This is a genomic window from Mycobacteroides immunogenum, assembly GCF_001605725.1.
Taxonomy (GTDB): Bacteria; Actinomycetota; Actinomycetes; order Mycobacteriales; family Mycobacteriaceae; genus Mycobacterium; species Mycobacterium immunogenum.
In genome coordinates this window covers 2,859,445-2,917,115 of the sequence record NZ_CP011530.1, presented here as the reverse complement: position 1 = coordinate 2,917,115, position 57,671 = coordinate 2,859,445, and the positions used below count along the sequence as shown (strand labels likewise).

55 protein-coding genes and 1 tRNA gene (2 of these 56 only partly in view) are annotated in these 57,671 nt (G+C 63.9%); 27 read left to right on the top strand and 29 right to left on the bottom strand.

From position 1 onward, the window contains the following. The 12 genes from ABG82_RS14235 to ABG82_RS14180 form a co-directional block, all read left to right on the top strand. Positions 1 to 111: the 3' portion of a TIGR02234 family membrane protein gene (locus ABG82_RS14235; RefSeq protein ID WP_043075688.1), read on the top strand. It extends 507 nt beyond the left edge of the window; 111 of the gene's 618 nt are visible here — the last part of the coding sequence; its start codon lies off the left edge, out of view; the stop codon is at positions 109 to 111. Positions 112 to 220: 109 nt separating this feature from the next. Beyond that, positions 221 to 1,039: an indole-3-glycerol phosphate synthase TrpC gene (trpC, locus tag ABG82_RS14230; protein ID WP_043075689.1), complete on the top strand. Its 819-nt coding sequence runs from the start codon at positions 221 to 223 to the stop codon at positions 1,037 to 1,039. 39 nt (positions 1,040 to 1,078) lie between these two features. After that, on the top strand, positions 1,079 to 2,338 hold the full coding sequence (gene trpB, locus ABG82_RS14225; RefSeq protein ID WP_043075810.1) for a tryptophan synthase subunit beta: 1,260 nt from the start codon (positions 1,079 to 1,081) through the stop codon (positions 2,336 to 2,338). Further along, positions 2,335 to 3,123 carry a tryptophan synthase subunit alpha gene (gene trpA / locus ABG82_RS14220; RefSeq protein ID WP_043075690.1) on the top strand — a complete coding sequence of 263 codons (789 nt, stop codon included), beginning with the start codon at positions 2,335 to 2,337 and terminating at the stop codon, positions 3,121 to 3,123. The genes trpB and trpA overlap by 4 nt, the downstream gene beginning before the upstream one ends. A gap of 25 nt (positions 3,124 to 3,148) precedes the next feature. Then, a complete protein-coding gene (gene lgt, locus ABG82_RS14215) occupies positions 3,149 to 4,192 on the top strand; it encodes a prolipoprotein diacylglyceryl transferase (RefSeq protein ID WP_043075691.1) in 1,044 nt (347 codons plus the stop codon). Then, positions 4,189 to 4,542, top strand: a complete 354-nt coding sequence (locus tag ABG82_RS14210) for an NINE protein (RefSeq protein WP_043075692.1) — start codon at positions 4,189 to 4,191, stop codon at positions 4,540 to 4,542. Before lgt ends, ABG82_RS14210 begins: the two co-directional genes overlap by 4 nt. Before the next feature lie 83 nt (positions 4,543 to 4,625). After that, entirely contained in the window at positions 4,626 to 4,940 is a 315-nt protein-coding gene (gene sugE, locus ABG82_RS14205; protein ID WP_043075693.1) for a quaternary ammonium compound efflux SMR transporter SugE, read from the top strand. An 87-nt stretch (positions 4,941 to 5,027) separates the two neighbouring features. Then, positions 5,028 to 6,446 (top strand): pyruvate kinase, encoded by a 1,419-nt coding sequence (gene pyk / locus ABG82_RS14200; protein WP_062826690.1) that lies wholly within the window; start codon positions 5,028 to 5,030, stop codon positions 6,444 to 6,446. A 9-nt stretch (positions 6,447 to 6,455) separates the two neighbouring features. Then, on the top strand, positions 6,456 to 7,325 hold the full coding sequence (locus ABG82_RS14195) for an acyl-CoA thioesterase II (protein WP_043075695.1): 870 nt from the start codon (positions 6,456 to 6,458) through the stop codon (positions 7,323 to 7,325). Next, positions 7,322 to 7,507: a PLD nuclease N-terminal domain-containing protein gene (locus ABG82_RS14190; RefSeq protein ID WP_043075696.1), complete on the top strand. Its 186-nt coding sequence runs from the start codon at positions 7,322 to 7,324 to the stop codon at positions 7,505 to 7,507. Before ABG82_RS14195 ends, ABG82_RS14190 begins: the two co-directional genes overlap by 4 nt. 50 nt (positions 7,508 to 7,557) lie before the next feature. Beyond that, positions 7,558 to 8,967: a bifunctional lysylphosphatidylglycerol flippase/synthetase MprF gene (locus tag ABG82_RS14185; RefSeq protein WP_043075697.1), complete on the top strand. Its 1,410-nt coding sequence runs from the start codon at positions 7,558 to 7,560 to the stop codon at positions 8,965 to 8,967. Positions 8,968 to 9,023: 56 nt separating this feature from the next. Next, positions 9,024 to 10,718: a purine-cytosine permease family protein gene (locus ABG82_RS14180; protein ID WP_043075698.1), complete on the top strand. Its 1,695-nt coding sequence runs from the start codon at positions 9,024 to 9,026 to the stop codon at positions 10,716 to 10,718. A 4-nt stretch (positions 10,719 to 10,722) separates the two neighbouring features. Here ABG82_RS14180 and ABG82_RS14175 read toward each other — a convergent pair whose 3' ends face one another. From ABG82_RS14175 to ABG82_RS14140, 8 genes are all read right to left on the bottom strand, one after another. After that, positions 10,723 to 11,199 carry a DUF4190 domain-containing protein gene (locus tag ABG82_RS14175; protein WP_043075699.1) on the bottom strand — a complete coding sequence of 159 codons (477 nt, stop codon included), beginning with the start codon at positions 11,197 to 11,199 and terminating at the stop codon, positions 10,723 to 10,725. Further along, entirely contained in the window at positions 11,196 to 12,845 is a 1,650-nt protein-coding gene (cydC, locus tag ABG82_RS14170; protein ID WP_043075700.1) for a thiol reductant ABC exporter subunit CydC, read from the bottom strand. The genes ABG82_RS14175 and cydC overlap by 4 nt, the downstream gene beginning before the upstream one ends. Next, on the bottom strand, positions 12,829 to 14,499 hold the full coding sequence (gene cydD / locus ABG82_RS14165) for a thiol reductant ABC exporter subunit CydD (RefSeq protein WP_043075701.1): 1,671 nt from the start codon (positions 14,497 to 14,499) through the stop codon (positions 12,829 to 12,831). Before cydD ends, cydC begins: the two co-directional genes overlap by 17 nt. Next, complete coding sequence (cydB, locus tag ABG82_RS14160) at positions 14,496 to 15,524, bottom strand: cytochrome d ubiquinol oxidase subunit II (protein WP_043075702.1); 1,029 nt, start codon at positions 15,522 to 15,524, stop codon at positions 14,496 to 14,498. The genes cydD and cydB overlap by 4 nt, the downstream gene beginning before the upstream one ends. A gap of 30 nt (positions 15,525 to 15,554) precedes the next feature. After that, a complete protein-coding gene (locus tag ABG82_RS14155) occupies positions 15,555 to 17,009 on the bottom strand; it encodes a cytochrome ubiquinol oxidase subunit I (protein WP_043075703.1) in 1,455 nt (484 codons plus the stop codon). 129 nt (positions 17,010 to 17,138) lie between these two features. Then, positions 17,139 to 18,476 carry a glutamate-1-semialdehyde 2,1-aminomutase gene (locus ABG82_RS14150; RefSeq protein ID WP_109475887.1) on the bottom strand — a complete coding sequence of 446 codons (1,338 nt, stop codon included), beginning with the start codon at positions 18,474 to 18,476 and terminating at the stop codon, positions 17,139 to 17,141. Continuing rightward, complete coding sequence (locus tag ABG82_RS14145) at positions 18,473 to 19,816, bottom strand: O-antigen ligase family protein (protein WP_043075704.1); 1,344 nt, start codon at positions 19,814 to 19,816, stop codon at positions 18,473 to 18,475. Before ABG82_RS14145 ends, ABG82_RS14150 begins: the two co-directional genes overlap by 4 nt. Further along, on the bottom strand, positions 19,788 to 20,789 hold the full coding sequence (locus ABG82_RS14140) for a hypothetical protein (protein ID WP_131676208.1): 1,002 nt from the start codon (positions 20,787 to 20,789) through the stop codon (positions 19,788 to 19,790). The genes ABG82_RS14145 and ABG82_RS14140 overlap by 29 nt, the downstream gene beginning before the upstream one ends. A 54-nt stretch (positions 20,790 to 20,843) precedes the next feature. Here ABG82_RS14140 and ABG82_RS14135 point away from each other — a divergent pair, with 54 nt between their 5' ends. Beyond that, a complete protein-coding gene (locus ABG82_RS14135; protein ID WP_131676210.1) occupies positions 20,844 to 21,647 on the top strand; it encodes a WecB/TagA/CpsF family glycosyltransferase in 804 nt (267 codons plus the stop codon). Here the strand turns inward: ABG82_RS14135 and ABG82_RS14130 are convergent. After that, complete coding sequence (locus ABG82_RS14130) at positions 21,644 to 22,726, bottom strand: glycosyltransferase family 4 protein (protein ID WP_052510892.1); 1,083 nt, start codon at positions 22,724 to 22,726, stop codon at positions 21,644 to 21,646. The two genes, ABG82_RS14135 and ABG82_RS14130, sit on opposite strands and share 4 nt — an antisense overlap. A gap of 32 nt (positions 22,727 to 22,758) precedes the next feature. Here ABG82_RS14130 and ABG82_RS14125 point away from each other — a divergent pair, with 32 nt between their 5' ends. Genes ABG82_RS14125 through ABG82_RS14115 form a run of 3 tightly spaced genes read left to right on the top strand, consistent with a single transcriptional unit; the run spans position 22,759 to position 27,264 of the window. Next, positions 22,759 to 24,234 carry a flippase gene (locus tag ABG82_RS14125; RefSeq protein ID WP_043075708.1) on the top strand — a complete coding sequence of 492 codons (1,476 nt, stop codon included), beginning with the start codon at positions 22,759 to 22,761 and terminating at the stop codon, positions 24,232 to 24,234. Positions 24,235 to 24,239: 5 nt separating this feature from the next. Further along, positions 24,240 to 26,222 carry a glycosyltransferase gene (locus ABG82_RS14120; protein WP_043075709.1) on the top strand — a complete coding sequence of 661 codons (1,983 nt, stop codon included), beginning with the start codon at positions 24,240 to 24,242 and terminating at the stop codon, positions 26,220 to 26,222. 13 nt (positions 26,223 to 26,235) lie between these two features. Next, positions 26,236 to 27,264: a glycosyltransferase family 4 protein gene (locus ABG82_RS14115; protein WP_174544365.1), complete on the top strand. Its 1,029-nt coding sequence runs from the start codon at positions 26,236 to 26,238 to the stop codon at positions 27,262 to 27,264. On the opposite strand, the gene ABG82_RS14110 is transcribed toward ABG82_RS14115, so the two are convergent. Further along, the gene (locus tag ABG82_RS14110; protein WP_043075711.1) at positions 27,229 to 28,323 is read right to left on the bottom strand and encodes a glycosyltransferase family 4 protein; all 1,095 of its coding nucleotides are present in this window, start codon (positions 28,321 to 28,323) and stop codon (positions 27,229 to 27,231) included. The two genes, ABG82_RS14115 and ABG82_RS14110, sit on opposite strands and share 36 nt — an antisense overlap. Positions 28,324 to 28,365: 42 nt before the next feature. On the opposite strand from ABG82_RS14110, the gene ABG82_RS14105 reads away from it, so the two are divergent. Continuing rightward, complete coding sequence (locus tag ABG82_RS14105; protein ID WP_043075712.1) at positions 28,366 to 29,400, top strand: glycoside hydrolase family 6 protein; 1,035 nt, start codon at positions 28,366 to 28,368, stop codon at positions 29,398 to 29,400. On the opposite strand, the gene ABG82_RS14100 is transcribed toward ABG82_RS14105, so the two are convergent. Continuing rightward, the gene (locus ABG82_RS14100) at positions 29,397 to 30,527 is read right to left on the bottom strand and encodes a class I SAM-dependent methyltransferase (protein ID WP_308213273.1); all 1,131 of its coding nucleotides are present in this window, start codon (positions 30,525 to 30,527) and stop codon (positions 29,397 to 29,399) included. The two genes, ABG82_RS14105 and ABG82_RS14100, sit on opposite strands and share 4 nt — an antisense overlap. Between ABG82_RS14100 and ABG82_RS14095 the strand changes: the two genes are divergently transcribed. Beyond that, on the top strand, positions 30,516 to 31,073 hold the full coding sequence (locus tag ABG82_RS14095) for a dTDP-4-dehydrorhamnose 3,5-epimerase family protein (protein WP_043075714.1): 558 nt from the start codon (positions 30,516 to 30,518) through the stop codon (positions 31,071 to 31,073). The two genes, ABG82_RS14100 and ABG82_RS14095, sit on opposite strands and share 12 nt — an antisense overlap. 5 nt (positions 31,074 to 31,078) lie before the next feature. On the opposite strand, the gene ABG82_RS14090 is transcribed toward ABG82_RS14095, so the two are convergent. The 5 genes from ABG82_RS14090 to ABG82_RS14070 all read right to left on the bottom strand — a co-directional run bounded on the left by ABG82_RS14090 (position 31,079) and on the right by ABG82_RS14070 (position 35,357). After that, positions 31,079 to 32,104: an NAD-dependent epimerase/dehydratase family protein gene (locus ABG82_RS14090; RefSeq protein WP_043075715.1), complete on the bottom strand. Its 1,026-nt coding sequence runs from the start codon at positions 32,102 to 32,104 to the stop codon at positions 31,079 to 31,081. Next, a complete protein-coding gene (locus tag ABG82_RS14085; RefSeq protein ID WP_043075716.1) occupies positions 32,101 to 32,754 on the bottom strand; it encodes a PIG-L deacetylase family protein in 654 nt (217 codons plus the stop codon). The genes ABG82_RS14090 and ABG82_RS14085 overlap by 4 nt, the downstream gene beginning before the upstream one ends. Then, positions 32,751 to 33,539, bottom strand: a complete 789-nt coding sequence (locus ABG82_RS14080; protein WP_043075717.1) for a glycosyltransferase family protein — start codon at positions 33,537 to 33,539, stop codon at positions 32,751 to 32,753. The genes ABG82_RS14085 and ABG82_RS14080 overlap by 4 nt, the downstream gene beginning before the upstream one ends. After that, on the bottom strand, positions 33,536 to 34,798 hold the full coding sequence (locus ABG82_RS14075) for a class I SAM-dependent methyltransferase (protein WP_043075718.1): 1,263 nt from the start codon (positions 34,796 to 34,798) through the stop codon (positions 33,536 to 33,538). The genes ABG82_RS14080 and ABG82_RS14075 overlap by 4 nt, the downstream gene beginning before the upstream one ends. Positions 34,799 to 34,871: 73 nt before the next feature. Beyond that, on the bottom strand, positions 34,872 to 35,357 hold the full coding sequence (locus tag ABG82_RS14070) for a nuclear transport factor 2 family protein (RefSeq protein WP_043075719.1): 486 nt from the start codon (positions 35,355 to 35,357) through the stop codon (positions 34,872 to 34,874). Between the two features lie 135 nt (positions 35,358 to 35,492). Here ABG82_RS14070 and ABG82_RS14065 point away from each other — a divergent pair, with 135 nt between their 5' ends. Then, a complete protein-coding gene (locus ABG82_RS14065; RefSeq protein WP_043075720.1) occupies positions 35,493 to 35,864 on the top strand; it encodes a hypothetical protein in 372 nt (123 codons plus the stop codon). A 21-nt stretch (positions 35,865 to 35,885) separates the two neighbouring features. Here ABG82_RS14065 and ABG82_RS14060 read toward each other — a convergent pair. Further along, a tRNA-Leu gene (locus ABG82_RS14060) sits at positions 35,886 to 35,962 on the bottom strand. Positions 35,963 to 36,085: 123 nt separating this feature from the next. Between ABG82_RS14060 and ABG82_RS14055 the strand changes: the two genes are divergently transcribed. From ABG82_RS14055 to ABG82_RS14030, 6 genes are all read left to right on the top strand, one after another. Beyond that, positions 36,086 to 36,703, top strand: a complete 618-nt coding sequence (locus ABG82_RS14055) for an ANTAR domain-containing response regulator (RefSeq protein WP_043075721.1) — start codon at positions 36,086 to 36,088, stop codon at positions 36,701 to 36,703. 91 nt (positions 36,704 to 36,794) lie between these two features. After that, positions 36,795 to 37,979 carry a branched-chain amino acid ABC transporter substrate-binding protein gene (locus ABG82_RS14050; RefSeq protein WP_078343203.1) on the top strand — a complete coding sequence of 395 codons (1,185 nt, stop codon included), beginning with the start codon at positions 36,795 to 36,797 and terminating at the stop codon, positions 37,977 to 37,979. A 30-nt stretch (positions 37,980 to 38,009) separates the two neighbouring features. Beyond that, positions 38,010 to 39,080: a branched-chain amino acid ABC transporter permease gene (locus ABG82_RS14045; RefSeq protein WP_043075722.1), complete on the top strand. Its 1,071-nt coding sequence runs from the start codon at positions 38,010 to 38,012 to the stop codon at positions 39,078 to 39,080. Beyond that, positions 39,077 to 40,246 (top strand): branched-chain amino acid ABC transporter permease, encoded by a 1,170-nt coding sequence (locus ABG82_RS14040; RefSeq protein ID WP_043075723.1) that lies wholly within the window; start codon positions 39,077 to 39,079, stop codon positions 40,244 to 40,246. Before ABG82_RS14045 ends, ABG82_RS14040 begins: the two co-directional genes overlap by 4 nt. After that, a complete protein-coding gene (locus ABG82_RS14035) occupies positions 40,243 to 41,181 on the top strand; it encodes an ABC transporter ATP-binding protein (RefSeq protein WP_078343202.1) in 939 nt (312 codons plus the stop codon). Before ABG82_RS14040 ends, ABG82_RS14035 begins: the two co-directional genes overlap by 4 nt. After that, positions 41,182 to 41,907, top strand: a complete 726-nt coding sequence (locus ABG82_RS14030; RefSeq protein WP_043075724.1) for an ABC transporter ATP-binding protein — start codon at positions 41,182 to 41,184, stop codon at positions 41,905 to 41,907. It begins immediately after the preceding gene. On the opposite strand, the gene ABG82_RS14025 is transcribed toward ABG82_RS14030, so the two are convergent. Genes ABG82_RS14025 through ABG82_RS14015 form a run of 3 tightly spaced genes read right to left on the bottom strand, consistent with a single transcriptional unit; the run spans position 41,889 to position 44,290 of the window. Beyond that, positions 41,889 to 42,608, bottom strand: a complete 720-nt coding sequence (locus ABG82_RS14025; RefSeq protein WP_043075725.1) for a YwaF family protein — start codon at positions 42,606 to 42,608, stop codon at positions 41,889 to 41,891. The genes ABG82_RS14030 and ABG82_RS14025 overlap by 19 nt on opposite strands. Before the next feature lie 39 nt (positions 42,609 to 42,647). Further along, positions 42,648 to 43,853 carry a lipid-transfer protein gene (locus ABG82_RS14020; protein WP_043075726.1) on the bottom strand — a complete coding sequence of 402 codons (1,206 nt, stop codon included), beginning with the start codon at positions 43,851 to 43,853 and terminating at the stop codon, positions 42,648 to 42,650. Further along, positions 43,850 to 44,290 carry a Zn-ribbon domain-containing OB-fold protein gene (locus ABG82_RS14015; protein ID WP_043075727.1) on the bottom strand — a complete coding sequence of 147 codons (441 nt, stop codon included), beginning with the start codon at positions 44,288 to 44,290 and terminating at the stop codon, positions 43,850 to 43,852. Before ABG82_RS14015 ends, ABG82_RS14020 begins: the two co-directional genes overlap by 4 nt. A 91-nt stretch (positions 44,291 to 44,381) precedes the next feature. Here ABG82_RS14015 and ABG82_RS14010 point away from each other — a divergent pair, with 91 nt between their 5' ends. Further along, positions 44,382 to 44,780, top strand: coding sequence for a VOC family protein (locus tag ABG82_RS14010; protein ID WP_043075728.1), 399 nt, complete (start codon positions 44,382 to 44,384; stop codon positions 44,778 to 44,780). A 26-nt stretch (positions 44,781 to 44,806) separates the two neighbouring features. Then, positions 44,807 to 47,521: a DNA polymerase I gene (gene polA / locus ABG82_RS14005; protein WP_043075729.1), complete on the top strand. Its 2,715-nt coding sequence runs from the start codon at positions 44,807 to 44,809 to the stop codon at positions 47,519 to 47,521. 9 nt (positions 47,522 to 47,530) lie between these two features. Here the strand turns inward: polA and ABG82_RS14000 are convergent, their stop codons facing one another. The 9 genes from ABG82_RS14000 to ABG82_RS13960 form a co-directional block, all read right to left on the bottom strand. Further along, positions 47,531 to 48,733, bottom strand: coding sequence for an FAD-dependent oxidoreductase (locus tag ABG82_RS14000; protein ID WP_078343201.1), 1,203 nt, complete (start codon positions 48,731 to 48,733; stop codon positions 47,531 to 47,533). A 36-nt stretch (positions 48,734 to 48,769) separates the two neighbouring features. Further along, positions 48,770 to 50,119: an HNH endonuclease signature motif containing protein gene (locus ABG82_RS13995; protein ID WP_043075730.1), complete on the bottom strand. Its 1,350-nt coding sequence runs from the start codon at positions 50,117 to 50,119 to the stop codon at positions 48,770 to 48,772. A gap of 58 nt (positions 50,120 to 50,177) precedes the next feature. Next, complete coding sequence (locus ABG82_RS13990; protein ID WP_043075731.1) at positions 50,178 to 51,284, bottom strand: MFS transporter; 1,107 nt, start codon at positions 51,282 to 51,284, stop codon at positions 50,178 to 50,180. Between the two features lie 47 nt (positions 51,285 to 51,331). Next, complete coding sequence (locus tag ABG82_RS13985) at positions 51,332 to 52,420, bottom strand: Gfo/Idh/MocA family protein (RefSeq protein ID WP_043075732.1); 1,089 nt, start codon at positions 52,418 to 52,420, stop codon at positions 51,332 to 51,334. Between the two features lie 2 nt (positions 52,421 to 52,422). After that, positions 52,423 to 53,253: an HAD family hydrolase gene (locus ABG82_RS13980; protein WP_043075733.1), complete on the bottom strand. Its 831-nt coding sequence runs from the start codon at positions 53,251 to 53,253 to the stop codon at positions 52,423 to 52,425. Then, on the bottom strand, positions 53,237 to 54,562 hold the full coding sequence (locus ABG82_RS13975; protein WP_043075734.1) for a DegT/DnrJ/EryC1/StrS family aminotransferase: 1,326 nt from the start codon (positions 54,560 to 54,562) through the stop codon (positions 53,237 to 53,239). The genes ABG82_RS13980 and ABG82_RS13975 overlap by 17 nt, the downstream gene beginning before the upstream one ends. A 435-nt stretch (positions 54,563 to 54,997) precedes the next feature. Continuing rightward, positions 54,998 to 56,581 (bottom strand): fatty-acid--CoA ligase FadD1, encoded by a 1,584-nt coding sequence (gene fadD1, locus ABG82_RS13970; RefSeq protein WP_043075735.1) that lies wholly within the window; start codon positions 56,579 to 56,581, stop codon positions 54,998 to 55,000. Beyond that, positions 56,574 to 57,488 (bottom strand): alpha/beta hydrolase, encoded by a 915-nt coding sequence (locus tag ABG82_RS13965; RefSeq protein WP_043075736.1) that lies wholly within the window; start codon positions 57,486 to 57,488, stop codon positions 56,574 to 56,576. The genes fadD1 and ABG82_RS13965 overlap by 8 nt, the downstream gene beginning before the upstream one ends. Next, positions 57,485 to 57,671: the final stretch of a flavin-containing monooxygenase gene (locus tag ABG82_RS13960; RefSeq protein WP_043075737.1), read on the bottom strand. It continues 1,136 nt past the right edge of the window; 187 of the gene's 1,323 nt are visible here — the last part of the coding sequence; its start codon lies off the right edge, out of view; the stop codon is at positions 57,485 to 57,487. The genes ABG82_RS13965 and ABG82_RS13960 overlap by 4 nt, the downstream gene beginning before the upstream one ends.

The following is a 57,671-nucleotide window of genomic DNA, read 5'->3' as shown; positions in this document are numbered from 1 at the left end:
GCACGACGATCTGAGGCCGTGAATCCCGCCGACAAGAAGCAGAGCGAGCGGGTGATGTGGGACAGCCTCGATGACGGGCACGACCCGACCGTCGGTCCCGCCCAGCTGTAGCGCGGTTCGATGTGACCCGGTTTTCTTGTCCGGGCCCACAACGGCTACCCTTCTGTGAAGTTCGAGTGCGCAGGCGCGGGGGCGCCGCAAGAAGGGAATCGTCGAGGTCATGAGTTCGGGAACCGTACTCGATTCGATCCTCGATGGCGTGCGCGCCGATGTCGCGGCTCGCGAAGCCGTTGTCGATCTCGCCACCGTGAAAGCCGCAGCCAAGGCCGCGCCCAAGCCGCTCGATGTGATGGCCGCCCTGCGCGAGCCCGGTATCGCCGTCATCGCCGAGGTCAAGCGGGCCAGTCCGTCGCGTGGCGCGCTGGCAGATATCAGCGATCCCGCCGAACTTGCCAAGGCCTACGAGGACGGGGGAGCACGCATCATCAGCGTGCTGACCGAGGGGCGCCGGTTCAACGGAAGCCTCGAGGACCTGGACTCGGTACGTGCGGCGGTGTCTGTTCCCGTGCTGCGCAAGGACTTTGTGATCAGCCCGTATCAGATTCATGAGGCGCGCGCGCATGGCGCCGACCTGATCCTGTTGATCGTGGCGGCGCTCGAACAGACGGCGCTGGTGTCGCTGCTGGATCGCACCGAATCGCTGGGCATGACCGCGTTGGTGGAAGTGCATACCGAGGAAGAGGCGGACAGGGCCCTGTCCGCTGGCGCGTCGGTCATCGGCGTGAACGCACGCGATCTGAAAACTCTTGAGATCGATCGGGATTGCTTCTCGCGTATCGCCCCTGGACTGCCCAGTGGCATCATCCGTATCGCCGAGTCAGGCATTCGCGGTACGGCCGACCTGCTCGCCTATGCCGGAGCCGGCGCCGATGCCGTGCTGGTGGGTGAGGGCCTGGTCACCAGCGGCGATCCGCGTGGAGCCGTCGCCGATCTGGTGACCGCGGGCACGCATCCGTCCTGCCCCAAACCGGCTCGCTAGACGATGCCCGACAGCCTTCACGCCGGCGGCTCATCCAACATGAAGAACGCCGGCCTGCCGCAGATGAGCGCGGCGATCGCCGAGTCCACTCCGCACGACCCCGATATTCGTGGGCATTTCGGTCCATACGGTGGCCGCTATGTGGCCGAGGCCCTGATGGCCGTCATCGAGGAAGTGACCGCCGCATACGAGAAGATCCGATCTGACCAGTCGTTCCTCGCCGAGCTTGATCGTTTGCAGACGCACTATGTGGGACGCCCCTCTCCGCTGTACGAGGCCGACAGGCTGCGCGCCCACGCCGGCGGTGCGCGCATTCTGCTCAAGCGAGAAGACCTGAACCACACCGGTTCCCACAAGATCAACAATGTTCTGGGACAGGTTCTGCTGGCCAAGAAGATGGGCAAGACGCGCGTCATCGCGGAAACCGGCGCCGGACAGCACGGCGTGGCGACGGCCACCGCGTGCGCGTTACTCGGCTTGGAGTGCGTGATTTACATGGGCGCCGTCGACACCGCGCGGCAGGCGCTCAACGTCGCACGGATGCGGCTACTGGGTTCGACGGTGGTGTCGGTGGAATCGGGGTCCAAAACCCTCAAAGACGCCATCAATGACGCGATGCGCGATTGGGTGACCAATGCGCACAACACCTACTACTGCTTCGGTACCGCCGCGGGACCGCATCCCTTCCCGGTGATGGTCCGCGATTTCCAGCGCATCATCGGCATGGAGGCGCGGGCCCAGGTTCTCGATCAGGTGGGCAGATTGCCGGATGCGGTAGTGGCCTGCGTCGGCGGTGGCTCGAACGCGATCGGCATCTTCCACGCCTTCATCGACGATCCCGCGGTGCGACTGGTGGGATACGAGGCCGCGGGCGACGGAGTCGAAACCGGTAGGCACGCAGCTACATTCACCGGCGGCACCCCGGGCGCTTTCCAGGGCTCGTACTCCTACTTGTTGCAGGACGACGACGGTCAGACCATCGAATCCCATTCGATCTCAGCCGGTCTGGACTATCCGGGCGTAGGCCCCGAACACGCGTGGTTGCGGGAAACCGGACGTGCGGATTACCGCCCCGTCACCGACAGTGAGGCGATGGACGCGTTCCTGTTGCTCTCCCGCACCGAAGGCATCATTCCCGCGATCGAGTCGGCACATGCCGTCGCCGGCGCACTGCGACTCGGGAGCGAACTGGGTGAGGGTGCGGTCATCGTGGTGAATCTGTCGGGACGTGGCGACAAGGACGTCGAGACAGCCGCCAAGTGGTTTGACCTTTTCGACAAGGACAGCAGCCAGTCATGACACAACCCGGCCGTCTCACCGAGGTCTTCGACAAGTGCCGCGCCGAGGAACGCGCCGCGTTGATCGGTTACCTGCCCAACGGATACCCGGACCTGGATACCTCGATCGAACTCATGACCACCCTGGTGCGTGGTGGGTGCGACATCATCGAAGTCGGGATCGCCTACTCCGATCCGATGATGGACGGCCCGATGATCGCGGCCGCCGCGGAAACCGCGCTCAGCAACGGAGTGCGGGTAGCCGACGTGTTCACCACGGTCCGCGCGATCACCGAAGCGGGCGGTCACGCCGTGGTCATGTCGTACTGGAATCCGGTGCTGCGCTACGGCGTCGATGCTTTCGCGCGTGACCTGGCCGCCGCGGGCGGCCTTGGCATCATCACGCCCGATCTGATCCCGGACGAGGCCGAGGACTGGATGGCCGCGTCTGACGCTCATGATCTGGACCGCATCTTCCTGGTCGCGCCCTCTTCGACGCCCGAAAGGCTGGAGAAGACGATCGGTGCCTGCCGCGGATTCGTCTACGCGGCGTCCACCATGGGCGTGACCGGTGCGCGCGATGCGGTGTCCAATGCGGCACCGGCCCTGGTCCGCCGGGTCCGCGAGGTGTCCGACATCGCGGTGGGGGTGGGCCTTGGCGTGCGATCCGGCGCCCAAGCCGCAGAGATCGCGGCATACGCCGACGGCGTCATCGTCGGCTCGGCGCTGGTGGCGGCGGCCCCCGGCGGCCCCGCCGCCGTACGTACTCTGGCCGAAGAATTGGCCACTGGAGTCCGAAGGGCATGAGCTCAGGGAGGACAGGTAGTGCACTGTGACTGTCGTTAATCTGGCATACATCCCCAGTCCGCCCCAAGGGGTGTGGCACCTCGGACCGATTCCGATCCGCGCCTACGCACTGTGCATCATCGCGGGCATCATCGCCGCACTGGTTATCGGCGATCGCCGGTGGGAACAGCGAGGCGGCGAACGCGGAGTCATCTACGACATCGCGCTGTGGGCGGTACCTTTCGGCTTGGTCGGGGGCCGGCTCTACCACGTGATGACGGACTGGCAGACCTACTTCGGCCCGCACGGCAAGGGACTCGGCAAGGCCATCGCGGTCTGGGAGGGTGGCCTGGGCATCTGGGGTGCTGTGGCCCTGGGCGGGGTAGGTGCCTGGATCGCATGCCGACGCCGGGGAATTCCCCTTCCTGCCTTCGCCGACGCGATCGCGCCGGGCATCGTGCTGGCCCAGGCGATCGGCAGGCTGGGTAACTACTTCAATCAGGAACTCACCGGTGGTCCGACCACACTGCCGTGGGGGCTGGAGCTGTTCTACCGCCGTTCGGCCGACGGCACGGTCGACGTGCTGAACCTCAATGGTGTGTCCACCGGTGAGGTGGCCCAGGTTGTTCATCCGACTTTCCTTTACGAATTGTTGTGGAACGTCCTGGTTTTCGCACTTCTCATCGTCGTCGACCGCCGCTTCAAGATTGGGCATGGGCGCCTGTTCGCGATGTATGTCGCGGCATATTGCGTAGGACGCTTCTGGGTCGAGTTGATGCGCGTGGATCCGGCCACTCAGTTCGGGGGAATTCGGGTCAACTCGTTCACCTCAACGCTGGTGTTCCTCGGCGCAGTCGCCTACATCCTGCTGGCGCCCAAGGGGCGCGAGGATCCGGCAAGCCTCGCCGGCACGGCGGCCCAGTCGACAGCCGAGGAAGCACAGGACGAGGCCACGGAAGATTCCACGGAGACCACCGTTGTCGGGAAAGCCGGCGAAACGGCCGAGATCACCGACGAAAGCAGCACCAAGGATCTCCAGGACGACGCTCCGGGCGAACAGGCCGAGAATTCTGGCATTGTGGAGAAATGACCGAGAGCACTCCGCCTCCCTTCGGAACGCCTCCGCCGGTACCTCCGCCCGGCATCCCTTATCCGCCTCCGTATGTCGATCCCTCGGCTCCTTACGGGCGCGATCCGGCCACCGGCGCACCGTATTCGGATAAGTCGAAGCTGGTCGCGGGCTTGCTGCAATTGCTGGGCCTGGTCGGATTTCTGGGTTTCGGGCGAATCTATCTGGGCCAGACCCTGCTGGGCGTTGTTCAGCTGCTGGTCGGTTTTGTGACCTTCGGGATCGTCGCGGTCATTTGGGCCATCGTCGACGCGGTCCTGATCTTCGGTGGCAAGGTCAGCGATAAGGCTGGTCGCCAGCTTCGGGATTGAGGTGTGCCAGAATTGGTATGACCGGGACGACCCGGTTATTTCTTCGCCAGGGGACGGCCTCACCGAATACGGAGGTATTTCTCATGGTGTGGTTCGTCCTGGTTCTCGCGGGACTGCTCGAAGTGGGTTGGGCAATCGGCCTCAAGTACACCGAGGGTTTCACGCGACTGTGGCCCACGGTCGGCACCGTCGGATCAATGATCATCAGCATCGCGCTGCTCGGCATTGCCATGAAAAGCCTGCCGGTGGGTACCGCATACGCGATCTGGGTGGGCGTCGGGGCCGTGGGCACAGCGATTCTGGGCATTGTGCTGTTCGGCGACTCGGCGAACATCTGGCGTCTGATCAGCTTGGGGTTGATCGTGGCCGGCATCATCGGCCTGAAATTGGCTTCCTGACAACGCAAACCGGCCAAGGTAACCGGCGGATGAATCGTGCTCGCGCCGACTCGTGAGTAGGTATCACCCCGACTATGCTCAAAAGCCGTGACGAGACGCGGAAAGATTGTTTGTACCCTCGGCCCTGCGACCGGTTCAGCTGAGCTTGTACATGCGCTCGTCGAAGCGGGCATGGACGTGGCGCGGCTGAACTTCAGCCATGGCGAGCACGCCGATCACGAGCAGAACTATCGCTGGGTACGTCGGGCATCAGACGATTCCGGGCGCGCGGTGGGTGTCCTCGCCGATCTGCAGGGGCCCAAGATCAGGCTGGGTCGGTTCGCCACTGGATCCGCTCACTGGGCGACGGGCGAACTGGTGCGCATCACCGTCGAGGACGTGGTGGGCACCCCCGATCGGGTTTCCACCACGTACAAGCAGTTGGCGGCCGACGCGGCGGTGGGCGACAGGCTCCTGGTGGACGACGGCAAGGTCGGCTTGACCGTAGAAGCCATCGAAGGTGACGACGTCGTTTGCCGGGTTACCGAGGGAGGGCCGGTCAGCAACAACAAGGGGCTGTCACTGCCCGGGATGAACGTCTCCGTGCCGGCGTTGTCCGAAAAAGACATCGCTGACCTTGAGTTCGCGCTGCGCCTCGGGGTCGACCTCATCGCGCTCTCGTTTGTGCGCTCACCCAGCGATGTCGAGCTGGTGCATGCCGTGATGGACCGCGTCGGGCGCCGCGTGCCGGTGATCGCCAAGCTGGAGAAGCCCGAGGCCGTTGCCAATCTCGAGGCGATCGTGCTGGCCTTCGACGCGATCATGGTCGCCCGCGGTGACCTCGGTGTGGAACTGCCGCTCGAGGATGTGCCGATTGTCCAGAAGCGGGCCATCCAGATCGCCCGGGAAAACGCTCGCCCGGTCATCGTGGCAACCCAGATGCTCGAGTCGATGATCGAGAATTCGCGGCCCACCCGCGCCGAGGCATCCGATGTCGCCAATGCCGTGCTGGATGGTGCCGACGCCGTGATGTTGTCGGGAGAGACGTCAGTGGGCAAGTATCCGCTGGAGGCGGTACGCACCATGGCCCGCATCGTCTCGGCGGTGGAAAGCCACTCGGTGAGCGCGCCCCCGCTGACACATGTTCCGCGCACCAAACGTGGCGTCATCTCGTATGCGGCGCGCGATATCGGCGAGCGTCTCAACGCCAAGGCTCTCGTCGCGTTCACGCAGTCCGGCGATACGGTCCGCAGGCTGGCCCGGCTGCACACTCCACTGCCGGTGCTGGCGTTCACTCCGTTGCCCGAGGTGCGCAGTCAGCTGGCGCTCACCTGGGGCACCGAGACCTTCATCGTCCCGGTCATGGAAACCACTGACGGCATGATCCAACAGGTGGACACGGCATTGCTGGCGATGGAGCGCTATCAGCGGGGCGATCTCGTGGTGATCGTCGCGGGCGCGCCGCCGGGAACAGTAGGCTCGACCAATCTGATCCACGTGCACCGGATCGGCGAGGACGACCACTAGGAGTTCAGCATCAGCAACGCACCGGACTTTGAACAGCTTCTTGCGCTGCTGGAACTGAAGAATCCCGAGACGGACGTCTTTGTCGGCGGGCATCCGACCGTGAATCCACCGCGCACCTTCGGCGGGCAGTTGATGGCCCAGTCGGTGGTGGCGTCCGGGCGTACCGTGTCGGACAGACTCTCGCTGGCGGCGATCTCGACGCATTTCATCAACGGTGGCGACCCCGAACAGGACATCGAGTTCCGGGTGCAGCGGTTGCGGGACGAGCGGAGTTTCGCCAATCGGCGAGTGGACGCCGTCCAGGGTGAATTGTTGCTGTCTTCGGCGTTGGTGTCCTATCTCAAGGATTCGCCGGGACTGGAACACGCGGTGACGGCACCGGCGGTGGCCGATCCGGAGACGCTGCCGTCCATCGACGAGCACCTGGTCGGCTACGAGGAGACCGTGCCGATGTTCGTGGCCGCGCTCAAGCCCATCGAATGGCGGTACGACAACGATCCGGCATGGGTTCTGAAGGCCAAATCTGAACGGTTGCAACATAATCGGGTTTGGATGAAGACCCATGCGAACCTGCCCGATGATCCGGTGCTACACAGTGCCGCACTGGTCTACTCCTCGGACACCACGGTGCTGGACTCGATCATCACCACGCACGGTCTGTCCTGGGGATACGACCGGATCTTCGCCGCGACGATCAACCACAGCGTGTGGTTTCACCGCCCGCTTCGGTTCGACGACTGGGTGCTCTACGCCACGGAGTCGCCGGTGGCCTCGGCGGGACGCGGAATGGGCGCGGGCCGCTACTTCGATCGCACTGGGATGTTGCTGGCCAGTACTATCCAGGAAGGCATCATCAAATACTTCCCGGGGCGGTCATGATTCGTATTCTTTCTCTGCTGGTGCTGGTTCTCACCGTTATCACCATCATTTCCATCATCAAGGATCCAGCCAAGCCCAACGGCGAGAAGCTCCCGTGGGCCATCATCGTGCTCGTCTTCCCGGTCTTCGGCCCCATATTGTGGTTTGCCATCGGGAAGAGCGATCCCACCGATCGCTGGTAGTTCCGGGCGTATCCTGGAGCTTGGATGTGAGCACCAGGGGAGGTGGCTGAATGTTAGAACCATCAGCGACAACCACCCATGTGCGCATCGCTGAACGTGTTGCGGTTCATAGTGATTCGCGATCCGCTCGTTTCTTGAGTGCCGCCGCCGTGCTCTTCGTGGCGGGTTGGCTGGTGCTTTTGGTCGCCCATGCCGGATACCTCAGACACCCCGATTTCGATGAAATCCTCTGGCCTCTCACCGTTCTGCTCTGCGTCGGATTCATCGCGCGGGGCATCTTCCTCGGCAGACCGGTCACCTACGGACACGCGGCATGGGCGGCGGTCGCCGTGCTGACCGCGTTGGCCGCCAGTGTGCTGCAGTTCGAACGCACCGGCGACGTACTGGTTGTGGCCTCGGGTCTCATCCTGATGTGGCCGACGTCGGCACGGGCCCAGCCGGAGGCGCTGGCCGAGGTGTGTGCCCTGGTCGCGGCGACCCGCGACGATCCGCTGGCGGTGTTCGCCATGCATTCGCGCAAGTCCTACTACTTCAGCGCGGACCGCACCGCGGCCGTCGCCTACCGGACCCGCGGGGGATTTGCTGTGGTCGGCGGCGACCCGATCGGTGATGAATCTCGGTTCCCGGCGCTGATCGGGGACTTCGCGGCCATGTGTCGTTCACACGGTTGGCGCATCGCGATACTCGGATGCGGTGAGCGGTGCCTACCGCTGTGGAGCGACGCCCGGGAGATCGGGCACCACCTGCACGCCGTGGCCGTCGGCCGTGATGTCGTCGTGGATGTACAGACCTTTGACCTCGTCGGACGAAAGTACCGGAACCTTCGCCAGGGCGTACAGCGCACCCATAACGCGGGAATGACGACGGAGATCGTCGACGAGCGCACTCTTGACAGTGCCACGCGTGCGGAGCTGCGGGAGGTGATGGAGCTTTCGCATGGCGGCCGCTTCGAGCGGGGGTTTTCGATGATCCTCGACGGGGCATTGCTCGGTCGCTATCCCGGCATCCGGCTCATCATCGCCCGGGACGATCTGGGCATGGTGCAGGGATTTCATCGGTACGCCACGTCCGGCGGCGGCGCCGACGTGTCTCTCGACGTCCCGTGGCGGCGCCCCGGCGCGCCCAACGGGATCGATGAGCGGCTCACGATCGACATGATCGCCCGTGCGAAGTCGGACGGGACGCGCCGGTTGTCGCTCGCGTTCGCGGCGTTCCCCGAGATTTTCGCCGAGAAGGAGCGCACCCGGTGGCACCGGCTGTGCTACTCGGCCATTCATGTGCTCGATCCGCTGATCGCGCTGGAGTCCTTGTACCGCTATCTGCGTAAGTTCCACGCGCTCGGGGATCGGCGGTACGTCCTCGTGCAGATGTCGGCAGTTCCGCTGGTGGCATTCGCGTTACTCAGCCTGGAATTCGCACCGCGATTGCGGCCCAGCGCACCTGCGCGACCTGCCGCGTAACAGGACATTAACGTCGGGAAAACGCGCACGAATTGGGCAGTGGACAGGCTGTCCGCGTGACCGACACTCTCGATACGACTGCATCCGCACCCGTTTCGTCTGCTCCGTCCAGCCATGACGCCTCCGAGAGCGCGGCTCTGCGAGAGACGTTGGAGGATTACACACTCCGCTTCGCGCCCAGGCGTTTTCGGCGCTGGAGCCCTGCCGTGGTTGGCGTGACCGCGCTGGGTGGTATCGCATACCTGGCCGATTTCGCGATCGGCGCCAACATCGGCATCTCCTACGGCACCGGAAACGCCCTGTGGGGTATCGGTGTTTTCGCGGTCATCATTATTTTGACCGGTATCCCGTTGTCCTACTATGCGGCCCGCTACAACATCGATCTTGACTTGATCACGCGGGGAAGCGGATTCGGATACTACGGCAGCATCGTCACCAACATCATCTACGCGACGTTCACGTTCATATTCTTCGCCCTCGAAGGGTCGATCATGGCGCAGGGGCTCAAACTTGGGCTCGGTGTACCGGTACCCATCGGATATGCGATGTCCACCATCATCATCATTCCGCTGGTCATCTACGGGATGAAGGCGCTCTCGGTGCTGCAGGTGTGGACCACCCCGCTATGGCTCGTCATGATGGTCATCCCGTTCGTCTATCTCGTTGTGCGCCATCCTGACTCCATCGCATCTTTCTTCGCCTATGGCGGTAAGGACGCGCAGGGCGTCAACCTTGGCTCGATCATGCTTGCCGCTGGGGTCTGCCTGTCGTTGATCGCCCAGATCGCCGAGCAGATCGACTATCTGCGCTTCATGCCACCGAAAACCCCCCAGAACAGCCGCCGTTGGTGGACGGCGATGCTGCTGGCGGGACCCGGCTGGGTGTTGTTCGGTGCCATCAAGCAGGTCATCGGACTGTTCCTGGCGGTGTATCTCATCGCCAATGTGGCGGGTGGGGCAGCGGTGGCCAACCAGCCGGTGCACCAGTTCCTGGAGATTTACCAGAACATGATGCCGCACTGGCTCGCGATCACGTTGGCAGTGATCCTGGTGGTGATCAGCCAGATCAAGATCAATGTCACCAACGCCTATTCGGGGTCGCTGGCGTGGACCAATTCATTCACCCGCATCACCAAGCACTACCCGGGCCGATTGATCTTCGTGCTGTTCAACCTGCTCATCGCGCTGGTACTCATGGAAGCCAACATGTTCGACTTCCTGAACACCATCCTCGGGTTCTACGCCAACTGCGGTATGGCATGGGTGGTCACGGTCGCCTCGGATATCGCGATCAACAAGTACGTCCTCAAACTCTCACCCAAGGAGCCGGAGTTCCGGCGCGGGATGCTGTACGACGTCAATCCAGTTGGATTTGTCTCGATGCTGCTATCGGCGGGCATCTCCATCCTGGTCTTCTTCGGCGTGTTCGGTGCGGCAATCCGTCCCTACTCACCGATCGTGGCGGTGGTCATTGCCTTTGTACTGCCACCGATTCTGGCAGTGGCAACGCGCGGCAGGTATTACTTGCGGCGCAGCGACGATGGTATCGACCTGCCCATGTACGACGAGTACGGCAATCCATCCGGGGAGCTGCTCCGGTGCGCGGTCAGCGGCATCGAGTTCGAGCGACCCGACATGCTGGCGTCGGCGAAGCGGGGCCCAGATGGTGAGCCGCAGTACATTTCATCGCTCAGTTTGGCCACCGACCGGATCGGCGAGCACGTGCTGCCTGCCGACCCACCGCGGCCGTAGCCGGTCAGGGCTTCGGATTGCCGGCCTTCTGGTTCATCCGCTTTTCGAAGTCGTTCTGGCACACGGTGGCCTTGGCTTGATCGCCCTTGGCGTTGGACAGACAGGTCATGAAGTCGGTCATGCCGGCTGATTTCATGAAGACCAGGGTGAAAACGAGAATCGCCGAGGACAGCAGAATCGCAAGGCCGCCCAGTGCGATACCCGCGATCGCCACACCGCGATTGTTCGCCTCGGCGCGTTTGACTCTGAGCAGGCCCACTATCCCGAGGACAACCGCTATCAGGCCGCCTAACAAGCCGCCAAACACTGTGCATGACAACAGGACGGCAATTATCCCGAGAATCAGCGCGCCAGTGCCGAGGCCGTTTCTCGGTGGGGGAACGGGCACTCCGGGCATTCCGTATGGGTACGGATAGGGATAGGGCGGCGGGTAACCTCCGGCTGGCGGGAACGGCGGGGGCGGAGGTGGCGTTTCCGTCATACCTGCACTGTATCGCCGAGCCGGATGCGAAGGCATGGCACCGAGTCGGGCAGATGATGGGTGGCCACCACGACGGTCCGCCCGGCCAGCAAGGAGCTCTTGCCGTCCAACAATTCCCGCAGAAACATCTCCGAAGCGTTTCTATCGAGATGTTCGGTAGGTTCATCCAACAGCAACACCGGCACCCGGGAGAGCAGCGCACGGGCAAGCAGAAGACGCCGGCGCTGCCCGCCCGACACCGATGCCGCACCCGCGGCCAAAACCGTGTCCAGTCCGTGCGGCAGCGACTCGATCCAACCTCCCAGACCCACCATGTTCAGCGCGTCCATCACGTCGCCATCGGTGGCATCACCACGCGCGACGAGGAGGTTGTCACGCACAGTGGTCGCGAACAGGTGCGCGTCCTCGGCGAAAAACCGGATGAGCCCCGGTAGTTCAGCACCAGGGAGGTCCCTGAGTGCGTAGTCGTCTACCCGGACGCTGCCCGACACCGGCCGCGCGAGTCCGGCGAGGGCCATCAGCAATGAGGTCTTGCCGATACCGCTGGCACCGGTGATCGCCATCCGGGCTCCGGCCGGCAGCTGGAAAGTGAGCGGGCCGGAGGTGGAATCGCCAGCACGCCAACATAGCTCGGCGCATCGGAGAGCGGCCCCGAGATTCTCGGTGCTGGGCATCACATCAGCTGGTGCGGCTGCCTCGTCGCCTGCGGCCAGCTCCTGTAGATGCCACGCCGACGCACGCGAGCGAGCGATGCCGATCGCCGCGCCGGGCAACGCCGTCGACGCTTCGAATGCCGCCAACGGCAGCAGTACCAGGATCGCCAGGGTGGTGGGAGCGAGATGACCTGCCAACTCCACGGCCGAGGCCAGTGCTCCCACCGAGGCGATCCCGACCGCCAGGGCGGGCGCGACCGCCGACCACGCGGCCGGAGCGGCCGCGGCGTCCTGTGCCCGCGCCCATTCCCCGCGCCGTTGACGGGCCAGTTCAAGCTGACGCGGTAACAGGCCGCCCACCCGCAGTTCTGGGGCGTGGTCGAGGATCTGGACCACGGTCTCGGACTGCAAGGCGCGCGCCTGGCCGCCGCGGATCTCCCGGGCCCTGGATGCGCGCACTGCCAGTGCTGGCGCCAGGACATCGGCGATCAACAGTGCGCCGCCCAGGACAGCTGCGGCGGGCAGCGATATCAGCGCGATCGCCACCGTCGCCGCGACCCCGAGCACGGCGGCCACCGCGGCGGGGATCACGCTGCGGACTACGGTGTCGGCCAGTTCGTCGATGTCCGCCCCGATCCGATCGAGCATCGCGCCCCTACGCAGCGTCCCCGGAGAAGCGCCGATGAGGCGTGCGTACACATGAGCGCGCACCGTGGCGGCGCCGCGTAACGCGATATCGTGGCCGGCAAGTCGTTCGCAGTATCGCCAGATACCGCGCGAGATGCCCAGTGCCCGCACCGCGACCACGGCCACCGACAAATCGAGAACCGGTGGCATCTGCCATGCACGGGTGATCAGCCATGCCGATAACCCGGCGAGAGCCAGCGCGCTGCCCAGGGACAACACCCCGAATGCCACGGCCAAGGCCAGCCGTGCCGGCCGCACACGCAAGGCGATCAGCCAGTGCCGTAATGGATCAGAGCTGGGCGGCATGTCTTGCCTGCACGGTAAAGACTTCGTCGGCCGCTGCCAGCACCGGAGCCCGATGACCCACCAGCACGACTGTTGTTCCTGCCCGCGCACGGGCAACGAGTGCGGCCAGCACCGCGGCTTCGGTATCGGCGTCTAGATGCGCGGTGGGCTCGTCGAGAAGCAGGATCGGCCGATTGGTGCCCAGAGTCCGGGCCAAGCACAACCGTTGGCGTTCTCCCAGTGACAAGCCGGCGCCACCGGCGCGAAGGTGGGTCTCCATTCCCTCCGGCAAGGCCGCCAGCGTCTTGTCGAACTGGCTATCGGCGAGAGCCGAGTCCAGATCGTCCAGCGGCCCAAAGATTTCGAGGTTGTCGCGCACCGTGCCCGGTATCAGCACCGGGCGCTGTGGCATCCACCCGATCATCGACCACCAGCTGTCGCGGTCGATCCGGTCAAGTGCCACCCCGGCTATCAGCACGCGGCCGGCCGCTGGCGCGGTAAGACCGGCCATCGCATGCAGTGCCGTGGATTTGCCCGCACCGTTGTGCCCGGTGAGCACCGTGACCGCGCCCGGCCGGACGGTTGCCGTCAGTTCCCAAGGCGCATAACCACTTCTATCCGGCACGCTCAGCGCGTCCAGTTCGATACGCGGCCGGTCCGGCGCCTGCATTCCTCCGCTGAGCTGTGTGGGTGTGGAAGCGGTGAGAGCGTCGAGTAGTTGGAAGGTCTTGTCGGCCGCCGCTGTTCCATCGGCGGCGCTGTGGAATTGGATGCCGACCCGGCGTAGCGGCCAGTACACCTCGGGTGCCAGGATCAACACCGTCAACGCGGTGGTCAGATCCAGGTGTCCGAACACCAGCCGCATGCCGATACTCACCGCGATGAGGGCCACGCTGAGCGTCGCGATCATCTCCAGAACCATCGCCGAGAGGAATGCCACACGCAGCGTGGCCATCACCGAACGCCGCTGCGCGGCGCCGAGTTCGGTGATGCGGCGCAACGGTGTCGCGGTGCGGCCCAACGCACGCAATGTCGGAATGCCCACGACCAGATCGAGAATCTGACTGGTGGCCGCGGTCGACGCGTCCAGCGCCGCCTCGGCGCGATCGCGGGTGAGAAGACCGATGAGGATCATGAACACCGGTATCAGCGGCAGGGTTATCGCCACAATGACGGCCGATCGGACATCGGAGAACGCGATCAGCACCGCGGCGGCGGGCGTCACGATCGTGGCGCTGAGCAGGGCGGGCAGATACCCGGCGAAGTAGGGCCGCAGGTCGTCGAGGCCGCGGGTCAGTACCTCGGTGGCCGAATCGCGATGCTGTTCCAGATCGCGCGGTTGTGCCTGAGCGATCGTCGACAGCAGCTGGTCGTCGAGGTCGGCGATGACACCTGTCGCACTGCGCTCACTGAAACGGACCTGCACACCGTGGGCTACCGCCCGCAGCACCCAAAGTGCGGCCAGAACGATCAAAGGCTGCCCCATATGCGCGATATCTCGCGCCGTGGGGTCGGTGATCAGCAGCGCGAGGGCGCGGGCCAATACGACGGCGATCAGCAGCGTGCATGCCGTCATCACCAGCTCGCACAGCACCGTCAGGATCAGGTACCGGCGGGCTGGTGCGCTGCGCCGCCATAGTCGGGGATCGACCGGGGCGCTGCGCGATCTCGTCATCGCACAGGCAGCCCGACGGGATCGGGAATCTGTTCGGCCGAGATGCGCTGACGAAACACCCAGTAGGTCCAGCCCTGATAGATCAGCACGACAGGCGCGGTGACCGCAGCCGCCCAACTCATCACCTTGAGCGTGTACGGGCTGGAGGACGCATTGACGATAGTCAGGTTGTAGGCCGGATCAAGGCTGGACACAATCAGATTCGGGTACAGCGAGCCGAAGAGCAACACCACCACCGAGACCACCGTCAGACAGGTGCACGCGAAGGCCCAGCCGTCGCGGGAAACCCGGGACGCCGCTGCCGCGCCCACCAATGACAGCGCGGCGATGGCGAGCGCTATCCATGTCCAGGACTTGCCGTAGGCGAGCTGTGTCCACAGTCCGTAGCCGCCGGCAGCAATTATCACCGGCACCGCCAGCTTGCGGGCCAGCGCGACAGCGTCTTCGCGGACCGCTCCAGCGGTTTTCAGCGAAAGGAAGAGCGCGCCATGGAAGGCGAAAACCCCTACGAACACCACGCCACCGAGTAGCACGTACGGCCGCAGGACGTCACCGACAGTCAGGGCGAGCTGTTTGGCATGGTCCACGGGCAATCCGGCGAGCAGCGATGAGAAGGCCACACCCCACAGCAGCGCCGGTATCCAGGAGCCGATGGCGATCCCGAGATCGCACCGTGCACGCCAGCGCGGATCGTCGATCTTTCCGCGCCATTCGATGGCGACCACCCGCAGAATCATGGACACGAGGATCAGCAAGAGTGGGATGTACAGGCCGGAGAATACGGTCGCGTACCAGTGCGGGAACGCGGCGAACATGGCGCCACCGGCGGTGATCAGCCAGACCTCGTTGCCGTCCCATACCGGGCCGATCGTGTTGAGTACGGCGCGCCGCCGGCGATCGTCCCCGTGCCCAAGTGGATGCATCAGCATCCCGACGCCGAAATCGAAGCCTTCCAGTACCAAGAACCCCAGGAAAAGCACCGCCACGACGACGAACCAGAACTGTTGCAATGTGGTCGGATTCATGTTCGGAACCTCCTTACGTGCCTGGTCGGGTCAGTAGGCGAACGACAGTGGTTTGACGCTGTCGTCGCCGGTAGCGGGCGGGGCGGGCTCGGCGTCATGCTCGAGGGGGCCTTCAATCGTGTAGCGGCGGATGAGCCAGAACCACACGACGCCGAGCGCTCCGTACAGCAGCGTGAAGGTGATCAGTGACAACCAGACCGTCGCTGCCGAATGGTGTGACACCGCCATGTCGACCGTGAGCCGAATCTGTTCCACCCCCGTGGGATTGGGTGCTACCACCCACGGTTGGCGACCCATTTCGGTGAACACCCACCCGGCGCTGTTGGCCAGAAAGGGCGTCGGGATGGCCAGGATTGACAGCCAGGCGAACCAGCGCTGATTGGGGATCCGCCCGCGGCGGGTGACCCAAAGTCCGGCCAATGCCAGCAGGGCTGACCCGGCGGCAAGTCCGATCATCATGCGGAAGGACCAGTAGGTCACAAACAGATTGGGCCGGTAGTTGCGCGGACCGAACTTCTGCTCGTACTCCTTCTGCAGGTTTTCGACTCCCTGGAGGGTGACGCCGGTGAATTTGCTCTCCGCAAGGAACGGCAGGATATAGGGCAGAGAGATGGCGTGTATAACGCTGGCACAGTTGTTGTGAGTGCCCACCGTCAATACCGAAAACTTGGGGTCCTTCTCGGTGAAGCAGAGCGATTCGGCAGAGGCCATCTTCATGGGCTGCTGTTGGAACATCAGCTTGCCCTGAACATCTCCGGTGGCCCCCAACGCGACCCCGGCCAGGATCATGACCGCGCACCCGCCGATTGCGGCGGGCCGGTACATCGTGCGCGCGTCGTCGAGCGTTCCGAGCTTGTGTGAGCGCACCATCCACCATCCGCAGATACCGGCGACGAATGTGCCGGCGGTCAGCAAGGATCCGGCGACGGTGTGCGGGAATGCTGCCAATGCCGTGTTGTTGGTGAGCAGTTCGGTGATGCTGGTGAGCTCCGCGCGACCCGTCTCGGGGTTGTAGACGGCACCGACGGGGTGCTGCATGAAGGAGTTGGCGGCGATAATGAAGAAGGCCGACGCGTTGACCCCGATGGCTACCATCCAGATACAGGCCAGATGAACCAGTTTGGGCAGCCGAGTCCACCCGAATATCCACAGACCCAGAAAGGTTGATTCCAGGAAGAAGGCGACCAGGCCTTCCAGCGCCAGGGGAGCGCCGAATACGTCGCCGACAAAACGCGAGTACTCGCTCCAGTTCATACCGAACTGGAATTCCTGCACGATTCCGGTCGCTACGCCCAGCGCGAAGTTGATGAGAAACAACTTGCCGAAGAACTTGGTCAGTCGATACCACGAGTTGTTTCCGGTCACCACCCAGGCCGTCTGCATGAGGGCGATCAAGGGTGCGAGCCCAATGGTCAACGGCACCAAGACGAAGTGGTACACGGTGGTGATACCGAACTGCCATCGGGATACATCCAGGGCGTTCATCGCCACCTCCTACGACGCAGCGTAGTAGTAGTTGCAGGACAAGATCAACGCGATACGGGCCACATTTACTAATACGCCAACGAGACCAACGTAGGGCGGTAAACGCCTGAACCCATGCGATGGATGCTCTTAGCGGATGCGTCTGGGCGCGGCGAGCGACCGCAGCGCCGGCGCGACCGGCGGGCCCACCAGGAATTCTTCGGTGCTCCCGGCGTCCAGAGCACGCCGGTAGATCTCGGCGGCCCCGCGCACGGCATCGACAGTCACCTCGATGTCGGCGGCGGTGTGTGCGGCCGAGATCACAAATGACTGTCCCAGTACTCCACGGCGCAATAGTTCCTGAAGCAGTAATGCCCGATAGGCCTGCGAGGGCTGTCCATCCGGCCCTAGGCTCGTAAAGGTGAGGCACGATGGGCGACCGATGGTCCGGATGTATTCGCCCACATCATGTTCCGCGGTGGCTATGGCCACAGCATCGGCGAGGCGGCGGCCCGCTGCCTCCATGGCGTGTACTGGCGCGTCGTCCCGGTAGGCCTGCACCACAGCACGAAACGCCGCCAGCCCCACGGCTTCTGGCCCATTGGTGGTGGAGAGCAGAAATGTTCGAGGATCGTCGGTGCGCAGACCGCCGCGCTCCATGTACGCCCTCTTGCCTGCCAGCGCGGCGATCGCGAATCCGTTGCCCATCGCCTTACCCCAGCAGGACAGATCTGGAGTGACGCCGTAGACCGCCTGGGCGCCGGCGCGCGACCAGCGAAAGCCAGTGATGATCTCGTCGAAAACCAACAGAGCTCCGTGATTGGTGCACAGTGCCCGTACGGACTCCAAAAACCCGGGCGCCGGCTCGGCCGCGGCACTGGCGGCCTCCATGATGACGCAGGCGATCTCACCGGGGTACTGCTCGAAAAGTGCTGTCAGCGAGCCGAGATCGTTGTAGTTGAACCTGACGACCTCTGCGGTGGCGGTTTTGGGGATGCCGGCATTCATCTCGGTGGTTCCGATGAACCAATCGTCGGTGGAGAAGAACGGCTGATGGCACACCGCGACCATCGTCCGTCCGGTCACGGCACGCGCCAGGCGAAGTGCGGCAGTGGTGACATCGGACCCGTTTTTGGCGAACTTGACCATCTCGGCAGTCGGTACGGTGCGCAGAAAATCCTCGGCGGCTTGCGCTTCGAACACCGTGGGGCGGCTGAAACTCACTCCCTGGTTTAGGGTTTCACGAACCGCCTCGACGACAGGGGCGTACGCGTGACCGAGAGTGATCGCGCGCAGGCCCATGCCGTATTCCACGTAGGCGTTGTCGTCGGCGTCCCATACCCGTGCACCCAATCCGCGGGTCAGCACCGGCGCCATGCCCAGCGGGTACTGATCGGCACCGCGCGCGTAGGTATGCGCGCCTCCCGGCACCGCGCGATGCAGCCGGGTCTGCCACGCGTTGGATCGTTCGAAGCCTCTGTGCGTCACGTCGGTACTTCCTTGTTTCGTCTCACCATGGCCCAGGCGGCGCCCGACAGCACAATCAGCAGCCAGCGGACCATCGAAACTTGTTGAAAAGCAGACACATCCAGCACGGTGCTCACCACCGTCAGTGCTACGAGCGCACCGAGCACTCCGTTGATCAGTTCCGTGATGGCGGTGTCCGTGCAGTGATTGCGTGCCGTACCGGCATACCCGATCGCGGTGATCATCAGAACGACCAGGGCAAGCAGGCCCACGACACCACCCTCGATCAGCCTGCTGAGGTATTCGTTGTCGAGAACCGGTTGTTCGGGACCCAACGGGTAGGTGAACGACCCTTGCCCCAACCAAAAATGTTCGGTCCAGTGCGCCATCACATAGTCGATTCCGCGGGCCCGCGATTGCAGGGACGGATCATCGGCGCTGCCCATGAAGGTGCTGACGATCGCGTCGAAGACACCGAGGCCACTGACGGCCGCGAGCGCCGCTGTTCCGGCCGCGGCGCAGAGTAATCCGACAAGGCGGCGCACCGGCCAGCGCCATGCCATCACCAGCACGGCGGCGGCCAATCCGATAAACGCGGATCGGGAGACCGTGACCACGGAGCCTGCGATCACCACGGCCGTCAAGACGGCCCATGGCCAGGTTTTCCTGCCACCCGCTTTGGCGCTGTACACCAGCGCCAGCCCAATGGGCGCGATGGCTGTGAGCACCGCGCTGAGTTCGAGTGCGTGCGCGGCAGCACCCTGCGCACGCACCACACCCTCACGCACGATGTCGTGCGCGACACCGGTGTCGCGGAATTTCATGATTCCGGGAATTCGGATCATCGCCGCGACGTCGAGACCGGTCGCGAACTGAACCAGCGCCAGGGTCGCGGTGATGGCCCCACCGATGAGAAGCGCCTTCAACAAGATCTCGATGGTTCGCGCGGAGTTGTGGGGTTGGGCGGCAAAGAGGAAGACGAAGCCGATGAGCGTCACCACGGTGACCGCGAAGGCGGCCATGCCCTGCCCGGCTTGTATCAACCCGGCCTGCGGAAGGATCCGGGTGGTCACGACATTGAAGGACACCACAGTGGTCAGCAGCGAGACGAGGATCGCGATAGACAGGCCTCGCGCTCCCAGGGTGAGGCGCTGCCCGGAAAGCACCCAATAGATGCCGAGTGCGCCGATGAGCGTCAACGCGACCTGTGCTGGGCTCAATCCCTTCAGCGCGTAGACCGCATAGACCTGACGGGTGCCCAAGAGCACGATCAGGGCCGAGGCCGCGAACGTGACGATATCCGGTCCGCCGTCGCGGACCGTTCGGCGTGCGCTACCGATCCGGGGCAGGCTTATCGTCACGCCAGCTCCGGAAATCGGTCAGTCGGGGAGGAGTCCAGTTCAGCACCGCTTGGGCCAGTGCCTCGTCGTCGATCTCAACGTCGTCAAGATCGTCATCGATGACCATCGGTGTCGACTTGTTTGCTGAATCGCGGCCCTCGCCGTCGGAAGCTGCCGCCGCAGGCACCTGTACCGACCCGGTCGTCATGGCCGACTCGCCCGCGTCGTGCGATGGGGCAGTCTTCGCCGGCGGCTGTGTGTCGGTCGACTTCGGTTCGGACTTTTCTTTGCGGCGACGGGTCACAAGTGCGTCGTACACCAACAGCACGATGATTCCGCCCAGCAGCGCCGCGACCGCCAGCGAACCGGCGGACTTCATCGAGCTGGTGGACATCACCACCGGCGCGGTGGGTTCCTGCAGCACGGTGAGGCTGGCCCAGTTCTCCGGCGATACGGAGGCGCCCACCTGCAGTTTGGTCAAATTGTCGCGCGCGACATCCAGCAGCGCCGCCGCACCGGCCTGACAATCCGAGGTGTCGCCGCAGAGCACCAGAATCGAGAGCTGAGGGGACGGTTGCTGATTGTTGGGCCCGAGATCTATGGCGTTGGAGACCTTGTAATCCACCCCCGGAGCGGCGGCCGCGATGGCGGCCTGCGCGGGCTGGCTGGACATGGAGGTGGCCAGAATCCCAGCCAGCTGCGCCTTCTCCGGTGACAGGTTCAACATCGGATTGGCACCGAGCGTGTCACCGGTCGAGGAGTACGTCGGTGGCGGTACTACCACCGCCGAGGCCGTGGATGCCCGCACCGTCACACCCTTGGTGTAGCCGTACGCGCCCGCCGCGCCCACCAGCAGAACCACCAGAAACAGCGCGATGCGCCGGTTCAGGATCCGCTTGACCAGGTCATTGACGTTCACGGCGCTCCGACTCTCGCTATCGTCCGGACTATCCGCGGTAGGCCCGCCGTCCCCATAACCAGCGTTATTGGTCACGAGCATAACCCACACTTGCCAAGCGGATGGCATCGCAGCGCTAGGCTGTCCGCCGTGTCAACAGAAGCGCTGGGCCCGCCGGTGCGAATGACGGTCTCCGGGGTGACGGTAGATCTTTGCTCGACAGGGGATGTACTTGCCGAGGCAGCTCGTCGGCCGGTAGGCAGGCCGCTCGTCGTCGGCTCGGTGAACCTGGATCATCTGCATCACTTCGGAGCCGGCCGTTCCATTCCTGACTGCGCCCAGCTCGGGCCGCAGCTGAATTGGTTGATGCTGGCCGATGGTGCGCCCATCATGGCGCGCGCGAGGGTCAGGACCGGACAGAAATGGCCGCGGCTCACCGGTGCCGACTTACTGCCTCTTTTACTGGAACAAGCGACCCGGTTGGGACAGCGCGTCGGGTTTCTGGGCGGACTGGCACAGACGCACGAACAGCTGCGCGCAGTGATCGATGATCGCTATCCAGACCTTGCGGTCTCCGGCTTCTGGGCACCGGACCGTAGCGATCTCACCGACCCGACACACAGCGCGGCCCTCGCCCACAGCATCGCTCTCGCGGGCACTGACCTTCTCGTGGTAGGGCTTGGAAAACCTTTGCAGGAGTTGTGGATCGCCCGTCACGGTATCGCGACGGGCGCCGCGGTGCTGCTGGCTTTCGGTGCGTCCGCGGACTTTCTTGCGGGGGCCGCCGTGCGCGCACCGCAGTGGATGCGGCGCTGTGGTTTGGAATGGTCCTACCGGTTGGGCCGTGAACCGCGGCGGATGGCCCGCCGATACCTGCTCCAGGGGCCGGCAGCACTGGCGCGGTTACGGAAAGCGGAGATCATGCCCGGCAATCTCGGCGCGCGCGGTAGCTAGACCCCATGCATAATGCTCGCGAAATGCTCAGCCATCCGTTCGGAACTGAACTCCGTCCGCGCCCGCTGCGCTCCTGCCTGCCCCAGGGCGCGCGCGCGGACGGGATCCTGGGCCAATTCGACGATCGCGCGAGCGAAGGCGCCGGGGTCACCGGGCGGCACCAAGATGCCCTCAACGTTGTGACGCAGGTAGTGCGATATCCCGGGATTTCCGGTCATCACCACCGGTCGGCCGCTAGCCATCGCCTCCAGTACCACGGTGAGGCCGGAACCGGTAATCACGTTGGGCCGCACCGCGATCGCCACGATAGAAGAGCGCCGGTACAAGTCGCGCATCCGCCCGTAGAGACGTTCGGTGCGCAGTGTGACCACCTCGGGCGGCGCGTTCACTGGCAGAGCCGTCGCCAATTCGAGGCGCAGGCCGGGGCAGCGCTCGCGGGCGGCAAGCACCGCCGCGACCAGAAGTGCATGATCGCGGTGCACGTCCTCACCCGCGCTGACCACCAGGGGAGCGGTCGCCTCCGGCCACGGTTGCTCACAATAGAAATCGGTATCGATGCCCACCGGCGCGAAGTGCAGCCGCGCATCGTCGACACCCCAGGTTCGGGAGAGCAGTTCGACCTGGGGAGGGGACTGCGAAAACACCGCCGCACTGCGCGCCAATGCGTACTGTGCGAGCCGCCGCTGGATGGGCGGGGTATCCGCGGGCGCGGTCAGCCAGCCCACTCCGGTCACCACCGGCGGGCTCATACCGATACGCGACGCGGCCGCCGCGGGTACCCCGGTGCGTTCGTCATAACAGAAGACGATGTCGCTATGGCGCCGTGCGTTCCGGTCGGCCACGGTCTCCAGGATTTCCAGGTCACCGCTGCGGTAACGAATCTGGCCGGCAATCCGCGCAAGACGAGGGGCAACCGCGAAGTCGCTGAAAGTCGGTGTCACACCGTAGTTGGCCAACCGGTGCAATCCATAGGGCGTGCGATCGGGCACCTCGTCGACCCGGTTCCTGGCCTCCCATTGCGAAGCCGAAACGCTCTGCGACAAAGCCACATACGCGCGCAAGTTTTGGTTCGGTTGCATTGTCCCCATCCCGTACCGGCGCAAGGTATCACATGACCGACGAGCGTACCGAAGGTTCCGCCGTCACCGAGCCGGCCTCAGGGCGCCGCATTGCCGGCGCGGTGGCATGGCAGCTCGGCGGTCGCGTGCTGGGCACACTCGCGTCCATCGCGGCCATCGCGATGACCACCCGTGCCCTGGGCCCGGTGTCTTATGGGCATCTCAATACCGCGATCTTCTATGTCGGCTTGTGGACCAGCCTGACCGAGCTGGGTATCGGCGTGGTGATCGTGCGACGGGTCTCGGCAGGTGAGGGCAATCTGCAGCGACTGATCGGAATCAATCTTGCTTTCTCACTGAGCTACTGCCTGCCGTTGGCCGCGATAGCCGCCGCGACGGGCTGGCTGCTGTACTCGGACCAGCCAGAGGTGCAATCGATGCTGCTGATAGTCAGCGCCGGCCTCACCCTGACCACCCTCTCGAGCTGCCTCAACCCCATATTTATGTACTCGGTACGGTTTTCGGCAGTGGCGCTTGCCGACACGTTGTCGCGTATCGCGATGCTGTTGGTCACGATTGTGCTGGTTGTGGTTGGTGCCGAACATGTTTGGTACACGTTGCCGCAAGTCGCCGCCCCAGCGATGCTGCTGTTGGTGCAGGGCATCGCGGCCCATCGCATCACTCCGCTGCGAATCGTGCTGTCGGCGAGAGAAACCTGGGAATTGGTGCGCGAGAGCCTGCCGCAGACCATGGTGCTCATCATCGGGGTTCTCTACTGGCGGATCGACGGCGTGATCCTGAGCCTGCTGAGCACGCCCGCGGAGGTGGGCCGGTATGGCTTGGCGTATCAGATCGCGTTCACATTCTCGTTGATGGGGAACTTCTTCTTGGGCGCCACCTTGTCGACAATGGCAGGGTTGTTCGCGTCCTCCCGGGAGCGGTTCGCAGCCTTCATCCAACGATCGATGGGTCTGATGATGGCGATCGCGGTACCCATCGCCGTAGTCGGGTTCTTTGTGGGGCGTGACCTTGTCGCGCTGCTGGGTTCGGAGCAGTTTGTCGACACCTCGAATCTGGTGATGCCGCTATTGCTCGTCGCCGTCGGATTGACCTTCCTCACCGGTACCGTCAGCCAGGCCTTGTTCGCCGCCCATAATCAGGCATTCCTGTTGCGTCTCAATGTGTTCAATCTTGCCGGCAACATCGTCCTCAATGTGGTGCTGATACCGCACCTGGGCTCACGCGGCGCCGCTATCGCGCTGGTAACCAGCGAGGTGGTGGGCTTGGTTGTCGCCACTATCAGGCTGGCCGGCTGCAGCGGATATCGCACACCGTGGGCATTTTTGCTTCGCTTGGCCCTGCCGACCCTGGCGGCGATCGGTACCTTGGTGCTTGCCGCGCAGTGGTTGCCCTCGCTGATCGCGGCGCTGATCGCCGCGGGCGTCTACGTCGGAGTGAACCTCGTGGCGGGCCCGGTACATCTGCGGGATGTGCGCGAAATTCTTCGTAAGGACGCGGTGGACGGGTAACAGACGTGGGTAATAACAGGAAGAAAGAACTCAACCGTGCCTATCTGCCGGCTCCAGGTGCCGATGAGGCGCACGGCGGCACGGCCGTGTGTGTCGTGGCGTATCACCGACCCGATCTGCTTGACGACTGTCTGCGATCCTGTCGCACACATCTCGCGGATCTTCCCGTGTACGTGTGGGATAACTCCGAAGCGGACTTTCCCGGTATGCACGATCTTCGGATGTCCTATCCCGAGGTGAGCTGGCACGGTACGGGCGAGAATCTGGGTTTCGCGGCCGCCGTCAACCGGCTAGCCACGCTCGCCAGGGGCGCACATCTGTTACTGCTGAATCCCGACGCGGTGGTCAACGGGTCACTCGGCCAGACACGCGCGTGCTGTACACAAGGTGTCAAGGTGGCCGCGGCGGCGCCGCTGATCGATGCTGGCCCCGCCGAATCCCGTGAGCGCCCGTGGGACAACGCGCATCGAGCGCCCAGCCTGGTGCGCGCACTCACCTCGCGTGCCGGCTATGCACCCACCCTGCGGGGCCGCGCGATCTCCGAGCTGTACCCGGCACCGCCCGCCGATGTCGACGGGTACCTCACCGGCGCTTGCCTTTTGATCAATCGGCGCGCCTGGAACGAGATTGGCGGTTTTGACGAAGAGTTCTTCCTGTACGGGGAGGAAGCCGATTGGCAACAGCGCGCGCGGTCAGCGGGTTGGCGTCTGGTGCTGGTCGATGAACCGGGTGTCACGCACAGTGCGAAGGGCACAGTCGCCGGGGATCATCAGCGCAGCATCCGGTCCGACGATTTGCTGCGCGCCAACATAGCGTTGACCCTCGAGCATGTGAAGGGTGTGCGCACCGCCGATCTCTATCTGGCCGGGACATCGGTGCTCGACCGTGTCCAGCCTGCCGCGCGCCGCGCGCGTGCGGCCAGAACCGCCCCGCGTTCAGAACGCCCCCAGGTGGTGTTGACCACCAATCGGTTGGTCTACGGCGGGGCCGAACGCCAACACGTCCTGCTGGCCACCGAACTGGACCGGCGTGGATATTCTGTGACCATCGCCTGCATGCAGCGATTCGGACCATTGGTATCCGAAATCCCTTCCACGGTGCGGGTTGTCCGCCAACCCTGGTGGTATCCCAGCTTCGAGGTCGACGCTGGGCCTGCCATCCTGGTGTCGGGCGATACCAACACCGAGACCGGTTGCGCCACGTTGTGGCGAGCGTCCGGCCGAGAGCGCACCTGGCTGGTGGCGGCGCATATCCCACCCGCGTTGGACACCGGAACCTACTCGGCGCCACTAGCGGCGGCCATGACGAGAGCCGATGGCTTTATCGCGTTGTCCCAGCGACATTGGGACGAGGTATCGGCGCACCAACGGGTCGGCACCCGGTTTTTCACCGCCCCGAACGGCGTTGTCAGCAGGGCTGACCTACCTGAGTGCGCTCCGCACCGCCCCGAGCCGAGCGGCCCGGTGCATTTCGTCATGCTGTCGCGCATCGTGGAACACAAGAACCCGCATCTGCTGGTGGAGGCGCTGAGCGGGTTGCCCGAATATGACTGGAAACTGTCCATTTTCGGCGATGGGCCCGACCGCGAGCGGCTCGAAGCCCGCACACCCGATGCGGTCCGCGACAGGGTGCACTGGCGTGGGTGGTCGCCCGGGCCGGAGCACGCGCTGGCAGATTGCGATGTGCTGTGCGTGCCGAGCCGCAGCGAGGCATTCCCGCTGGTGATCTTGGAAGCCATGGCCCGCGCGGTACCGGTCATGGGCTCCGCCGTATGTTCGGTGCCCGACATGTTGGCCAACGGCAGCGGCGTGGTCGTAGATCCCATCGATGTCGAGTCCTGGCGTACCGCACTCAGGGATGTTCTTGCCGCCCCCGCGAACGTAACAGCGCTGGGGCGTCGTGGATTTGACCGAATGCGCGAGCTTTACACGATCGAAACCATGGCGGACGCGTACGAGCGGGCCTTCACCGCGGTACTGAGGGACTGATATCCACATGAGGATTCTCTGGTTGTCGCCCTGGATGCGCCCCCTGGCCCGCGTCCAATCCGAGGCCCTGCAAGATCTGGGCGCATCGGTGTTGTTGGTGACTACCGACCAGCATCCCGAGTCCGGTCCGGCCCGCGATTACGAACTGGTCCTGGAACCGTCGCTGAAGCGACCGGCCGGTTGGGCCGCTTGGACCCACGCTGTACCGAAAATCCGTGCATTTCAGCCCGATGTGGTGATCAGTGAGCTGGTGCGCGACCCCCGATGGCAGATGTTCGAGCGCAAGCGGCCACGGTTACTGCTCATCCACGACGATCAGCCGCACGATGTGTCCGAAGAACGCCCACGGTGGAAGGATGTGGTGTTCCGGCGATGGGAGGCAGGTGCGGTACGGCGGGTGGCGTTCAGCGACTATGTCGCACGCTCCATTGCTGCCCATGCGCCATCCCCGGTCGATGTGGTGCCACTGACGAGTGATCTCGATCCGAGCCGGGTACCGGGGTTCGCACCCGCGGCGCGGCGGCGCGATTTGGTTCTGGTCGGCCGTCTGTCCGGTTACAAGAACATCGAGCTGATCCTGCGTGCCTGGCACACCCACGTCGCCGGACCCGCGTGGCGCGGAGACCAGCTGGTGATCATCGGCGACGGCGCCTTCGCCGGTGCGCTTCCTGAATCAGTGCGCTGGATTCGCGGCCGCTACAGCTACAGCGATGTGCTGCAACGGCTTTCCACCGCCAAAGCATCGATTGTGCACTACCGCCAGGCCTCGCAAAGCGGGGTGCAGACGCTGTCGATGCAGCTCGGAGTGAACGTCATTGTCTCCGCTGAGGGAGCGCTGCCGGAATTCCAACCTCCCGGAGAGACACCGCTGGACCGCGATGACGTAGCTGGCCTGTCCGCGGCGTTCGACCGGCACGCCGATCCCGAGACCGCGGCACGCCTGGGCGCCGCGGCACAGGAGCACTACACACAGAATTTCTCCGCCGATCATGCCGCCGCCAGGCTGCTAGCGATCTGTGAGCGACTTCCACGTGCGCACTAGTTGGGACTCCCAATGCGCGATGTCGAGCCCACGCACCGTCTCGCGTCCGGCCAGCGCCAACGCGCGACGTGCCTGCCGATCAGTGCTCAGCCGGGTGATGGCTGCCGACAGGGCGTCGATGTCACCGGGCGCGACCAAGATCCCGTTCTCGTTGTCGCGTACGACTTCGGCGATCGACCCGACAGGTGAAGTGATCACAGCGACCCCGGCCGCCATGGCTTCCAGGAGCGCCATCGGCAGTCCCTCGGCATAACTGGGTAGCACGAAAATATCTGCGCTGCGCAGCAGTTGGGCGCCTGCCGCGGCATCGAGCCAGCCGTGGACCGTAATCGCGTCGGCGACACCATTCGATGCCACGGCGGCGCGGGCCTGCTCCACCTCGCCGTCGCCCGCCAGATGGATATGCAGCAGTGCCCGCACATCCGGCGTCAGTGTGGCTGCCGCCTCGATGATGTCGTAGGTGCCCTTCCGTCGGCCAAGCCTGCCCAAACTCGCTACCGATACCGTCCCGGCTTCGGAGACGGCGGGCTGATCCGGAATACGCACCGGGTTCTGGAGCACAACAATTCGATTGGGGTCGAGTTGAAGACAGGCCGCGTATTCATCGGCGAGCCCGCGCCCCAGGATGATCCACCGATCGGCACGCAATGCCCAGCGCACTGCCCGCCGCACGGCTGTCGGCCGCTGCCGGTACCACCCGGCGAAGTCGAAGCTATGCGCGTGGATGAGAGCCGGTACCCCACGGATTCGGGCGGCCCAGAGCGGCAAAGCCTTACGCGCGACACTTCCGCCATGGCCGAGATGAACATGCAGGACGTCGACCTGACCGGTGAGAACCAACCATGACGACAACAGCATGCCGCGCACGCCAACCCACAACCATCGCCACCGGCCCGCGTCGACGTAGGTGGGCACCACGCGCACGGTCACATCCGGATCAGTCAATGCCGCCATATGCGCCATCACGGTAGCCATGCCACCCCGGCTCTCGGGTCCCGCCGGGGCTGGCCCAATCGCCAGTACGCGCACGGGTGCCGGCGCCGAAGGGGAGTTGAGCACGGCCCAAGTGTAAAGCTCAACGCCTAGGTATCGTTCCTCGATGTGACCAAGAGTCGGGCCGCGGGCAACCGCCGCGCCACCTGGGTGCGTGGGGCGCTGCTGACCGTGCTGATTCTGATAGCTGCCGGGGTCCTGGCTCGTGACTCCAGCAAGTTCATATACGCAGGCGCCGTGGACACCGCTGCGCGCCATCTCGATACCGGCCCACTGGTGCCCGGCGCCCTCGATGTCCAGTGGTGGGTGCGCGATCACCCCGACGACCCGCGCGCGGCGGCAATCCGGGACCGGATTGCGCGGTACCCAATAGCAATGTGGGCCACCGGCGATCAAGAGGACGACGACCGCAACATCGGAGATATCGTCGCGCGGGCACGCAGCGCCGGCGGCACCGCACAATTGGTGTTGTACAACATCCCGGATCGGGACGACGGCTTCTCCGGACCGCATCACGCCGTCACCCGCGTGGTGTACCAGGCTTGGATCGACCGGGTGTCTGCGTTGGTGTCAGACACCTCGATGGTGTTGATCGTTGAGCCCGACGCGCTGTGGTTCGCCGATCGGCAGTCGTTGGAGGGCACTGATTTCGGCGATCGTATTCGTGCGCTGCGTTACGCGGTGGATACCTTCTCGGCTCGCAACCCCAACGCACGCGTCTACGTCGAGGCCGGAACCTCGTCCGGCTCGGTGACCCCGGAGAGGATGGCAGCACTGTTGGCCAAGGTCGGTGTTTCCGATCGGGTGGGCTACGCCGTCAATGTCTCTTCCTTTGCGCCCGTGTACGAAATAACCCGCTACGCGCAGCGCATCAGGGCCACATTGCAGCGATGGTTCGATATACGGGATCCCCGCTATGTCGTCGACACATCACAAAATGGCAGTCCGGACTGGAACTTCGACTGGTGCAACCCCGCCGGCCGTACGCTGGGTTCACCGCCCGAAGTCCTGGGCCGTCCCGACGGATTGGACATGAACCTTTGGATTCTGGCGCCGGGTAGCTCAAACGGACCCTGCGGTGCCGCGCCCGATGCTCCTGGGGGACAATTCAATCCGGCGCTGGCCACCGCGCTGCTGCGCTAGCACAACCCCGTCACCCAGCGTCCCTCCAGTTCCGGAAAACGCAGGCGCACTTCAGGGTATAAATCCGGAAGGGTGAGCAGAACGCTATCGGGCCGCGCGCTCAGCAGTTCCGCGGGCGACATGATCGGTATGTCGGTGCCGGGCATCCGGCGGCCCTGTTTAGACCGAGAAGCGTCGGCGACCGCGGCCACCATTTCTGTCGTCAACCCGGCCCGGTGAAAAAGCGCCACGGCACGCGACGGCGCTCCGTACGCGTACACGGTTTCACTGGCTAGACGCCTTTCGGCCAGCCATGCGACCAGGCGCGTCACCTGTGCGTCGACCGCCTGCTGTAGCGGCGAAAGTCCACTATGATCGACTGCGCCGCTTATATTTTCGTACTCGATCAGCTGTCGCACTGACTGTGGCATCGGATGCGCGCCGTGTCGCGCCGCCACCAGGAGAGTGCCGCCGTACAGGTCGAATTCCCATACCGCCACCGCAGACATACCCGCATCGGCGAGCATCCGGGTCAGCGCGGTCAAAGAATAGTAGGCGAAGTGCCCGTGCCGCAGAGAGTTCCATTGTCCGAGCTCCAAAATGGTAGCTATCGAATGAAATTGCAGGAGTAGCAGGCCTTCACGACGCGTACGGCGGGCCCGCGTTGTGATTGCCTGTGCCTGATCCGCCTCGTGCATCATGCCGAAACTATCCAGCACGAGGTCTGCTGGACCCTGGGATTCGAAGTCAAATCCCCTGGGAATTACCAGATCAAGCCAACTACCGCCGTGCGGGCTGCTGAACTCGTACACAGTGCGCCCGGTGAGCAGACCGGCATCGCGCACCCGGCCAACCGCGTCCGCCGCTTGGTCTCGGAGGGCCTGCGGTTCCACCGCCCTTGGCTCTTCGGTATCGGTGTCGTCGGCCTCAAGCTGGGCGAGCGCACAGTCCGCGCACAGTGCCATCGCCAGGGGGTGCACCGCGTCTTCGGCGGGCGGGCTGACGGCGAGCGGGAAGAAGTCCGCGGCAGGTACGCTGCCCAGGTCCAGAACCCGGTGTAGACGGCGGCTCCCGCAGTATCGGCACGTGATCACCATTGGCGCCCTCTTGATCGCGGGGTACGGCAGGATGGTGTTGTGCGCATCCACACCACCGAGATTGACGGCGTGCTGCTGATGGAACCCACGCCGCACCACGACGATCGCGGGTTCTTCACGCGGACCTTCGACGCTACGACGTTTGACGAGTACCACCGCGAAGCTGGCAGCGTGGTGCGTGCGGCCGACTTTCTCCAGGACTCCCAATCACGTTCTCGGCAGGGGGTGTTACGCGGTCTGCACGGTAGGTCCGGGCAGGGCGAGAGCAAGCTGATCCGGTGCGCCCGCGGCGCGGTTTTCGACGTGCTGGTGGATGCCCGGCCCGGATCAACCAGCTTCGGCCGTTGGCAGAGCTTCACTCTCGACGATTCCACGTTCGCGCACCTATTCGTCCCGGCCGGCATATTGCATGGCCATCAGGCGCTGACAGAGTGGGCCGACCTCTGCTACCGGATCGATCGGCCGCACGACCCGACCGAGGATGTCTCGGTCGCCTACGACGATCCCGATCTCGGCGTCGTCTGGCCGCTGCCGGTCACCGTCATCAGTCCCAAGGATGCCGCCGCGGGCAGCTGGGCGGATCTCACCGGACGGTGACCCGCTCACCGGGCGACCGGTCGCAGGCTGTCGTCGACAGCACCGGACTCACGCAGGTTCTTCAGATGGGCCAGCCGGGTAAACGACTGGCGGAACATCGATTCGGTGAGATTTCCGGCTACGCACTGTTCGTAGAGCTCCCGGGCTCCCGCGGCGATCGACCACTCTGCCCGGTAACCCGGCAGTGCCGCGCGGATGGCGGAGAAGTCGACGCGGTAGGACCGGGGATCCGCACCGGTCTCGCCGGTGATCGCCAGGGTCGAGTCCGGCACCGCAGCGACGGCGGCCTCCGCGATCTGAGCGACTGTCTGATTGTTTTCCTCGGTGCCGACATTGAACGCCGAGCAATGGATCACATCCTGCGGGGCGGTGAGACATTCGATAAACGCCGTGGCGATATCGCGGGCATGGACCAGCGGGCGCCACGGTGTGCCGTCGGAGAGCACGCGGACCTCGCCGGTCAGAACTGCGTTACCGACCAGGTTGTTCAGCACGATATCGGCGCGAAGGCGCGGCGAGTAGCCGAATGCCGTGGCGTTACGCAGGAATACCGGTGAGAACCCCGAGTCGGCGATAGCGGCGACATCGTCCTCCACCCGCACCTTGCTTTCCGCGTAGGGCGTCAGCGGCTTGAGTGGAGCGCTCTCATTCACCAGATCCTCGCCCGCCGAGCCATATACCGAGCAGGTTGAGGCGTACAGGTATCGCCCGACACCGGCCTCCTTGGCCAACCGGGCCAGTCGCACCGAGGCGTGATGGTTGATGTCGTATGTGAGGTCGGGCGCCAACGCTCCCAAGGGATCGTTCGACAGCGCCGCGAGGTGGATCACCGCGTCGAAACCTGACAGCTGGTCGACCGTCACATCCCGCAGATCCACGGCGATCGAGGGCGGGTCTACCAGTGCGGGACCAAGCACGCATTCGGCGAAAAGGCCCGAATCCAGGCCTACCACCTCGTGCCCGGCTTCGGCGACCATCTGCGACATGACGGTGCCGAGATAGCCCTGATGGCCGGTGATGAGAACCTTCACTGCCCTGCTCCTATTGAGATTGTGGCCTTCTCCAGTACGAATGCTTCGGCGTAGCGGTGGCGGCACTGCACACCGCGCACACGCGCCAGCGCCAGAAAGGTCTCGTGGTCGAACCAGTCGTGCTGTCGCTGCGAGGGGTAATGCGCACAGATGAGATCGGCCTTACTGGTGGCGATGTCATCGCGCAGCGGCTGGAACACCGTCGGCGTGGGGGTGTCGGTTTCCCACTTGATGATCTCGTAGCCGAGGATCAGGTGGTCACGAAACTCGGTGGGCGCGAGCGTGGCCAGCAGCCGGTGATCCTGATGTGCGTCGTGGCGCTGCGGAGCGAACACCACCGCAGCTGCCGACTGCCGGCGAAAACTGGCCAGGGCGCCCTTGACCTCGTCCCAATGTGCGGGGGTTCTACCGTCGGGAAATTCGAGTATGTCGACGGTGACCTCTGCGCCCGGGCACAGGGCGCTCAAGGCGGCGCGCTCCTCGGCTTCGCGTTGGGTGCCGCCCCCGGTGAGAACCAGCGCACGCACTCGCAGACCGGGGTGGCGTGTTGCCAAAGTCAGCAGCGTGCCGCCCGTGCCGATCGCGATGTCATCGCAATGCGCTGCCAACAGTGCGATTTCGTCGACAGCACCGGTGCCGAGCTCAATCACGCGGTGGCCGATTCCTGCTCCCAGACCATCCAGGGCCGCACGCCCTTGCGGTACCCCTCATCGAGCTCGGCACGTTCCTTGAATGTGTCGGCGGGCTTCCAGAAGCCGCTGAATTTGTACCCGAACATCCTGCCTTCCTTGGCCAGCGAGCCGCAGGCGTCTTCGACGAGGTCACCTCCCGCGGGCAGGTAGTCGAACACATCCTGGGAAAGCACGAAGTAGCCGCCGTTCTCCCACATGTCGAGCTTGGACACGGCGGTGATGTCGGTGATGGAGCCGCCGTCGTTCACATCCACTGTGTGGAAGGAGGATTGCGGTGGAACCAGCAGCATCGACGCGGCGGCGCCGGATTCCTCGAACTTCGCCACCAGATCATCGAGGGGAGCGTTGGTGAGAACATCGGCGTAGTTGGCCAGGAAATAGGGGTCGCCATCGAGATGATGGCGGACGCGACGCAATCGTTCACCGATGGGGGATTCGGCCCCGGTGTCGGCGAAGGTGATGGTCCAATCCGCGATATCGGATTTGAGCAGTCGCACCTGCCCCTCGGCAAGCACGAAGTCGTTGGATTGCGCTTCGTTGTAACTGAGGAAGAAGTCCTTGATGGCCTCAGCGCCGTATCCCAGACACAGGATGAATTCTTTATGTCCGTGGTGCGCATAGTATTTCATCACGTGCCAGATGAGCGGACGGGGTCCGACCATTTGCAGGGGTTTGGGGATCACGTCGCCGGCCCCGTTGCGCATGCGCATTCCGAAGCCGCCGCAGAAAAGCACGACCTTCATACCGATGCTCCTTCGGGCTCGACGTGGGGCTCGACGACATGCAAGCGGGGCAACGGATAGACCAGCTTCCCACCCCACTCGCCGATATGCCGTAACTGCCGGGTGATTTCGACTTCCAGATTCCAGGGCAGCACCAGCACCACATCGGGCTTGTCTTCATCGATGCGGTCGGGGGAGTGCACTGGTATGCGAGTGCCGGGACTGAACATGCCTTGCTTGTAAGGATTTCGATCGACGGTATAAGCAAGCAGGTCGGTACGAATACCGCAGTAATTCAGCAACGTATTGCCTTTACCCGGGGCGCCATAGCCGACGACAGACTTTCCCTCGGCCTTGCAGGTAAGCAGGAACTGCAAGAGTTCCAGGCGGATTCGTTCGGTCGTTTCGCGAAATCGCTCGTATCCGGACATCTCGTGCAGACCGGCACGCCGCTCTAGTTCTAGGACCTGGGCCACCGATGGCGCGATCTCGGGACTGCATGCGCGTGGTCGTGCCCAGATTCTGATCGAACCACCATGGGTATCCAATAATTCGACGTCAACAACTTCGAGATCCGCTACAGCAAGCGCTCTTTGGGCCGCCAACACGGTGTAGTACTGGAAATGCTCGTGATAGATGGTGTCGAACTGGCCGAGCTCAATGAGGTTGAGCGCATGATGCACCTCGATGCTCACCCACCCGTCGTCGGCGACCAGCCCCCGCAGTGCCCGGGTGAAGCCGCGTAGATCGGGGATGTGTGCGTAGACGTTGTTCGCGGCAACGAGCCGTGCCGGGCCGTGCTCGGCCCGGACCTGGGCAGCGGTGTCCTGGTCAAGGAAGGCGGTCAAAGTCGGGACGCCCTTGGTGCGCGCGGCCTGTCCGACGTTGACCGACGGTTCGATACCCAGGCAGCGGATACCTGCGGAGACGGCGTGCTGAAGGAGGTAGCCGTCGTTACTGGCTACCTCGATGATGAAGTCGTCATGGCGATCGGGAGACAGTTCCAGTCGCGCGATCGAGTCGGTGACATACGAGCGCGCATGGTCCACCCAGCTGTCCGAGTATGAGGAGAAGTACGCGTACTCGGTGAAGTTCTCCTCGGGGCTAATCAGCGCGGGAATTTGCAGCAACATGCATTCCTGGCATAGCCGCAAGTGCAATGGGTAGGTCGGCTCCGGAAGATCAAGCTCGTCGGTATGCAGAAACTTCTGGCAAGGCGGGGTAGCGCCCAGGTCGACTACGCTGACCAGCTCCGTTGAGTCGCACAGGCGGCAGCGCACCGGTATCTCCTTCGCCAGCTATGTGGAGTACGGATGTCTCCAGACCCGGCGATAGGTTACCCGGTTCTTGGTCCTACGGCGACCAGCGGTTCGCGATCAGGTTGAAACCGATGTCCTTGGTGTTCTGCATGGCCTCGTACAGGCGGTAGTAGGAGATGGCGCTGATCCGCCATTTCCCGTCGGCATCCCGGCGGTAGCGGTCGGTGTAATAGGAGGTTCCGGTGATCAGGACGTTGTGCCCCGGGACGATGACGACATCGCTCATGGCCCAACTCCCCGTGGCGGTGTCACCCTCCACCTGAATCTCGGGGTGGCTCATGGTGTGCACGCTGGTGATGTCGGTGGTCAGTGATGAGCTCATGTACTCGACAACCTCTGTGCGCGAGGTGAACTCGAGGGGAGCGCCATGTACTGCGGTGCCATAGGTCGCCTGCACATCCTCGGTGAGCGTGTCGGCGAATTCGTCCCACAGTTTGTTGTCGAGGGTGCGGGCGTAGCGGTATTTGAGCTCGGTGATCTCGTGGATGTCGACAAGGGTTTCGGGTGTCGGGCGCGGCATGCAGCCAGTCTTAGCACGCCCGGTCCCGGCTGTGGCCGATCTTGCGGCCTTCAAGATCATCCCTGGGCGGGAAGTTGCGAATACATTTGTCCTATTACGCCTCAACATGCCTCAACCGCCCCGAAAGAGGTGCCCATGAACGCATTGACCCGTCTTGTCGTGGCCCCCGCAGTGGGGGTGGCGGCCGCGGTTCTCCTCGGATTCGGCGCCTCCGTGGCGGCGGCCGAGCCGACTCCGCCGCCGCCCGTTCCCGGTTCACCGAATGCGCCATCGCACGGGTCCCTGGTCGACCAGCCGAACGATTCTGGGGATACCGGCTGGGGCTACCTACCGGACGGCGCCGGTGCTCAGTGTCAGAACGCCTGGGTGGTCTGCGGCTCCGATGACAACCCACCCGTGTCCAACTTGGGGCCCGGCTCCGACGACGCGGGCGGCTGGGTGAGTGCACCCGATCAGACCGGTGCCGATTGCGACAACCCCGGGGTGAATTGCACCGACGTCAGCTAGTGCTGATGGCCTGCTCTGTGCTGGTGCCCTCGGTGAGATTCGAACTCACACTGCACGGGTTTTGAATCCGTTTCCTCTGCCAGTTGGGATACGAGGGCCTGCGTTACCGGCGTTTTGGTGACCACCGGCCAGTCGCGCGATCTCCCACCTTAAGGGATGGCGCTCGTCACTTTCACCAGGGTATCGCCGTTCACACGATCACATGCGTCACAATAGTCGCCATGACCGGCCCGCAGAACACCGAACCGGCGGCACCCGCACGCCGCGTGCTCGTCGCTGAAGACGAAGCTCTCATCCGCCTCGACCTGGTGGAGATGCTCCACGAAGAGGGCTATGACGTGGTGGGGCAGGCGGGTGACGGGCAGGAAGCCGTGGACCTCGCCGAGCAGCTCAAACCCGATCTGGTGATCATGGACGTGAAGATGCCCCGGCGCGACGGCATCGACGCCGCATCCGAGATCGCCACCAAGCGCATCGCTCCGATCGTCATTCTCACCGCGTTCAGTCAGCGCGACCTCGTGGAGAAGGCTCGCGATGCCGGCGCCATGGCATATCTGGTCAAACCGTTCTCCAAGACCGACCTGGTGCCTGCCATTGAGGTGGCGGTGAGTCGTTTCGGCGAGCTCACCGCGCTGGAGAAGGAAGTCCAGACGCTGGCCGACAGGCTGGAGACCCGAAAGCTGGTCGAGCGCGCCAAAGGCATCTTGCAGTCCACCCAGGGTTTGACCGAGCCCGAGGCGTTCAAGTGGATTCAGCGCGCCGCGATGGACCGCCGCACCACCATGAAGCGGGTGGCCGAAGTCGTGCTCGAAACGCTCGATACCGACGCGCCGAGCTGAAACTCGGGTAAGCACTGCGCGCCGCCGCCCGGTTGGCTATGTTTTCTGATCAGCGTTTCGGCCAGTCAGCCCCAGCGATTCGGAGGTAGTCGTGCGTGCACGCGCGAGTGTGTTCATGCTGGGGGCGCTCACCCTGGCTCTGGCGGGATGTCACGCCGGCGCCCAATCGGACGACTCCAACCAGAGTCATCTGAAGATCGTCCCGCTGGTACAGATCGCGCAGGACGGATCCGAGGTTCCCGCGTCCAACACGCAGTCGGCCGCCGACCCGGCCGGTGACGGCAAAGCCCAGTGCGCCAACGTCACGCTGGCGACGGCCGGTGCGCTCAACGGGCCCGACTCCGCGCTGGGCACCAATATCCGCAATGGTGCGCAATTGGCCATCGATAAGCACAACGCCGCCAATCCCGGATGCCAGATCAAACTTCGCGAGTTCGATACCGAGGGCCTGCCGCAGAACGCGAGCAACATCGCCCCGCAGATCATCGGCGACCCGGCCATTCTCGGACTCATCGGTCCCGCGTTCTCCGGAGAGACCAAGTCGACCGGACAGATTTTCAGCGAGGCGGGTTTGGTCTTCACGACCGGTTCCGCCACCAACGTGACCCTCACGCAGCAAGGCTGGAAGACCTTCTTCCGTGGCCTGGCCAACGATGGGGTACAGGGCCCGGCCGTTGCCAATTACCTCAAGAAGACGCTCGGGTACAAGAAGATCTGCGTGGTCGACGACAGCACCGATTACGGTTCCGGGCTGGCCAACGCCGTCCGCGGCACGCTCGGAAACGACTGCAATATCTCGGTGAAAAAGGGCGATAAGGACTTCTCCGCGGCGGTCACACAGCTCAAGAATGCCTCCCCGGATGCGGTGTACTTCGGCGGCTACTACGCCGAGGCGGCGCCCTTGGTGCAGCAGCTGCGTAATGCCGGAGTCACCGCCGCCTTCGTATCTTCCGATGGCACCAAGGATGTCGAGTTCGTGAAGCAGGCGGGTGACTCTGCCAAGGACGCCCTGCTGTCGTGTCCGTGCGGGCCCGCCTCGAACAGTTTCGCCAAGGACTACACCGCCAAGTTCAATCAGGAGCCGGGCACGTACAGCACCGAGGGATACGACCTGGCGACGATCCTGGCCAAGGGAATCGACGCGGGAAAGACCACGCGGGCGGGACTACTTGACTGGGTCAAGAACTATCAGGGACAGGGCGTGGCGCGCGAGTACAAGTGGAACGAAAACGGGGAGCTAACTTCCACACTTATCTGGGTATATAAGGTCACGTAACACATTCGAGGGGACTAGGCTCAGCCGCAAATGATTTCGGGGTGGATGGCACATACAGGTGTGCAGGCCGGCACAATTTCGTTCGATCTGCACGGACTATGGGGCAGCATCGGACAGCTGACGATTGACGGTTTGGCGTGGGGTGCCATCTATGCGCTGGTCGCGGTTGGTTACACGCTGGTCTTCGGGGTGTTGCGACTTATCAACTTCGCCCATTCCGAAGTGTTCATGCTGGGCATGTTCGGGGCGTACTTCGCCCTCGATGTGGTGCTCGGCTTCTCGCCTGGCGGCAATGCCTACAACAAGGGCGTCTCACTGACCGTGCTGTACCTGGGTGTCGCCATGCTCATCGCCATGGCGGTGTCCGCTACCGCCGCGCTCGGGTTGGAGGCGGTCGCCTACCGGCCGCTACGGCGCCGTGGTGCGCGCCCACTGACCTTCTTGATCACTGCCATCGGCATGTCGTTCGTCATTCAGGAATTCGTGCACTGGATATTGCCGAAGATTGCCAAGGGGTACGGGGGCAGCAACGCGCAACAGCCGATCATGCTGGTGACCCCGAGGCCGGTATGGACCTTCGGTCCGTTCGATGTGAGCGGTCACCACATTCCGTTCCAGGCCACGATCACCAACGTCACTGTCGTCGTAGTCGCGGCGGCCCTGGTGCTGGCCTTCCTCACGGACGTCGCGATCAACCACACCAAGTTCGGCCGCGGCATCCGCGCCGTGGCGCAAGATCCCACGACGGCGACCCTGATGGGCGTTTCCCGGGAGCGCATCATCATGACCACGTTCATCATCGGCGGCCTGCTCGCCGGGGCCGCGGCGCTGCTGTACACGGTGAAGGTGCCGCAGGGCATCGTCTACTACGGCGGATTCCTCCTGGGGATCAAGGCGTTCTCGGCCGCGGTGCTCGGCGGCATCGGCAACCTGCGTGGCGCACTGTTGGGTGGCTTGATCCTGGGCGTCATGGAGAACTACGGCCAGGCTCTGTTCGGCACCCAATGGCGCGATGTCGTGGCGTTCGTGCTGTTGGTGTTGGTACTCATGTTCCGTCCCACCGGCATTCTCGGTGAGAGCCTAGGGCGGTCGAAGGCATGAGCGCCGCACGTGCCCTGGCACCGGGCGATGCGATCCGGCGATGGTGGTCCGAGCTGGCCCGTCCGATGCAATGGGTCTACGGAATCGTCGGATTCGCCGTGCTCGCGCTGCTACCCGTCTGGAAGATCCCGTACCTGGACACACCGAACACCAGTTTCGGCGGAGTGATGGCGCAGTTCGCGATGGTTGCGCTTATCGCGATAGGACTCAATGTCGTTGTGGGGCAAGCGGGTCTGCTCGACCTAGGCTATGTCGGGTTCTACGCGATTGGCGCCTACACCGTTGCCCTGCTCACCAGTCCGGACAGTCCGTGGAATCGGATGGGCACATCGGCATTCTTCAGCTCGGACTGGGCGTGGTTGTCGTGCCTGCCCATCGCCGTGGCCATCGCGGCGTGCTTCGGCTTGATTCTGGGCACCCCCACGCTGCGGCTCCGCGGCGACTATTTGGCCATCGTCACCTTGGGTTTCGGCGAGATCATCCGGCTGCTCGCCGATAACCTCGACGTCACCAACGGTCCTCGCGGCCTGCACAAGGTCGCGTACCCGCATGTGGGGGAGCAGCACGTCCATGGTGGAGTCTTCTCCAGCGCCAATTCCGGCGGTCATCTCAATTACGGCGTGTGGTGGTACTGGCTGGGCCTTTGCCTCATCGCAGTGGTGCTGGTGCTGATGGGCAATCTCGAGCGCAGCCGGGTGGGCCGTTCATGGGTGGCTATCCGCGAGGACGAGGACGCCGCCGAGATGATGGGGGTTCCCACTTTCCGGTTCAAGCTGTGGGCGTTCGTCATTGGCGCCAGTATCGGTGGACTGTCGGGCGCTCTGTATGCCGGCCAGGTGCAGTATGTGGCGTCGCCGACCTTCAACATCATCAACTCGATGCTGTTCCTGTGCGCCGTCGTACTCGGCGGGCAGGGCAACAAACTCGGTGTGATCGCCGGTGCGTTCATCATTGTCTACCTGCCGAATCGTCTGTTGGGGGTGCAGGTGCAGGGAGTCGATCTGGGCAACCTGAAATACCTGTTCTTCGGGCTGGCGCTGGTGGTGTTGATGATCTTCCGCCCGCAAGGGCTGTTTCCCGCGCACCAAAAGTTGATGGCGTACTGGCGCAGAACATCTGAGCGTCTGGGCGCCAAGAAGACTGACGAAGCCGAGGCCCCGGCATGACCAAGCATCGCGACAACAGCCTTGAGGACGAGCCGGATTCCGCCGACGTGATCGAGACGGTGGAGGCAGCCGAACCTGACGACGTGCCGGCACCGGATGACCCGGGCGAGACCGAGGTCCTGCTCGAGGTCAAGGAACTGACCCTCAAATTCGGAGGATTGCAGGCGCTCGACGGGGTAAGTTTCGATATCCGCCGCGGCGAGATCCTGGGTCTCGTCGGCCCCAACGGCGCGGGCAAGACCACCTGTTTCAACGCCATCACCGGGATCTGCAAACCGACATCGGGCAGTATCGTCTTCAACGGCAAGCCGCTGCGCCGGCTGCGCCGCCATCAGATCACCCGCCGCGGCATCGCCCGCACCTTTCAGAACATCCGTCTGTTCGGTGAGATGACGGCGCTGGAGAATGTCGCGGTGGGAACCGATGCCCGCCATAAGACATCGGTGCTGGGAGCGTTGTTGCGTACCCCGCGGCACCGTCGCGAGGAGCACTACGCCGTCGATGTGGGGATGGGCTTGCTCGATTTCGTCGGCATCGCCGATGTGGCGGACGTGAAGGCCAAGAATCTGCCGTACGGAAGTCAGCGCCGGCTTGAGATCGCACGCGCGCTGGCCACGGAGCCAAAGCTGCTCTGTCTGGATGAGCCGGCGGCCGGCTTCACACCCAGCGAAAAGGAATCGCTGATCGAATTGATCGAGCGTATCCGGGATTACGGGTACACCGTGCTACTTATCGAGCACGACATGAAGCTGGTCATGGGCGTCACCGACCGCATTGTGGTGCTCGAATTCGGCAGAAAGATCGCCGACGGCCTGCCTGCAGAGGTCAGGAATGATCCCGCCGTCATCGAGGCCTACCTGGGCGTGGCCGATGAGGAATTTCACGGTCCCGGATGGCTCGATTCGGCCACAACCGATTCTGAAAGCGAGAGGTAGATGCCTCCCGTACAGCTGAAGCTCAACAACGTTGGCGTGCACTACGGTCCCATCCAAGCGGTGAACACACTCTCCTTCGATGTGCGCGAGGGCGAGCTGGTCACACTGCTGGGTTCCAACGGGGCCGGCAAGTCGACCGCCATGCGTGCCATCTCCGGACTGGTCCCGCTCAGTTCCGGGACCATCTTCTTTGAAGGCCAGGACATCTCGAAGATGAAGGCGCACAAGCGCGTCAGGGCCGGTATCGTGCAGGCGCCGGAAGGCCGTGGGATATTCCCGGGCATGACGGTCGCAGAAAATCTCGAAATGGGCTGCTACGGGCGGCGATTCAAATCGCGCGCGGAACGGCGTGAACGTATCGACTGGATCAACGCGTTGTTTCCGCGATTGGCCGAACGTAGGCATCAACCTGGTGGCACGCTGTCGGGCGGCGAGCAACAGATGCTATCCATTGGACGTGCGCTGATGGCCAGGCCCAAGATCCTGTTGCTGGACGAACCGTCGATGGGTCTGGCACCACTGCTGATCACGAAGATCTTCAACATCATTGAGGAGATCAATGCCTCCGGGACCACGGTGGTACTGGTCGAGCAGAACGCCCAGCAGGCGCTGAGCCGTTCGGATCATGCGTACATCCTGGAGACCGGATCGGTGGTCCGCTCCGGGCCTGGTCGAGAACTGCTGCAGGACGACAGCATTCGCTCCGCCTATCTGGGCGTGGTCTGAGGATCCACGGTCTTATCCGCGGACCGTTCCCACGGCCAGGTCATCAATGCCCACACCATGAGTACCAATGCGGTCGCAACAGCCACGTACCACGGCCAGGGTCCCATCACGTCTAACAGGCTTGCCGTCGAGGGCTTTCGGTTGAGAAATCCGTAGTTGGAGCCGGCGATAGCGTTGAACCCCATGGTGATGATCACCCAGGCGATGCTGACGGCGACCACCATTCGATAGCTGCGCCAGGTTGGTCGCATACCCCGGCCCCAGGTGAGGTAGATCGCGGCCCAGACGACCAAGAGGTGAATCGACCAAAAAGCGAGGAACCCCAGGCCGGGGAAGTCCGGGCCCGTCAGGACCGGAGAGATCAGCGCTTGGCTGCTCAGCACCAGTCCCCAGTAGTACGTCAACGCGAACGCCCAATGTCGCTGGGACCACAGGGCATAGGCGCAGACCATGGTTGCCAGATCGGTGAGGCGCAGCGGCAGGGACACCTCGAGGCGCGGCGGATGTAGTCCTGCCACCAGTATCGCGCCGTAGATCACGGCGGTGGTGGCACCCAGGACCCGGCCGAGCATGCGGGCTTGGGTATCAGTTTGCCTGCGCCCCAACCACACCAGGGCGACAGCACCGCATCCGAACAGTGCCATGGCCGCCAGGTGAGACGGGCCATACTGATGAAACTCCCGTAGTGCGACGGATGCCATCACGTGAGGCTATCGCCAGATAGTTACCCGCAGAGGACGTTACCGCGCGACGATCACTGACGAACCATTGCCGAATAGACCCTGGTTGGCGGTGATACCGACCCGGGCACCCTCTACCTGACGGTCCCCGGCTTGTCCACGCAACTGCCAGGTCAGCTCACACACCTGCGCGATGGCCTGTGCCGGGATGGCCTCGCCGAAACACGCCAGGCCCCCGGAGGCATTCACCGGAACCCGGCCTCCGACCGTGGTGGCGCCGCTGCGCAGCAGCTGTTCTCCCTCACCCTTGGGGCACAGACCCAGGTGCTCATACCAGTCCAGCTCGAGGGCCGTCGAAAGGTCGTATACCTCGGCAAGGCTGATGTCCTCGGGCCCGATACCGGCTTCGGCGTAGGCGGCGTCGACGATCTGGTCCTTGAACACTCGCTCCGGCGCCGGCACCACCGCGGTGGAATCGGTTGCGATATCCGGCAATTCCGGAAGGTGCTGTGGGTACTTCGGGGTGATGGTCGCGACCGCGCGCACCGACGGGACACCTTCTACCGAGCCGAGGTGCTTCTTGGCGAAATCGGCGCTCGCCACGATGAGGGCCGCGGCACCGTCGCTTGTCGCACAGATGTCCAGCAGCCGCAACGGATCCGACACCACCGGGCTGGCCAGCACGTCCTCGACCGAGGACTCCTTGCGGAAACGGGCGTTCGGGTTGTTCAGGCCGTGCCGCGAGTTCTTCACCTTCACCTGGGCGAAGTCCTCGGCGGTCGCGCCGTACAGATCCATCCGCCGCCGCGCGAGCATCGCGAAGTACACGGGGTTGGTGGCACCGATGAGGTGGAACCGTTGCCAGTCGGGGTCAGCCTTGCGCTCACCGCCGACAGGGGCGAAGAAGCCCTTCGGAGTGGTGTCGGCCCCGATCACGAGCGCCACATCGCAGAACCCGGCGAGAATCTGCGCGCGGGCGCTTTGCAACGCCTGCGAGCCGCTGGCGCAGGCCGCGTAGGTGGAACTGATGGGCACGCCGTTCCAGCCGAGTTTCTGAGCGAACGTCGAGCCGGCGATGAATCCCGGATATCCGTTGCGAATGGTGTCCGCACCGGCAACGAACTGAATTTGACGCCAGTCCAATTCGGCATCCTGCAGTGCGGTGCGCGCAGCAGCGACGCCGTACTCGGTGAAGTCCCGTCCCCACTTGCCCCATGGGTGCATCCCCGCACCGAGGATGTAGACCGGATCCGGGGTGCGGCTCATGCGGAGACCTTCTTCCATGCGTAGACCAGGCGCTCAACGCCGTCGTCGTCGGTGTAGAGCGGTTCCAGCGCAAGTTCCATGGCCTGACCGACCTTCAGGTCGGCAGCACCGGTACCGGTCACCACCTTGCCGAGCACGATGATGCCCTCGGCAGCCAGCTCGACTGCCGCGATGGCGTAGGGCTGGTACGGGTCGCAGGCCGGATAGGGCGGAGGCGGAGCGTACTGATTCTCCGTGTAGCTCCAGACCGTGCCACGCGAGGAGAGCGGCACCTGATCCAGGACATCGCTGTCGCATGCCGGGTTGGGGCAGTTGTTGGCACGCGGTGGAAAGACGATGGTGGCGCAGTGCGTGCACTTGCCGCCGATCAAATGCGGCTGGCCGGATTCATCGGTATCGAACCAGCCGTCGATGGCGGGCGCTTGGTCTGTAGGCACCCGGTCAGATTACCCATGCCGATCAACGAATTGAAACGTGTGTCAGTTCAGTGGGACATTGAATGTCCGATGGCAGGCTTACCCTGGTCTTATGGGTATCGCGTTCAACCATACGATCGTTCATTCACGAGACCGCGATGAGTCCGCGCGGTTCTTCACCGACGTCTTCGGCCTGTCCGCCGCGCAGGAATTCGGGCACTTCCTGAATGTGGTGCTCGAACACGGCGGCAATCTCGATTTCGCGACCATCGCGGCCGCCGATATCACCCCTCAGCACTATGCCTTCTTGGTCGATGAGGACGATTTCGACGCGATCTACGGACGCATCGTCGATCGCGGCCTCGAGCATTGGGCAGATCCGCGTGCCCAGCATCCGGGCGAGATCAATCACCACGACGGCGGTCGCGGGGTCTACTTCCGCGACCCCTCGGGTCACTATCTGGAGATCATCACCCGGCCCTACGGATCAGGTGAGACATCGGGGTCTTAGGTACTGTCGCACCCGTTGCCTAGGGTATGAGTGTGACTGCGCCTGCGACGAAGACCGGAACCAAACAGCCGACCCTCCTGCTGCTCGACGGTAACTCGCTGGCCTTCCGCGCGTTTTACGCGCTCCCGGCAGAGAACTTCAAGACACAGTCGGGCCTGACCACCAACGCGGTCTACGGGTTCACCTCGATGTTGATCAATCTGTTGCGCGACGAGGCCCCTACACACGTGGCCGCCGCCTTCGACGTTTCCCGCAAGACCTTCCGCTCCGAGCGGTACCCCGAATACAAGGCCACGCGCTCGGCCACTCCCGACGAATTTCGCGGACAGATCGACATCACCAAGGAAGTCCTACAAGCGCTGGGCATCACGGTGCTAGCTGAGGAGGGCTTCGAGGCCGATGACATCATCGCCACCCTGGCAACACAGGGGCAGGCAGACGGGTTCAAGGTCTTCGTGGTCACCGGTGATCGTGACTCGCTGCAGCTCGTCAACGACGACGTGACGGTGTTGTATCCGCGCAAGGGGGTCAGCGATCTCACCCGGTTCACTCCGGAGGCGGTGGTCGAGAAGTACGGGCTCACGCCCACCCAGTACCCGGACTTCGCGGCGCTGCGTGGCGACCCGAGCGACAACCTGCCCGGGATTCCCGGTGTCGGAGAGAAGACCGCGGCCAAGTGGATTCTCGAGTACGGATCGCTGCAGGAGCTGGTCGACAAGGCCGACACCGTGCGCGGAAAGGTCGGTGACTCGCTGCGCGCCAACCTCGCGTCGGTGATTCTCAACCGCGAGCTCACCGATCTTGTGCGGACGGTGCCGCTTCCCTATGTGCCCACCCAGCTGGCCCTGGCGCCGTGGGACCGCGACCAGATTCACCGCTTGTTCGACGACCTGGAGTTCCGGGTGCTCCGCGATCGGCTGTTCGAAACCTTGGAAGCCGTGGAACCCGAGGTGGACGAGGGGTTCCAGCTGACCGGCCAGGCGTTGGAGCCCGGCACGGTCGCCGAGTGGCTGACCAAGCATGCCGGCGATGGCCGCCGTAGCGGTCTCGCGGTGGTAGGGACCTACACACCGTATGACGGCGATGCCACCGCCGTGGCCATCGCGTCTGCCGATGGGGACGGCGCGTACATCGACACCACAACAGTCACTCCCGACGATGAGGCCGCGTTGGCTGGGTGGCTGGCCGACCCCGACCGCCCGAAGGCGCTGCACGAGGCGAAACAGGCCATTCACGCGTTGGCCGGTCGCGGCTGGCAGCTCGACGGTGTCACCTCCGACACCGCACTCGCCGCGTATCTAGTGCGTCCGGGGCAGCGCAGCTTCGCACTTGACGATTTGTCTCTACGGTATTTGCGCCGCGAGCTGCGCGCTGAAGACGATGGGGAACAACAGCTTTCACTGCTCGATGAGGACGGCGCGGGCGACGCGAAGGCTGCGCAGGCGCAGATGCTGCGCGCCCGTGCCGTGATCGACCTCGCCGATGCGCTCGACGTCGAGCTCGAACGCATCGAGTCTGCGACGCTGCTCGCCGACATGGAGCTACCGGTCCAGCGAGTGCTCGCGGGCCTCGAAGCCGTCGGTATCGCGGTCGACGCCGATCACCTGACCTCGTTGCAGAATCAATTCGCCACCGGCATACGGGAAGCCGCCGATGCGGCATACGCGGTGATCGGCAAGCAGATCAACCTGGGCTCACCGAAGCAGCTCCAAGTGGTGCTCTTCGATGAGCTGGGCATGCCCAAGACCAAGAAGACAAAGACTGGTTACACCACCGACGCGGATGCCCTGCAGACGTTGTTCGACAAGACCGGGCATCCTTTCCTGGAGCATCTGCTCACCCACCGCGATGTCACCCGGCTGAAGGTAACGGTCGACGGCCTGCTCAAATCGGTTGCAGCCGACGGCCGTATCCACACCACCTTCAACCAGACGATCGCGGCAACGGGCCGACTTTCGTCCACTGAGCCGAACCTGCAGAACATCCCGGTGCGCACCGAAGCGGGCCGGGAAATCCGCGACGGATTCGTCGTCGGCGCAGGCTATTCGGAGCTGATGACCGTCGACTACAGCCAGATCGAGATGCGCATCATGGCGCACCTGTCGGCCGACGAGGGGTTGATCGAGGCCTTCAATACGGGCGAGGATCTGCACTCATTCGTGGCGGCGCGTGCGTTCGGGGTACCCATCGACGAGGTCACCGCCGAGTTGCGCCGCCGGGTCAAGGCGATGTCCTATGGCCTGGCCTACGGACTGTCGGCCTATGGTCTGGCCACCCAGCTCAAGATCTCCAATGACGAGGCCAAAGAGCAGATGGATCAGTACTTCTCGCGGTTCGGCGGGGTGCGTGATTACCTGCGTGCGGTGGTCGATCAGGCCCGCAAGGACGGATACACCTCAACCGTGCTCGGCCGCCGCCGGTACCTGCCGGACTTGGACAGCGGTGACCGTCTGCGTCGTGAGGCGGCCGAACGTGCCGCCCTCAACGCGCCGATTCAGGGGAGTGCGGCTGACATCATCAAGGTCGCGATGATCACCACCGACAAGGCTTTGCGAGACAAGGGCTTACAGTCGCGGATGCTCCTGCAGGTACACGATGAGCTCCTCTTCGAGGTGGCAGAGGGCGAGCGGGACAGCCTGGAAGCTTTGGTGCGCGACACCATGGGGTCGGCGTATCCGCTCGATGTGCCGCTTGAGGTGTCCGTGGGATACGGCCGCAGTTGGGATGCCGCAGCCCACTGATTCCTTGGCTCAGTGCACGTCGGGCGTGTGCACCCGTTCCGGTCGTAGGCCTCTGCCGACGGCAATCGGCGGAATGAACTTGAGTGGACCTCGCCCGACGAAGAACGGCAGCTTGATGGGGGACAGGTCCCCGGTAAGCACCGGCTTGATCACGTTGTTCTGTACGAACACCTGAAATGCCTGCACCGCTTTGGTGGGCAGTTCGCGCCGTCGCTGCACCCGGGCGAGGTCCCGATCGGTGAGATTCCCGGTGCGCAGCGGTTGTACGACGATGTTGGCAGCTGCTACCGCATCGGCGACAGCGAGATTGATGCCGACGCCGCCGGCCGGTGACATGGCGTGTGCGGCATCGCCGATGCAGAGCAGGCCGGACCGCCACCAGGTCTTGAGGCGATCGACCCGCACGTCCAGATGACTGGTATCGGCCCAGGAGCGCAGATCGTTTACATGATCGCGCAGCTGCGGGCGCGCCGTCACCAGGCGTTTCTTGAACGCTTCCAGTGACCCCTGCTGCGGCCCTGCGCCTTTGGGTAGCAGGTGCGCGACCTGCCAGTAGTCTCCGCGATGGATCATCGCCAACAGCATGCCCCGCCGCAGGATCGCGAACGTCTCATCGGGGTCGCCGGGTCGGCGATTCAACCGGAACCAGAGGACGTCCATCGGCGAGCTCTCTTGGGCCGTGTGCAAGCCAGAGGCGGCGCGCACGGCCGACTTTCGCCCATCGGCTGCGATCACCAGCTCCGCCCGTACTTCTAGATCCGGGGTGCGCACGCCAATCACGCGATCCTCGTCAACGACGAGATCAATGGCTTCCGCATTGCGAATCAGCGTGAACTCCTGGTATTTCTGGGCCTTTTCGGCAAGGAAATCCAGAAAGTCCCACTGCGGCATGAACGCGATGTACGGGTGTTTGTAACCCAGCCACTTCAGTACGCGGAAGTCGCCGAATGTGCGCAGCTGCCCGTCGCTGTCGAAGGCGATGTGGTCGACCTTCTGATGGGGCAGCATGAGGAATTCGTCGACGAGCCCGATGTCATCCATGATCCGCAGGGTGGTTGGGTGCACCGTGTCCCCACGGAAGTCGCGCAAGAAATCTCCGTGTTTTTCCAGCACGACCACGTTGATTCCCGCCCTGGCCAGCAGCAGAGCGTGCACCAGCCCCGCGGGCCCTCCGCCCGCGACACATACCTGTGTCCGCAGAATCTTCGCCACACCCCGGACGCTACGCCCTACATCATGTGGGAGTCCTTAGAACGGTGGCGGGTCGGCTTTGGCGTGCGCCACCCGAGCGCTATCGCGCCGCAGACGTTCGCGCCGGTTGAGATTTCGCTCGGTTCGTCGCCGTTGCTGGCGGTCTTGGGTTCGGGTACGAGCCCGAGTGAGATTGCCGAAGAGCAACCCGCCAGCCGGGGTGGTGACGTAAGCGTGGCCCGTGGGCGCCTTCCAGACAACGGTGCCATCCGGTTCTTGGATTTCGCGCCACCCGCAGAAGGTCTTCAGCAGATGATGCTTGCGGCACAACGCTTTAAGATTACCAACAGCGGTAGATCCACCGTCGGCGTAGGGGACACTGTGGTCGAGCTCGGCGGAGTCCGCAGGGTGCGAGCAGCCAGGGAAGCGGCACATCAGATCACGACACCGCACAAAAGCAGCGAGAGCGCGGGTGGGCCGGTAGCCATCGACGCCCTCGCTCGCAATCAGGGAGCGGACCCGGGCACCCGGTTGCATGGCCATCTGACGTGCTTGGGCCGAGTTCACGACTCCGAATCCGGACACCAGTGCGGGCTCACAGCATTCGGTGTCATCCAGGGTGTCCTGATTGACGACCATGTTTACGACGACCGGACAGTCGACGACCGCGCGTCCGGCACAGTCGGGGTCACCGCAAGCGCAGCGCATCTGATCGAGGCATTGAGTAAGAGCGCCGACAGTATCCGCACGCAATTGAGCATGGGTGCGTGGATCGGCAGCGCATACCGTGCGCGCCAGCTGATTGAGCCTCAAGTTGAGCGCCACCGCGTGCGGGGTCTGCAGCACACCCCAGACTTCAGCCAGCGGATCACCGGTATCCCGAGGCCGGATTTCGAGGTGCCGATCGTCGGTAGCAGTCTTGGCGCGGCCCACCGCATCACGATCGTGGCGATACACCAGGGCATCCAGAGCGGCGGTAAGCCGCTTCACCGACCAGCGTTCCCAGCGGGGCAGCGCTTCAGCGATCGCGGCATCTACCGCGGCGACCACCCTGTCGTCCTCGACCAATTCGGTACGCGCGATGATCAACGCGACGGTGCGAAAGACGATGTCACCGGCTGCGAATCGTTCCGATATGGCACGCAAGCGATACCGCAGCACGTACGCGTAGCGCATCTGGTGCGAGGCCAGCGCATGGGTAATGCCCTGAGCAGCCGCCACCTGCGCGGCCACCTCGTCCCAGCGATCTACCGCGAACCTGTCGCGAAGGTCCTCCCGCCCGGGATCGGCGTGCCGATCCACCAGCACCCCGATAGCAGTAAGACGCCGTGAAGCGGCCTGCGCCTCGGCGCGCTGGGCGGAACTGATCACGTCGATCAGTTCACCATCCCCCAAGGCTTCGAACATACATTCGATAGTACTGTGACCGATGCCCCGCGGCAACGCGTTTCACAGGCAATGTCAGTCAGTCATGGCGTCGAGTGTGCGCGATGATGAGAACAACGAGAAGACCAGCGGCACCGGCAAATAGCAACACCGCACCATGCGGCCCGAATCTGTCGAGCGTGATACCGACGGGAACCGCTAGCAGCGCTCCGCCGAGACTTGCCGAGGCGACAAAGTAGCTCGTCATGACCGGAATAGGGATGCCGCCGATCCGGGTAGCAAGGGTGAGTGCCACCGGAAACATGGCCGAGGCGAACAGCCCCGCCGCCATCACCCACGGCAGCGCTGCCAGTAGCTCACCATCGAAATAGGCGAGACCAAGCAGCACACCGGTGAGCCCAACCGCCAGGGCGGCCAGTGCCTTTCGCCCGACAATGGCGTGCACAACGCTCGCCGCCACTAGGCGGCCGGTTGTGATGCCGAACCAGAATCCGCTCACCGCAAGCACACTCGCTCCGGCGTCGCCGTGGGATCCGACAATCCGCGGCAGGAAGTTCGCGAAGTTCGTCTCAAATCCGGCGTAGACGACAGCAAAGACGAGCAGTACGCACGCGGTGGCCGTCGGCACCTGGCGCGCCCCCGGGTGCCCCGGAGACGGCACCGTTTGCGTGGCGGCATCACGCGCGGGTCGCACCAAGGAGGTCGAGTGTGTGCGGGCCCAGATCACCGAGAGGAATGCCATCGCCGCGGCGGCAGCCGCGACCGGTGTGCGCCAGGAGATCACCGGGGATAGCAGGAACACCAGCGCCGGGAACAGCAGTGCCGCAAGTCCGAAGCACGCCTCGAGGACAGTCAGAGCTCTCGGACCTCGCGAAGGCTCAAGGGCCAGCGCGCCGATCTGTGTCTCCAGCGAGCCCGCCGCTGTTCCGAGGATAACGCTGGCGATCACAAGAGTTGACGGGTTCACTACCCACAGCGGCGTTGACAGCGCAACCGCGAACAATGCCAGCGCCACGGTGATGTGTCGGCTTACACCGATCCGGGCTCCGAGCCGGGGCGCGGAGAGCACGCCCAACAGGAATCCGGTGAACTGCGCAGAGATGAGCGCCGCCAGCGTGTGGCTGGCGGCCTCCGCGGGAAGCGCATAGGAAGAGATAGTGCCCCAGAACACATGTGCGGTGCCCACTCCGGCGTAGGCACCGCACGATGTGAGGTGAACGTGGCCAGGCGACGTCACAATTCGGCAGGGCTTGGCAGGGTGTGCTCGACCGTCAGGCGTTCGGGCTGCGGCTTGCTGCCGCGTAGCAAGGATTCCAGAATCTCTTGTGCCGCCAGACCGTCCTCAAATGTGGCAAGAGCGTGGCGTCCGGTTCCCGCTGCGCCCACGGAAGTAAGGCGGCTCCAGTGATCGATCTCCGAGCGAAACGAATCCGACCACCCGTGGACCTCGTTGGCCGGATCGGAAAGCAAGGTACGTTCCAGCTCAACGGTTTCGGTCTGCGCACCGCGCGAGATGAGATACCGCCCGGGATCGGCCGTGTGGTACCGGAACACCGCGTCGGTTCCGACGATCCGGATGGAGAAGCCGCACTCCGCCGTCGGGGCCGCTTTGGAAGCCACCAAGGTGAAGATGCTTCCGGTGCTGAGACGGCCATAGATCTCCGCATGGTCGTCGACTTCGACCACTTCATCACTCTTGTTGGTGACGTGGGTGGTGATTCGGGCCTGGCATTCGTCTACGAGGATGCGGCCACCGGAAACGTAGGTGAGCAGGTCCAGCAGATGTACACCCAGATCACCGAGTGCCCCACTGGTGCCGTTGGAGCTGCCGCTGTCGCGCCAGGTGTGGTTCTTGCGCCGGTATGCGGAGTCCTTCCGGAAGCCCAGCTCCACGGCGCAGATCGCGCCGAAGTCCCCGTGCTGCAATCGCCGGCGCAGCTCGGTGACGACCGGCAGATGGCGATAGTTGAACCCGACGAGTGCGGGTGAGGTCACCTCGCCGGCGGCCGCCACCATCTCTTTGGCCTCAACACGGGAAAGCGCAAGGGGCTTCTCGCACAGCACTGATCGCCCGGCACGCAGCGCCGTGAGTGAGTGGTCACGATGGGTGAAGTTGGGGGAGGCCACGACGACGGCGTCCGCGACTCCCAGCAGGGCGTCGGTGTCGGTGACCGGGATGCCGCCGTAAGCATTGGCGAAGGACTCCGCCGCGCGCGCGTCGATATCTAGAACGCCAACCAGCTCAGCGTTTTTAAGCGTATTCAGGGCGCGCGCGTGGGCACGGGCGACGCCGCCCGCGCCGATGATTCCGACTTTCAACATGGTTACTGCTCCTTAGTGAGAATGTTGGCAATGGTGTCGACGATTCCGCCCGCGTGTGGCCGGGCAGTGACGTATGGGTGGGCCTTGCGTGCCTCGCCAGTGGCGTTGGCCACCAGCCAGGCATGGCTCGCACAGGCGAGCATGCCGAGATCGTTGCCGCTGTCTCCGAAAGCCAATGTGCGGCTTGCCGGTACCTGCCAGCTCTGCTGCAGGAATCGTGCGATCTCACGCTTCCCGGCGCCCAGCGGCAAAAAGTCGACATCGAGGAACCCCGCCGGGTCACCGGCGGCGGGATTGCAGTGATTGATGTTCACCGCGAGCGCCTCCGCTGCGGTCGCCTGACGCAACGAGCGGACCCTGCCATCGTCGTCGAGGTCCTCCGCTTCGGCACGCAGATAGAAATTGCGCTTGTAGAGACCGGCTCCGTGCGTAGCTTGCGGGGTGAGAACCAGATCCGGAACCGCTGCCAGCACCCGGTCCACCCGAACCGAAAACTCCTCGGGGGGTGGGAATCTGGCCTGCCACCCCGCATCTGGGGCAAGTTCACCGGTGTGGTCTACCACCAGCAGCTCTGTCCCCAAGTTGCCGCCGATGAACGCCGGCCGCAGTGACGTGCCCAGGTCGTCGAGCACAGCGGTGACGGTCGACGGTGAACTACCCGTGATGAATCCGAAGCGTAGACCCCGCGACGTGGACAGGCTGTTGACAAGTGCTGCGAGATCAGCCAAATCGCGCGATGAGCGGACCGCGGCGTCGTGAGCAAAGAACGTCTCATCGAAATCGCACAGCACCAGCCAGTCCGTCGCAGTGTGGATATCAAGCAAGGACGTCATGCAGCGCCCCAATCACGCGGTCTTGTTCGGCGAGGGTGAGCCCGGGATAGAGCGGCAGCTGGAATATGCGTGCGTGCGATGCTTCGGTGCGTGGCAATCGCACGCCCTCGAAGAGGTCGGCCACCGAAGGCACCTGGTGTTTGTGCGTGAGCACCGGATAGTAAAGATCGGTTGCGATGCTGGCGTCACGAAGAGCGGCGGTAACAGCATCGCGGTCATCTCGAATCGCCTCGACTGTGAACAGATGCCAGACGTGGTCAGCGTCCCAGGTGGGCAGACGAAGACGCGCGGTGATGGCCAGGTCGGCCAAGCCATCGACGTATCGTCGGGCAAGAATGCTGCGCGCCAGGTTGTTCTGGCCGAGCCAGTCCAGTCGGGCCCGCAGGACGGCCGCTTGCAGATTGTCCAGACGCGAATTGAGCCCGTATACGCCTGCCTTGACGTTCTTTTGGCCCGCGGCGAAGCCGTGGTACAGCAGTTCGGTGACGCGCTGGGCAAGTCCGGGAAGGCGGGTTGCCACCGCACCGGCTTTCCCCACCGCGCCTAGGTTCTTGTAGGGGTTGAAGCTGAGTATTGCCGCATCACTGTGATGCCCCAGTCCGTCGAGGCCGATTCCCTGGCATGCGTCCTCCACCACCGGGATTCCATGACGGGAAGTAACTTCGGTCAACGCACGGACATCGGCGAACGCGCCATAAAGGTGCACCGGAAGTACCGCCACCGTGCGACTGCTGATGGCGGCTTCGACTTCCGCGGGGTCCAGCAGGTAATCCTCCGCGCGAGTGTCGACCAACACGGGCCGGGCGCCCGTCACGAAGACGGCGTTCTCGGTGGCGGCAAAGCTATTGGCGGGCAAGATGACTTCGGTTCCTGGCCCGGCCCCGAGCGCCAGTAGCACGGCCGTCAACGCATCGGTTCCGCTCGAGGCCCCGATGACGTGGTCGATCCCAAGGTAGGTCGCGATCTCGTCTTCAAATGCGTCGACGTGGGGACCGGAAGTGAACTTACCGGTCGGCAGCACGCTGTCTACCGCGGCGCGAATGGCAGGCAGCTCGGCCGGATTCACCAACCTGGCCAGCGGTAGGAAATCAACGGTATCCGGAGCGGTGCCCGGTGCCAGCACATCGCTGACGCCGTGCAGGCCCGGATGGGTGGCCAGGTCTCGCAGCGTGGTGTAAGCGCGACCCGGCGGGATCTCGCCGGGATGCACCTCACGTCCGGAGAGTAGCGCCCGCGTGAGCTCCCTGGTCTTCGTCGACGGCGCGGATCCCGCGGGCACCGGCACATTGATGGATTCGGCAATAGACATATGACACTCCCGGAAAGAAAAAGCAGATTAATCAATCTTGATGGCGACTTGTCGGCTCTACGCCGGGGCGTCATGCGACGGCGGGCCCAATAGGCAACGTGTCATTTAATTGATCCGCCGTCAATAGATATCGCACCCGCTTTCATGTATCGATCACGCATGCTTAACGTCTAATTAATCTGATCAGCGTGTGCTTAATGTGCTTACACAGAAACTTCCCAGGCACCCACAACGGCGATAACTGTCATCTCACAATTCGATAAATCGCGACGCAACCAATTGCAGCCGTGATGATTTGGCCGATGAACTGCGGAAATGCGGAAGAAATCAGCCGGCTTTTAAGGTCTCAAGATTTAGTCAAGAATCGCCGCGGGAGGGACGCCCGCTCCGGTCAGCAGCCTATAGTGAGTTAATTCCGGTGTGGACACATGCCGACTAATAGTCCGTGCGATCACATGAGAAGTATTCGGCACCACGTTCTTCGCGGCGCCATAATTCGCTGTCCGTTACTTCGAGCCCCTCGGAAATCAACACTCTTTTGAGGACTTTGTTGGTCGCGGTGCAGGGAAGATGCCGGGCCAGGCGGATGTGTCGAGGCCAGCCGATCCCGGGTAGATCGGGCTGTGCGGAGAGAAACTCCGTCAGGTCAAGATGCGTCAGCGGAGCCCGCAGTACCAGTGCGGCCATCAGCTCATCACCACCGTCCGCGGAACGCACCGCGTATACCGCGGCCTGGCTCACCGAGGGATGTCGTTGCAAGATCCGTTCGATGGGTGCCGCGGCTAGGTTCTCGCCGTTAATCCGCATCCAGTCGGCCGTACGCCCCGCCAGGTAGATCCAGCCCTCGATGTCTCGGTAGGCCAGGTCACCTGACCAATACATGCCATGGCGCATGCGTTCATCGGTTGCGCCCTCGTCGTTGTAATAGCCCGAAAAGAAGCCTGCCCCCTGGGTATTCACCAACTCGCCGACCGCCTCGTCGGGGTTGGCCAGGACGCCGTCGATATCGAACCTGGCGACGGCACACTCGCTCACCGAGTCCGGATCGTAGATCGCGACTCCCGGGAACCCCTTACCGATCGATCCGCGCGGCGTTCCTTCCTCGCGCGTGATGATCACCGCGTTCTCCGTCGAACCGAATCCGTCGTAGACCGTGACGTCGAATCGCTTCTCGAATTCGGCGATATCGGGATCAGACGCCTCGTTGCCAAAGGCCACCCGGAGCGGATTGGACGCGTCATCCGCTCGCGCCGGTGTGGCCAGCACGTACGCCAATGGCTTGCCAACGTAGTTCATGTACGTGGCGCCCAATTCACGGATGTCGGCGAGGAAGCGCGATGCGGAGAACTTCGCAGGGGCCAGAGTCGCGCCGGCCGCTACGGCGACCGCCCACCCAGCCAGCACAGCATTCGAATGAAACAGCGGCATGGAGACGTAACAGACGTCGATAGAGGAGAGGGAGAACCGGGCCACCAATGACTGCGCGGCGACGAGCACCATCGCGTGCGTCACCAGAACGGCTTTGGGATCGCCGCTGGTGCCCGAGGTGAAGATCATCATGAACGGATCGAGCGGCTGAGCCACCCGGTAGGGGAGCACGCCACCGACCGCACTCGTCTGCGCGCACCAATCGGTGCTGCTGATGTCGACCACCCTCACCCCGGACAGCTCCATCGCGTCAAGAAGGGGACGATGTTCCTCATCCACCAGCAGGATCTGCACATCCGATGTGCGGATGTCACGAGCCAATCCGTCGCCGCGCCGAGTGGTGTTGAGAGCGCACAGAATATATCCACCCTGCGCGGCGGCGGCCATCGCCGTGGCCATCGCGGGCGTGTTGCCCAGCAGAGTGCCGACATGCAGCGGTCGATCCGCGTCCGCCATGCCGATCAAGGCAGTCGCGTGGCGAGCAGCCTCGGCCAAGTGTTCGCGCCACGACCATCTCTGGCCCTGGTACACAAGTCCAATGTTGTCGTCTGCCGCACGGGCAAGGACCAGCTGCTGAACGGTTTCAGCCATGAACTGCTTCAGAAAACGAAGCCGCCGTGACGCCCAGATGCCTTGCCAAAAACCGTATTTGGTGGTCGATGACGGCGTCGAAGCACTCCTGTCCCTGGTACACACCGAAGTGATCGCACGGGTAGTGACGGACCTCCGCCCGCGCCTTGAAAGCCGCCTTGGCCGCGGCATAGGGTGGCGCGGCGCGGTCGAAGTCGGCGATCTGCACCAGCGTCGGGCAGTTGATTCGGGACGCATATCTGGCAGGACGATACGAGGCGAGCTGAGTACCCACGGTGGCATCGATCTCGTTACGCCATGCGGGGCCCGCGATCGCCAGATGCGCCTCGTAGTAGCCGTCGACGGTCAATGCCGCCAGCTCGCCCGGGCGCCCTACGATCGGTATCGTGTGCTGCTCCCGGCCAATCCTGCTGCGGATTCCGGTCACCGCAGACCGCAGCAGGGTAGCGGCACTGTGTTGGCCCACAGCAGACTTGGCCGCCGCGATACCGTCGACCAGAGGCGTCACTGAGACGACGGCGGCAATATCATTGCGAGAACCGGCAACCGCCAATACATGGCCACCAGCCAACGACACGCCCCACAGGACGATTCGCCTGGGGTCCACACCGGGAAGCCGGGCGGCGAAGTTCACCGCGGCGTGGTAGTCGCCGATTTGATGGCTGAACGAAACCTGCTGCCGGGGAAAGCCCTCGGAAGACCCGAAGCCGCGATAGTCGAAGGCGAGCGCATGCACGCCGGCCTCGGCCAGACGCTCGGCAAAAGGTTCCAGTCCCGAGTCCTTGGTGCCGCCCACACCGTGCGCCATCACCACAATGGGAGCGGCATCTGGTGTGGTCGTTGCCCGATAAAGCCAGGCATCGCAGTCGATTCCATGGCTGTTGAATCTGACGCTCTGCCGGTTCACGCCACGCCCTCCGCCCGTGCGAGTCCGCGGGGGATCTCCCGGGTTCGCATGTCGTGCTCATAGAGGAAGTAATCCAGTTGCTGGGTGTGCCGCGGGCGCTCCAGCATGTGGCCGGTGTACTTGCGATGCTCGGCCGCAATAACCTGGTTCATCTCATCGATCGGAGGGAGCCGATACTTGCCG

Bases quoted from the DNA above. Each gene is read 5' to 3' on its own strand.
- trpC (WP_043075689.1), top strand. From the start codon at position 221: ATGAGTTCGGGAACCGTACTCGATTCGATCCTCGATGGCGTGCGCGCC.
- trpB (WP_043075810.1), top strand. From the start codon at position 1,079: ATGAAGAACGCCGGCCTGCCGCAGATGAGCGCGGCGATCGCCGAGTCC.
- trpA (WP_043075690.1), top strand. From the start codon at position 2,335: ATGACACAACCCGGCCGTCTCACCGAGGTCTTCGACAAGTGCCGCGCC.
- ABG82_RS14210 (WP_043075692.1), top strand. From the start codon at position 4,189: ATGACCGAGAGCACTCCGCCTCCCTTCGGAACGCCTCCGCCGGTACCT.
- sugE (WP_043075693.1), top strand. From the start codon at position 4,626: ATGGTGTGGTTCGTCCTGGTTCTCGCGGGACTGCTCGAAGTGGGTTGG.
- ABG82_RS14190 (WP_043075696.1), top strand. From the start codon at position 7,322: ATGATTCGTATTCTTTCTCTGCTGGTGCTGGTTCTCACCGTTATCACC.
- ABG82_RS14185 (WP_043075697.1), top strand. From the start codon at position 7,558: ATGTTAGAACCATCAGCGACAACCACCCATGTGCGCATCGCTGAACGT.
- ABG82_RS14175 (WP_043075699.1), bottom strand. From the start codon at position 11,199: ATGACGGAAACGCCACCTCCGCCCCCGCCGTTCCCGCCAGCCGGAGGT.
- cydC (WP_043075700.1), bottom strand. From the start codon at position 12,845: ATGCCGCCCAGCTCTGATCCATTACGGCACTGGCTGATCGCCTTGCGT.
- cydD (WP_043075701.1), bottom strand. From the start codon at position 14,499: ATGACGAGATCGCGCAGCGCCCCGGTCGATCCCCGACTATGGCGGCGC.
- cydB (WP_043075702.1), bottom strand. From the start codon at position 15,524: ATGAATCCGACCACATTGCAACAGTTCTGGTTCGTCGTCGTGGCGGTG.
- ABG82_RS14155 (WP_043075703.1), bottom strand. From the start codon at position 17,009: ATGAACGCCCTGGATGTATCCCGATGGCAGTTCGGTATCACCACCGTG.
- ABG82_RS14130 (WP_052510892.1), bottom strand. From the start codon at position 22,726: ATGCAACCGAACCAAAACTTGCGCGCGTATGTGGCTTTGTCGCAGAGC.
- ABG82_RS14125 (WP_043075708.1), top strand. From the start codon at position 22,759: ATGACCGACGAGCGTACCGAAGGTTCCGCCGTCACCGAGCCGGCCTCA.
- ABG82_RS14080 (WP_043075717.1), bottom strand. From the start codon at position 33,539: ATGAAGGTCGTGCTTTTCTGCGGCGGCTTCGGAATGCGCATGCGCAAC.
- ABG82_RS14070 (WP_043075719.1), bottom strand. From the start codon at position 35,357: ATGCCGCGCCCGACACCCGAAACCCTTGTCGACATCCACGAGATCACC.
- ABG82_RS14065 (WP_043075720.1), top strand. From the start codon at position 35,493: ATGAACGCATTGACCCGTCTTGTCGTGGCCCCCGCAGTGGGGGTGGCG.
- ABG82_RS14055 (WP_043075721.1), top strand. From the start codon at position 36,086: ATGACCGGCCCGCAGAACACCGAACCGGCGGCACCCGCACGCCGCGTG.
- ABG82_RS14045 (WP_043075722.1), top strand. From the start codon at position 38,010: ATGATTTCGGGGTGGATGGCACATACAGGTGTGCAGGCCGGCACAATT.
- ABG82_RS14040 (WP_043075723.1), top strand. From the start codon at position 39,077: ATGAGCGCCGCACGTGCCCTGGCACCGGGCGATGCGATCCGGCGATGG.
- ABG82_RS14035 (WP_078343202.1), top strand. From the start codon at position 40,243: ATGACCAAGCATCGCGACAACAGCCTTGAGGACGAGCCGGATTCCGCC.
- ABG82_RS14030 (WP_043075724.1), top strand. From the start codon at position 41,182: ATGCCTCCCGTACAGCTGAAGCTCAACAACGTTGGCGTGCACTACGGT.
- ABG82_RS14025 (WP_043075725.1), bottom strand. From the start codon at position 42,608: ATGGCATCCGTCGCACTACGGGAGTTTCATCAGTATGGCCCGTCTCAC.
- ABG82_RS14020 (WP_043075726.1), bottom strand. From the start codon at position 43,853: ATGAGCCGCACCCCGGATCCGGTCTACATCCTCGGTGCGGGGATGCAC.
- ABG82_RS14010 (WP_043075728.1), top strand. From the start codon at position 44,382: ATGGGTATCGCGTTCAACCATACGATCGTTCATTCACGAGACCGCGAT.
- polA (WP_043075729.1), top strand. From the start codon at position 44,807: ATGAGTGTGACTGCGCCTGCGACGAAGACCGGAACCAAACAGCCGACC.
- ABG82_RS13995 (WP_043075730.1), bottom strand. From the start codon at position 50,119: ATGTTCGAAGCCTTGGGGGATGGTGAACTGATCGACGTGATCAGTTCC.
- ABG82_RS13985 (WP_043075732.1), bottom strand. From the start codon at position 52,420: ATGTTGAAAGTCGGAATCATCGGCGCGGGCGGCGTCGCCCGTGCCCAC.
- ABG82_RS13980 (WP_043075733.1), bottom strand. From the start codon at position 53,253: ATGACGTCCTTGCTTGATATCCACACTGCGACGGACTGGCTGGTGCTG.
- ABG82_RS13975 (WP_043075734.1), bottom strand. From the start codon at position 54,562: ATGTCTATTGCCGAATCCATCAATGTGCCGGTGCCCGCGGGATCCGCG.
- fadD1 (WP_043075735.1), bottom strand. From the start codon at position 56,581: ATGGCTGAAACCGTTCAGCAGCTGGTCCTTGCCCGTGCGGCAGACGAC.